This window comes from Thermoleptolyngbya sichuanensis A183 (assembly GCF_013177315.1).
Lineage (GTDB): Bacteria > Cyanobacteriota > Cyanobacteriia > Elainellales > Elainellaceae > Thermoleptolyngbya > Thermoleptolyngbya sichuanensis.
Genome location: NZ_CP053661.1, coordinates 4,258,367 through 4,316,037, shown reverse-complemented (window position 1 = coordinate 4,316,037; position 57,671 = coordinate 4,258,367). Strand labels below are relative to the sequence as shown.

Here is a 57,671-nt window from a genome sequence, read left to right as displayed (position 1 = left end):
AGATTCGGTTTGGGATTCTCTGTTTTGAGGGTGTGTTTCAAATAGGCAAAAAAGGGAGAAATTAAGGACTTTGGGTGATGCAGAAGAAGTCCGCACCGTTCAAGGTTTTAGTTTGAAGCTTGGTTTGAAGATAGTTCCTGCTTTGGTTTAGGCTGTTTCCCACTTGCGAGAAGTTATGCGATCGCTCTCAATTTTTTTGTCTGCTACCGTTAGCGTTACCGCCGCCCTGCTCTCTGCCGAAGCCATCCGCGCCGAGGCCAACATTCCCGCCCCGGCATCCCTGGAACCCGCGCCAGAACCTGCACCTGATGGAGGGGAAGCGTCCCAATCCCAATCCCCCTCGATTCGACCCGCATTGGCGCGACGCAGGCAGCGGGCAGATCGAGCCGCCGATTGGGCAACCCTGGCGGCACTGGGAGGGGTTCGACGAGACGCTGCAGGCGAGAGAGACGCAGGTGACCCAGACGGCACAACGGCGATCGCCCAGTCCGCTGAACCCGCAAAGGCGATCGCCCGGCTGGCTGCTGGTGGTCAACGCAATGGCGATCGCCCCTCGCCAGCGGCAACACCAAGCGCAACGCCTCTAGTTGCCCAGACAGTTACCCAGACCGAGCCAGTTCCCTTTCCTCCCGCGACCGATCCTGAACCAGCACCCGCCCCATCCGCCGCGCCTGCTGACATTCCAGCAGTTCCAGCAGAGTCAGAGATGGAGACACGTCCGCTCCAGCCCGTCAGCAATACCTTCACCGATGGCTTTCCAGAAAACCTGGAACCCCATCCCAATCCTTTGCTGTTTCCAACCCGCCCCGGAGAAGTCCGCACCAGCGAACCGCAGCCGATTACGCTCCAGCAGGCCATCGAGCTAGCCCGACGCAACAACCGCCAGCTTCAGATTGCAGAACTGGAGCTAGAGCAAGCCCGCGCCCAACTTCGAGAAGCCCGCGCTGCCAACCTGCCCACCGCCCAAATCGGAGCCGACCTGACGTTTACAGAAAATACCGATCGCCCTCAGCCTTCTATCTTCAACCCCAATCCCCCGCAAGAATCAGACATTACGACCAGTTTGGGAGGAAACCTCCGAGTTGACTATGACCTGTTTACCTCTGGGCAGCGATCAGCCACGATTCGTGCGGCTGAAGGTCAGGTGCGATTGCGAGAGCTAGAGGTGGAGCGTCTGTCTGAGCAACTGCGGCTGGATGTCAGCAACGACTTTTACGATGTGCAAGAGGCCGATGAGAACGTCCGGATTGCTCAGGATACGGTACGACAGGCGGAGCAAAGTTTGCGGGACGCACTGGCGCTGGAACAGGCTGGCGTAGGCACTCGGTTTGATGTCTTGCAGGCGCAGGTCGAGTTGGCCAATGCCCAGCAAGAACTGGTGCAAGCGCTGAGTGAGCAGCAGACCAATCGACGGCGACTGGTACGCCGACTGGATCTGTCCCAGACGGTGAATCTGGTGGCGGCTGATGCGGTGACTCCAGCAGAGGATTGGACACTCTCGCTGGAAGAAAGCATCGTGTTGGCTTATAAAAACCGGGCAGAACTGGAGCAGCAGTTGGTGCAGCGAGATGTGGCCCGCCAGCAGCGACGGGCCGCTTTGGCCGCTTTGGGCCCCCAGGTAGCACTATTTGGTCAGTATCAGGTTGAAAATCCTACCAACGATCAAAATCCAGACTTCAGAGATATTTACCAGTTTGGGGTACGGGCTTCGATGACGCTGTTTGATGGGGGGCGAGCTAGGGCGCAGGCCCGTCAGCAGGAGATGAATATGGCGATCGCCGAAGCATCTTTTGCAGACAACCGCGATGCTATTCGGTTGGAAGTGGAGCAAGCCTTCTACTCGCTCCAGGCCAACAGAACCAACATTGCGACTGCTGAAGCGGGCGTGGAACAGGCGCGAGAATCGCTGCGGCTGGCGCGTCTCCGGTTCCAGGCAGGCGTGGGCACCCAAACTGAAGTGCTGCGAGCGCAAACCGACCTGACGCGAGCAGAGGTCAACTTGGTGCGGGCGGTGCTGGGCTACAACCGCTCTCTGGTGACGCTCCAGCGGGCCATCAGCAACCTGCCAGACGGCTTTCTGGCCGAAAATCCCCTGGGTCGGGGCGATCGCATTCGCAATACCCGGTGATCGCTTCGCAATACCCGGTAATCGCCTATTTCCGTCGCCACTCGGCAATATTCCAGGTGTTCAAATCCCACGGAGTCAGGTTTACTCCTGCAAGGCGATCGCCCACTCCTGCGGTTTCTGCGCGATGCACCAAGGGAATGACGGCGATATCGGTCACCAGCAGATCGTTCATCTGAATAAAGATTTGCCGCCGGGCTTCGGGGTCGAGTTCACTGGCCACCTGCTGCCACAGGGCATCGTAGGCGGAGTTGCAGTAGCGCGAAACGTTGTCTTTGGACCAATTGTTGGCTTTTTGGGCGATTTCGCTGCAAAGGTAGGTTTTCATGTAGGAGCCGGGGTCGGGGTTGGTGTTGCCCGTGGTGTACATTTGCAGGTCGGCGTAAAAGTGGCCGGTATTGTCGGGGTTGGTGGGGCTGCTGTCGAAGAAAATGCTGGCATCAATGCTTTTTAGCTCCACCCGAAAGCCGATGGATTCCCACGCCTGCTTCAGGATTTCCTGAGTCTTTTGGCGCAGCGGGTTGACGGAGGTCTGGAACACCAGCTGGAGGGGCACGCCGTTTTTATCGCGGATGCCGTCGCCGTTGGTATCTCTCCAGCCTGCGTCTTCGAGTGCTTGCTGGGCAGCGGTCGGGTCAAACTGGTAGCTGGTGTTGGGGGAACTGAAGGATTCTGGAGCCACCAGGAAATTGGCCGTGGGTTTGCCTGTGCGGCCATAAAGCTGGGTGGCGATCGCCCCTCGATCGATGGCCAGGCTGAGCGCCCGCCGCACTGCGGGGTCTGTCAGAAACGGGTGGGGACGGCTGACGTGCGATCGCTCTCCGTCCACGTCTGCACTGGGATCAGAGAAGTTAATCAAAATTCGCTCCATCAGCGAGCCAAAGTTGGCCACCACTTCGCCCCGCCCCGCCCCCGCCAACTGCTCCAAGATCGGCGCTTCCACTTGCAGGTTATAGGCAAAGTCCACATCGCCCGTTTGCAGCACCGCCCGCGCCGCCGACACCGCATCGCCGCCGCCCTTCAGTTCAACGCGAGAAAACCCCAGCGAGTCTGCCCCGCGATAGTTGGGGTTTGGCTCATAAATCACGACATCACCGGGTTTGAACTCCACCACGCGATAGGGGCCCGTGCCCACAGGCATCAGGTTAGCCGGAGCCTCCCGCGACTGTGCGCCCAGATACTCGGCAAACGAATGCCGGGGCAGCACCATCCCCTCTGTGCCCACGAAGACGTTGCTCCAGGCGGGATTTGGCTCTTTGAAGGTGATTTTGACCGTCGTCTCGTCCAGCGCCTCTACGGACTCGATGATTTCGTAGGTCGCCGCCGAAATCGCCGCCACCTCTGGATTCGTCACAAACTGATGCGTAAACACCACATCCGCCGCTGAAAACGGCTCCCCGTCCGACCATTTCAGCCCCGGCTTCAACTTCCAGGTGACGGAGCGACCGTCTGCCACTACGCCGCCGTTTTCCAGCGTAGGCACGTCTGCCGCCAAGATCGGAATCAGATTCCCCCCAGCATCGTAGCTGGCCAGCGGCTCCAGGGTAATGCGGCTGGCTTCCGAGTCCTTGAAGCCGTTAGACAGGTGCGGATTCAAGATCGTCGGCGCTTGCCAGTAGAGCAGCTTGAGGACGCTGGCCGAGGCATCCGCCGCTGGGCTGGCCGTTGGGCGTTGGGAGGCGGGTGGCGAAGGGCCGCAGGCGATCGCCAGCATCAGGCACAGCAGGGCGCTGCAAACGAACGGCAACAGGCGGCGCTGCCAGCGGTTTAGAAACATGGAGCGGGGGATGGGAAATCGAAGTTTCTACTAGGGAAGCACGGTTTCCGGAGCGCTGTGGTTAAGGTGAATACGCTCCAGGCGCTCAGGCAGAGGCCGGCAGCGCGGTTTGCTTTAGCTCGGTCGGTGAATAGGTCGCCAGTTGCGCTTCGATTTCATCGCGGACGATCGCCCGATAGTCTAGAAAATGCTCTAGGTGGGCGCAGTTGATTAAGTAATGGTCATATACACGGGGGTTGTGGCGCAGGATGGAGAAGAGCTGTCGCCAAAACTGCCAGCGGGTGCTGCGCTTGATGCCCTGCCGCCAGAAGAGGATGAACATGGCGCGGATCTCAATCGGCGTGAGCATGGTCGGTTTTTTCTTGCGGTTGGGGCTGGGGCGCATTTCGATGAAATGGCGATAGACCCGCGCCAGGTAGCGATGCGGGTCATACAGTTCCCAAAAGCAGCGGATATATTCCTGCGCGATGTCTTCGATGGGGCGCGTGGGCACAAAGTTAATCAGCGTGGTCTGGTGAATGCTGGCGGTTTCGTCAGGGTTGATCAGCCGCCCTTCTTTTTCGAGTCGCTGAGACAGCGCTGTGTTGGGCAGGGCTTGCAACATGCTGAATAGCGCCTGGGGGATGGCAGTGGCTTCGACAAAATTAATGATGCGATCGCCCGCCCCCGGTTTCTCTCCATCAAAGCCGATAATGAACCCCGCCATCACCCGCAGCCCAGAGCGGTTAATCGTTTTGACCGCATCAATCAGCGGGTTTCGGGTATTTTGAAACTTCTGCGTCAGCGAGAGGCTATCGGTATCTGGCGTTTCGATGCCCAAAAACACCGCGTTGAAATTTGCCGCAATCATCAGATCCAGCAACTCCTGATCCTGCGCCAGATCCACCGATGCCTCAGTGACAAAGCTAAAGGGATAGTCTCGCTCCTGCATCCAGGGCACTAGTTCCTTTAGCAACAGCTTGACGTTGCGCTTATTGCCAATGAAGTTGTCGTCCACAATGAAAATCGATCGCCGCCAGCCCTGGTCATACAGCGCTTGCAGTTCTGCCAGGAGTTGAGCGGGCGTTTTGGTGCGCGGCTTGCGGCCATATAGCACGATGATGTCGCAGAATTCGCACTGGTAGGGGCATCCGCGCGAAAACTGAATCGACATCTCGCTGTAGTTATCCAGATTCAGCAGGTCAAAGCGCGGAATCGGCGTGGTGGTGACATCGGGCTTATCGCCATTGGCGCGAAAAATGCCGGACGGCTCGCCTCGCTCCAGCGCCTCCACAAACATGGGCAGCGTGATTTCTCCTTCGTCCAGCACCAGGTAGTCTGCGCCCGCTTCCAGTGCGGGTTCGGGAACCGAGGTGACGTAGGGCCCACCCACAGCCACGGGCTTGCCGCGCCGCTTGGCCTCCCGGATTCGATCCAGCAGGTCATCTTTTTGCACGATCATCCCGGAAATAATCACCAGATCCGCCCAATCCCAATCTGCCTCCGTTTCGGGGCCCGCGTTGCGGTCTATCAGGCGAAATTCCCAGGTTTGGGGCAAAATCGCCGCCACGGTGATCAGGCTCAGCGGCGGCAGCGATACCTTTCGGCCAATCAGTTCCAGCGCCTTGTCATAAGACCAGAAAGATTTGGGAAAGAGCGGATAGAGCAATAAAGCACGCATAGCGTTCGGCTTAGGGTGACAGTGCTAGCAGACTGGGAAACTTCAGTTTCCGAAGCTTCCGAGAAGCTTCCAACCGGAGATGGGTCGAAAACCTAGTCGCAGCATACCCCACCTTCTAAATAGGGGACAACCGCAGCCGAAGCAGACTGACTGGAGACTGCCATTGCGTGAACGGTTGAACGCTCTCTCTTGCTTCTATGCCCGCTCCTTCTCGCTGGCTTCTACACAGGCTCGCTTCTACACGGGCTGGCTTCTATACATCATCGTGGGCGAAGCGATTGTAGAGGAAATCCAGCGCGTAGTTCCGCAGTTTGTAATACTCCGGATCTTCCATAATGCGATCGCGATCTCTAGGACGCGCAAAAGGAATCGTGAGGATTTCGTCGATATTCGCAGCCGGGCCGTTGGTCATCATCACCAGGCGATCGGCTAGAAACAGCGCCTCGTCAATGTCGTGGGTGATCATCAGCACAGTGCAGCGATGCCCATTCCAAATGGTCAGCAGTTCCTCCTGCAATTCCTCCTTGGTGATGGCATCCAGTGCGCCAAAGGGTTCATCCAGAATCAGCACTTCGGGGCGCGTGGCTAGGGCGCGGGCGATCGCCACTCGCTGCTTCATCCCGCCCGAAAGCTGCGCTGGAGGCTTGTCTGCCGCGTGCTGCAACCCCACCAGATTGATGTGCCGCTCAATGAGCGATCGCCGTTCCGCCTTGGGAATGTCCGTCAAAATCTCACCCACCGCCAGCGCAATGTTTTCGCGCACGGTCAGCCACGGCAACAGCGAATAGTTTTGAAGCACCACCATGCGATCGGGGCCAGGAGATAGCCAAGGACGGCTTTGGTAGTTTCGGGCGTATTGTTGGCTGCGACAGGGCTAGCTGCTGGCGATGCACCAGAACTCGCAGTGGAGTTAGACGATGGCGTAGTGCAGCCTTTGAGTAAGATTGCGCCGGTCGCTGATACACCAGCGGTGAATAAAAACTTCCGACGAGACAAGCCAGAAAAATGAGACATAGAACCTCCTAAGACGATTGCGAAGATCGTCGCTTTGTGAACGCTGAGTTGAACTTTGGGTTGAACGTTTAGCCGAATGGAGATAGCACAACCCAAGCCACTCTGCGTCCAGAGTAGAGAGATTGGGCGATCGCCTAGGTGATAGATCGAGCGATAGCGAAAGTTCATACGGTTCCTTAGCTCTGCCTTCCTGAGAACCAGGGCCTGCCATACTTGCAGAAAGCAAGCATCAGGCTGAATCGACAAAGCTAGGGAATACGAATCGAAACCAGGTAAGACAAGTAAGAATTGAGATAGCCATCGGTATAGCTATGCAACTCTGGTCGAAGCCAGTAGCGCCTGTGCAACTCTCGATGTTGAATTGAGTGTACTCTGTTTTTGCGAGAATCCTATATACAAACTTATGATTCTGAATACAACCATAGTTCTAAGACTATGGTTGTGCAACTCTCTGCTTTTCCCCGAAAGTCCTCTAAAGTGAGCGAATTCCTGGATGGACGGTTTTTTGAACCTGCATAAGCCCGCCGGACTGACCTCCCACGACTGCGTGGCGCGGGTGCGGCGACTGCTAAAGATGAAGCGCGTAGGGCATGGCGGTACGCTTGATCCGGCGGCAACGGGGGTATTGCCGATCGCCCTGGGTCGGGCCACGCGCTTGCTGCAATTTTTGCGGCAGGACAAGGCGTATCGGGCGATCGCCCGCTTTGGCATCACCACGACCACAGACGATCTGGAGGGCGAACTCCTCACCCAAACCCCCGCCGCCCATCTCACCCGCGATCGGGTCGAAGCGCTATTGCCCAAGTTTCTGGGCACAATCCAGCAGATGCCGCCCGCCTACAGCGCCATTCAAGTCGGCGGCCAGCGGCTCTATAACCTGGCGCGGTCGGGCGTTTCGGTAGACGTACCTGTGCGAACCGTGACGGTTTACCAGATTGAACTCTTGGACTGGCGACCCGGCGATTGTCCCGAAGCGGAACTGGCGATCGCCTGCGGAGCCGGAACCTACATCCGCTCTATTGCCCGCGATCTGGGCAACCTGCTGGGCACGGGCGGCACGCTGGCTAGCCTGATCCGCACCCAGAGCCACGGGTTTGACCTGGCAGCCAGCCTGACGCTAGAAGACCTAGCGGCACAGGTCGAAGCGGGAACCTTCGTACCGATTTCGGCGGCGATCGCCCTTGCCCACCTGCCCGCCATCCCGCTGCCCCCGCCTGATGCGCTTCGCTGGACGCAGGGCCAGCCCATCGCCACAGACCCCGTGACCGACCTCGACGCGCCGCTGCGAGTTCAAGATGACCGCGATACGGTTCTGGGCATTGGCAAATTTCGCGCCACGCAGCAAGGCATTTGCCTGGTGCCGTGGGTGGTGCTGGCAGGACAGATGGACTAGCGCCGCTACACGTTGCCGTAGACTGGAACCACTGCACCCCGCAGATCCCGTGCTGCTTCCGAAGCCAAAAAGCAGATTACCTGTCCCAGCGATTCCGGCTTCACCCACTGGGCAGCGTTTTCTGCCCCCATCGCGGCTCGGTTTCCGGGTGTGTCGATGATGCTGGGCAAGACCACGTTGGCCGTAATGCCCGTGCCCCGCGTCTCGTCAGCGATCGCCCGCGTCAGTGCCACTACGCCCGCTTTGGAGGCGCAATAGGCCGCAAGCTGTGCGCCCGGTTCCACTGCACCCCGCGACCCCACCGTGACAATCCGCCCATAATCCTGCTCCAGCATCCGCCGCAGGCTGTGTTTACAAACCAAAAACGTCGTGCCCAGGTTCAGGTCAAAATCTTTTTGCCACTGGTCATAGGCATATTCATGGGTCGGCCCCATTGAAAATCCGCCGACGAGATGAATCACCGCATCCACCCGCTGCATTCCATCTACCAACTGCTGCACCGACTGCTCATCGTTCAGGTTCGCCAACACAAACCGAATCCGCGCCAAATCTGCCGGAGACAACAGCCCCTTCATCCGCTCCACTTCACGGGCGCTCATATAGGGAATGGTGATTGACGCTGCCCCCTGGGCCAGCAGAACGGGCGTTACGCCCTGTCCCAGCCCGCCTGTGCCACCTGTTAACAGCACTTCCTTGCCTGTCAAATTCATAGCCGCTTCTCGCTTAATGTTTATTAATGTTTCTTCTTTGATAATTTCCGAAACCTGCTGAAAAGCGTAGCGCCTCCAGATGACAACAGGATTAAAACCGGAGATAGTGCATTAGCTCGGCAACCAGTCCCGGCGGCAAGGCAAGTCGCTGCTGAAAATCCGCCAGGTTTCGATACGGGCCGTAGCGCTGGCGATGCTGCAAAATTGCCCGTGCCAGAAATAGGTCAATGGCAGGAACGCGGATCAGCGCTTCCAGCGATGCAGTGTTGGGGTTGGCGGGCTGGATGGCGCAAAGACTTTCGGGGTCGTAGTAGCAAAATTGCAGCACAGGTTCCAGCGGGCGGAGGCGCTGCACGGGCAGGCTGAGGGCGGCGGCGATGTCTTCTAGGCAGTGAAGCTGAACGCCAGACTGGGTGAGGGTAGAGAGCGATCGCGCTTGGTGAATCGACAATCCTGGCAGCCGCAGCCAGTCGTCTACGCTCGCCTGGTTTACGTCAATCGCCACGCCGAGCCGCGCCGCAAGCTGCAACTCCTCTACGGATTGAAAGCGGTAGTAGGGGTCTTTGGCCAGGCGCGATCGCAGCGCTTCTTGGGCGCTATTCCTCAAGCCCATCGACCACCAGTTTCCGCTCATTCCCTGCCTGCTATTGGGTGCTAGTCAATTGAGTATTAGTCTGAGTATTAATCATGAGCATTAGTCAATTTGATCGAGCAGCCGTCGCCGCTTTTGCTCAAATTCGTATTCAGAAATTAAGCCGTCCTGCCGCAGCATGTCGAGCTGGCGTAGCGCATCGGCGATCGCCCCCACCTGAGCCGGGTCAATCCGGGGTGCAGCGGGCTGGGGTGGTAGGGCAGATCCTCCGTTAAACGCCGCATCAAACGCCGTTTGCCCCTGCACGAGAAACCAAATGCCTTCAAAAAGACTGGCAATTCTGGGAATACCGCTCCAAAAGAACAGGAGATAGGCAATCCCCCAGCCGCGCTGACCCAGATAAAACTTGTGTAGGCCAGGAACAACAACACCCGCCAGGGCGAGCAAAATAGCAGTGCGGCGGTTTCGGGACGGATAGGTTTGGCTGAGCATTGCTGGGATGTGGGCGATCGCAGAGAACTCGCGGACTCCTAAAACCTCTCCATGATATCGATTCTGGTAGGCAGCGGACACGATTTCTGCCCACCTACCTTCATCAAGTCTTTGCGGAATGCTCAAAAAGACTCTATGGGACTACCGTACTTTGGCCTATGACACGCCTGCGGAAATCGCCATAATATTGGATAGCCCCCAACTCAGAAGCCCCAAGTGGCCGAATTCTTTTGAGTTCTGTGTAAGTTTTTAGGCTGTGTATCGCGTCTACCTTTTGTTACTAACGATTCCAGGGTTGCTCTTGTCCGTCGATAGACAGTCTATTTTCATCCCCTGCCCACTTTGTAAAGGCAAGATTCAGTATCCGGGGTAACGTAGCCCCCGTAGAAATACTGATACTCTAGAAGTTCACCAGGACAAAATTGCGTCATGAGCAGGTGTCTGCCGCCTGCTGGCAGAGTGAGTGAGGGTTGTCCTCCCCAGAAATACGGGTAGGAGGCTGCTATCCTTTACTAAGAGGTAACTCGGCGGCAGACCAACCCAGAGTCAACTCTAGGTCAAGAGTCAACTCTGGGTTGATAGGTCACTTCAATGGCTCAATCTTTGTTCCTAGGGATTGCTTCCGGTGCATCCGAGCCTAACGACGGCTAAATGAGAGGAAATGGGCAGACAGTCATGCTGTTCTACCAGGGTTTATGTGATATCCGACTTTGCTGAAGAGACGCACTTGAATGTCGCAGAGGTCTTTTTCACCCGACTGGCTGACGCAATTTACCGACCCCTACGCGGTGCTGGGGCTATCGGTGACTGCGGATGAGCGGCGTGTCCTCAAGCGCTATCGGGCGATCGCCAAGCTGCTGCATCCCGACAGCTTTGCCCAGGCCGAAGCCGCCAATCGCGAACTGGCTACTCAGCTATTTGCGCGATTGGTCAGCCCGACTTATCAAAAAATTAAGCAAGACAAAGGGCGGGCCGAGCATCTGGCGCTGCTTCGGTTTCGGGTGCGCCGCATGAGCCGAGAGGAGCCGATGCGTCCCCAAAGCGCGATCGCCCAGTCTCTCATCAAAACGTCTTTGGCCAACATTGACGTGTTTTATGAGCAAGCCGTTACTGATCTGGCCGCTACGCAATACACCCCGCTGGATCGATTCGAGTCCGTCACCGAGCAGTTGGGTGAACTGAATCTCGTTTACCTGCGGCTCAAGATGGGCGAGCCGATTATTCGGGAAAAACGCACGGGGATTGTGTCCACGGCTGCCCCCACGCCTGCTACCTTTTCTCCGGCTTCCCCTGCCGATGACGAGAAGCCTGCCATCGACTATGCTCAGCGCCACTACCAGCGAGCGCAGGAGTATGTCCGCAAGAATAATCCCGGTCTGGCAGTGCGCGAACTGAAGGATGCCATCAAGATCGACCCCAAAAAGAGCGAATATCACTCGCTACTGGCGGCGGCTTATTTGATGCAGGACTTGCCCACGATGGCAAAGGTTCACTGCCGTCAGGCGCTCAAGCTCAACCCCAAAGACCCCCTAGCGCTGCGCTATGCGCCCCGGCTCAATATCCCCCTCGAAGCACCCGACGCGCCCAACGCGAAGCCCGAAAACCCAGGGGGTGGACTGTTTGGGCTGTTTGCCCGCAAGCGCTAATCTCTGAATCTCTGCGACTCTCTGCAATTAGTCCCGCTCAATTAGTCCCGCAAATTAGACCCGCAAGACTGCCGAGCTCGTGATTACTAGACCTCTTACATAAATGCTTTTCTGAGAGCGTGAATCGTTGGGCGGCGGTGCCGCCCAACGATTCACGCAAGAGGTTTACTGAATTCGCTCGGTGTTGCCCGCTTTGACCCAGCCTTCGCTGCCGTCGTTCAGGCGCACCCGCAGCCATCCACCGTCGGCGCTGGTTTCCAGCACGGTGATTTCCTGGTTATAGTCGATGCCGCCAATTTGCGCGGAGTCCAGGCTGGGGCCGTCTCGCAGCACAATCCCAACTGCCGGAAGAACGCGGGCAGTGTAGACCTCTCCAGATGCGGCAGCTTGGACAGGTGTGGTGTCTGGCGGGGGCACGGTACCATCCGCAACGGGCACTGCGCCGCCGGGGGGAGCGGTGTCGTTGGGGAAGACGGGTCGAGGCGGCAGTTCGGTGAGGCGGTTGATTAGATAGCGGGCCGCGCTGACCCCTGCGAAAAACAGGATGGCGATCGCCAGCGAAACCCCAATTACGCCCTGTGCCAGCCGTTGCAAACCCATAGTGCGACTCATCTTTGGAACTTGAAAATCTTTGGGGAAACTGTTTGAGTGGGAAACTGTTCGACGGGAAACTGTTCGACGGGAGACTGTTCGAGTGGGAAACTGTTCGACAGGAAACTGTTCGACGGGAAACTGTTCGAGTGGGAAACTGTTCAAGGACTCTTGCAGGATACCTGAGCCAGCCAGAGGACGAACACAAAACTCCGCAGGATATTTAACAGCAAGGCTAGGAAGATTGGGACTGGGGCCGCAGGAACAAGTTGCCTTGGCGAGAGGCCAGGCGGGCCCGCCCTTCGGCGGCAAAGCGCTGGAGCTTTTCGATTTGCTCTTGAGCAGTCCGCGCTAGGGGAATCATCTGGCTGGCTGCTTCTAGCACGTCGTCGGTCGTAAAGTCGCGTCCCTGGCTAAAGCCGAGATGCATTGCCTCGGTCAGAATTTGCTCGATCTCTGCCCCAGAGAATTCCGGCGTTTCATACGCCAGCCGCTCTAGGTCGTAGCTTTGGAGATTGTGCGGCCGCAAGCGCATTAAGTGTACCTCAAAAATCGCTTTGCGCTCTTCCTGGCTGGGCAGCCCCACAAAGAAAATCTCGTCAAACCGCCCCCGACGCTTGATTTCGGGCGGCAGCGCCTCGATATCGTTTGCGGTTGCAACTACAAATACAGGCGAGGTTTTTTCTGCCAGCCAGGTGATCAACGTCCCAAAGACGCGGTTGCTGGTGCCTGAGTCGCCGCGTCCGTCCAACCCAGCAAAGGCTTTGTCGATTTCGTCGATCCACAGGACGCAGGGCGCTAGAGCCTCTGCAAGCTGAATCATCTGGCGGGTGCGCGATTCGGACTCGCCCACCAGTCCGGCAAACAGGCGGCCCACGTCCAGCCGCAGCAGGGGCAGGTGCCAGTGGTGGGCGATCGCCTTTGCCGTCAGCGATTTCCCTGTGCCCTGGATGCCCACCAGCAGCAGCCCGCGGGGGTGCGGCAATCCATACTGTCGGGCTTTTTCGGAAAACGCACCGCCGCGCCGCAGCAGCCAGTCTTTCAGGTTATCCAGCCCGCCAATGTCGGAAATGCGCTCAGTAGCGGGATAAAAGTCGAGAATTTGCGTCTGGCGGATCGTCTGCCGCTTTTCTTCGAGGATCAGGTCTACGTCTTCGGCTTGCAGTTCGCCGTGGGTGGCGATCGCCCGCGCCAGCACCCGCCGAATCCGCTCCATCGACAACCCTTGGCAGGAGCGCACCAGATCATCCAACACCCGGCTATCGAGCGATCGCCCGGTCGCCATCGTCAGGCGCTCCAGTTCTTGTCGGATCTCGCTAGCGGTGGGCAAAGGAAAGTCCAGCACCGTCAGCACGTCGCTGAGGTCATCGGGAATCGTCACCTGTGGCGAAATCAGCACAATATTTTTGGGCTGAGACTTGAGCAATCGCGCCAGGTTTTTGAGCTTGCGGGCAACCGCTACATCGTCTAAAAAACGGTGAAAATCTCGCAGGACAAAGACTGCGGCAACGGTCGGCGGCAGCTTTTCGACCAGTTCCAGCGCCTGCAACGGGTTGCGTTTGCCAGAGCCAGCATCGTTGGGGTTGCCCTGATAGCCATCGACAAAATCCCACACGTAAAAGGAGCGGTTGCCCTGCTGGGCACACTGGGCGATCGCCCCTTCCACGCGCTCCTCTTCGCGAGTCGGCACGTAGATCAGCGGGTAGCGGGCCCGCAGCAGCAGTTCAAACTCTTCTGCAAAACTCATGCCTCGTTCCTGCCAACCCCCTTCGTTTCATCTGCTGCACTCAGTTCAGCATTTGCTTTTTCAGGGCTTCTAGCGATGCCCATCGATGATCGACATTCACCGTCGGCACGGGCAACTCGTCGCTTAGCTCAATACCTGCACACTTGGGGTCGCAGAGCTTGCGCGGAGGAATTTCCAAACAAAGCTGCTCGTAGAGCCACCGATCTGGCTCAAAATAGCCCCGCGGCGGCAGCGACTCGATCAGTCCCTCCGTCGAGCTTAAATCCTGATCAAACAAATCCTCTGCGGCTGTGGAAGTCGCCTCTTGTAGCCAGATCATTTCCGACACGTCGATCGAGAGGCGATGGTTGTATTGCTGCAAACAGCGATCGCACGTCAGAGTCACAATCGCCTCCGCCTTTGCAGACACGTCCAGATAGTTGCCCTTGTGCATCACGCGAATCGTGCCCTGCACGGGCATTAAGGTATCTAGGTCGGGCAGGTGATCTTGCACCTCGATCGTTTCAGTCTGCTCGACCGCCCTCAGCAGTTGAGGAATATGAATTGCCTGCATCATAGCCGCCTCCTCTCGCACTCATTGCGATTGACGCTACGGAAAGAATAACCCGTTCTCAGTCCTGGCACTGTAGCCTGGGCCGCCCCACTCAAGAGGCTCGGCTCCCAGAGCAACTATTAGCTAGGAGCAACTGCCAACCAGACGCAACTGCCAGATAGCCTTTGACCCAGCTACTTTCGACGCACCACCAGACGGCGATCGGGTTCCTGACCACGACTGGAGGTTTCCAGATCCTCATAGTCTTTGAGAAAGGTGTGTACCTGTCGCCGCTCAGCCGCCGACAGCGCTACCATCTCAAACTCTTCCCCCGTTTCGCGCACCTTTGCCGCCGCCTCTTCGGCCAGGGCCAGCAACTCCGCCTGACGGCGATCGCGATATCCGTCTAGCTCCACCGTAAACGGCTGCTGCTCACCCTCTGGCTTGCCCATGTTTAGCGTGGTGTTGAGCAAATACTGGATCGAGTCCAGCACCTCGCCGCGATCGCCCTGCAATGCCTGAATCTGCTTAGTCGAGAGCGCATCCGACGAAATCGTCAGCCAGCAGCTTTCATCCTCGCGAATGGCCACACCGTCAGCATCCACCGCGGCTGGCAAGGTAGCCAGACTCAACAGCTGATTCAGCCACTCGCGCCCCTGCCGCTGTTGCTCCACGCTTGCCATCTGCTATCCCGCCTTTTTCTTAGAACGTCCCGGCTCAAATGGCAGCGCTTCCCGCCCGCTATCTCCACTCGACTGCTTTTCCTGCTCATCCAAAATCTTTTGCAGATTCTCAGGCAGCGGCTCTCGCGACAGAATAAAGGTTTGCAGCGTTTGGAAGATGTTAGCAATCACCATGTACATCAGCACGCCCGCAGGCAGCGGGAAAAACAGAAACATTCCCGAAAACAGCACTGGGGTCAACTTGTTCACTGTATCCTGCTGAGGATTGTTGCTGGGGCCCTGACCCGACAAAAGCTGGTTCACATACAGGCTCAGACCAAAGAAAATGATCATACCCACGATGTCCCAGTGAATCGTGCCGTCGGCATCCCTCGCGCCCACACGACCCAGTTTGTCGATAAACAAAAAGCCCTTATTTGCCGCTAGACCCTGCACCGTGCCCTGAATCGTGACATCCCCTGGCTTGATGGCTTGAATATTGCCGTCTTCGTCAATCTGGATATTTTCAGCGCCCTTAGTCACCTTCCAAACCGGGTCGATTATCGTGTCGGGGTACGCTGCCAGCACTTCCCGCAGCGGCTTGCCCTCAGTTGTTTGGAAATCGATGCGAGTTTTTTCACCCACTGCTAGACGAGTTCCGCCTGGAACAACCGCCGCCACAGGGACATGCACACCATCCGAAACGTAAATATTTTGGGGATTGGTAGTATATGCCTGGGGCTGAATCTGCTCAATTTGCTCCTGTGGCAGAACTTGCAAATTCACATTGTAGTTAATGTCTGAGAATGGCGACCCCCGCAGCGTCGCAAACAGGGCAAACAAGATGGGCATCTGCACCAGCACAGGCAAACAGCCCGATAGGGGATTACCAAACTCTTTGTAAACCTTGCCCATTTCCTCCTGCTGCTTAGCAGGGTCGTCCTTATAGCGTTCCTGAATTTCTTTAACTCGCTTTTGCATCACCGGGTTGGCAACCCGCATCCGGCGCATATTGCGGATTGACCCAGCGCTGAGAGGATACAGCGCAAATCGAATCACCAGGGTCAGAGCCACAATAGCCAGCCCGTAACTTGGCACGATCCCGTAGAAGAAATCCAGGATCGGCAACATGACGTTGTTGGAGAGAAAACCGACACCAAAATCCATGTGCTTTGTGGGTACCTTGTGGCTCTGAACGTTTACGGCGTGACTAAACCTGGAAACAATCTAGAAACAATCCGGAAATAAACTAGCTAAGTGCTACGCATTTAGCTTCACTGGATGTAATCACCAGACGTAACCAGACATCATTGTACGCTGCAAAACCAGTCGATTGCAGCCGAATTGAACGTCTGGTTGCAGTTGTCCCAATTCCTAAAGAGCAAATTGCCTAAGCGAATGGGGAGTTAGCTTTTGGCTGATCCAACAGGTCTGACAATTCGGATTCTATCGGGTCGGATCTATCGAGTCTAAGTGCTGGCTTTTTTGGAGGCCTTGGCTGCGATCCGCTCGCTGATGTAGTTGGCAACTTCCCGGAACTTGGGCATGGCGCGTAGCTCCAGACGGCTGCCATCTTTCAGCGTAACAACCATATCGCCCCAACTGCCCAGCCCGCGAGGTACGGCAACCACGCTAGCCATTTCGGAATAGATGACATCCGAGCGATCGCGCCCCATCCATCCACCCGTAACGGAAATCCGTCGGTCGGTAATCCGATAGCGGAGCCAGATGGCCCGAACGATCGCTCCCACCGTCAGCGGCAGGCACACCACTGTCAGCCCCAGCAGGCAGTTGAGGATCAAATCCCCGATGTGGGGGCCGCCTTCATAGTACACATCTTCCCGAATGCCCATCGAACACCTCGGCCTCTATCAGCAACTGCTTTAATTCTTGCAGAATTTCTTTATAGTTGCACTTTACTGCAACGGGTTGCACGATGACGACAATCATCCAGCCCGTTGCGAACCCAGGCAGCAACTCGCGTAGAGCCGCCCGGATACGCCGCTTGATGCGGTTGCGAACCACGGCCCGCTTGCTGACCTTGGTGCTGACCGTGATGCCGATGCGCGTGGGCGATCGCCCTAATGGTTCTGCCGCATTCCTGTCTACTGCATTGCCATCTACCGCATTCCTATCAGACCTATCAGAATCGGGCAAACCGGGCTTTCTCTGGTGGACTGGAACCTGGCGCAGTGCGCGTAGCGTGAAGTTGCGAGTGCTGCGCCGCACGCCGGACTGGTGAACCTTGCTAAATTCCTGCCGACGCTTAAGTCGATGGACTTTGGGGAGAGCCACAACACATCTATTCCGTAAGCCAGTGAGCCATAAGCCAATCCAGCCCAATCAGTCCATACGCAAACAAGCTAGCTCCAGGCAAACTGGTGGCTAGCTCAAACCCCTATCTGGACGGGACGCAGGTGGAGATTAGGAAACAGACAAACGAACCCGCCCTTTGCGACGGCGTGCTTTTAACACTCGTTGCCCGTTTTTGGTACGCATTCGTGCGCGGAAGCCAGAAGTGCGGCGGCGCTTGCGGGAGGTTCCACCCAGAGTACGTTTCGTCATAATTTTAGCTCTCCAACCGTTGCAGAAGGGGATGATACAGAATGTGAATTGCGAAAGCCACGGTCTACTATTGTATCACTCTCCAGAGGACGCAAGACAAACGCAAAAGAAAAAACCCCAGAGGCGAACCTCTAGGGCTTGAATCAGGGTGCATCTACCATTCGTTTCTACGTCTGAGGACATAGAGCATCCGGAGAGGTTAAACAACTTCTAGAGAACTTCATCCCTTCTTCAGGCTCAATCGTCCCCCGCTTGTCTCTGTGCTTTGTGGGCATAGGACTTACGCGGTTGGAGGATTTCTCGCGGGCGCAGCCCGCGAGAAATCCTCCAAAACCCAGAAAACTTATCGCAGTAGATCCTGAGGCAATAGGACTCACAGGTAATAGGATTCATGCAGTTCTCCAGGCTTTGCCCCGGCAGGATTAAGGAAACCTCGCTAGCGGGTTCTGGCGGCGCGTGGATCAGCTAGAGTTTGCAGGACGGCAACGGCCTGCGATTGCGTCATACCGGGTCGAAGTTGGGGATGGTAGAGCATCCGAATCAGCGTGCGATCGATTTCGGCATACTCGGTCACATCCGTCCAGCCCTGATAGAAAATGCTGTTGGGATAGCGATTGGAGTCGCGCATCAAACCCAAGACCTGAGTCAGTTCTTCCCGCAGCAAGTGGCTCCGTTCTCGCTGCGTGACGCGGTTTGTATTGGTAATCAAAATGCGGGCATAGTTGATGACGCTACTATTCCAGCGCACCCAGAAAAAGCCTAAATTCCCTGGCACATAGTTAGGTTCTAGCTGGCGGAACTGGCTTTCTGGTGCGTAAATAATCTCGACATTCGGGTTGCGATCGTCGTGGACTAGCTGCACGCCGCTGCCGTGGAGTAGGTCGTTTAATTCTTGCATCACTTGGCGAATCGTCGCGTCATCCTCAGCAGTGCGTGTTCCCGTGACGCGAATTCTCAAGTTTGTATTCCATCTACGAATTAGCGGCGCACTATTTCCCCATTCCGAGCCAAGCGCGACTTCCGTGAAGTAATCAATGTCTGCTTGCGTGATTGCTAGGGGGGCTGGCCCAGGGTTTAGAATCGCACCCACGCGATCGCCAATGGCACTAATCCCATCCACGATGCGATCCACCAGTCCTGGCGAATTGGGGGGAGTGGGGCTGGGTAGGGGTTGGTTCACCGCAGGGTTCGCCGTTCCCTGGGTGATGTCGCGCTGTCCCTGCTGATCGACCACGACTTCACGCGAATAGCGCGGGAGATTGGTCTGCCCATTGGTTGGCACGCTGGCAGGCGGCACGGGTTGGACAGACGGATTATATGCAGGCAGATTAGACATGGGGCTGGGCAAATCGCCGCGATTGGGCGCACTCGCTTCCGGGCGGGTTCCAGGACGCATCAGCACCCCAGAGGACGGGTCGTAGATTGGTGCATCGGCCGCGGCATTCTGGAAACCTGCGGCTTGCTGGGCGGGGGGGTGCGGTGCAGCAGGCGAGGAGGCGATCGCCCCAGAACCCGCCGTTACGCGCACCAAGTCGCCCCGCACCCAGCCCTCTACGCCGTTGCCCAGCCGCACCTGATACCAGGTAAACCCATCTCCGCCGGGGGCTTCCTGAAGAATCATGACGGGCGTGTTGGGGGTTCCCGTAAACACGAGTCTGGATTGCACACCGGGGCTGACGCGGATGTTGATCAACGCCTGCGGATCACGGGCACTCAGCATTCCGCTTCTGCCTGAGGCGACGGTGGCAGTGCTGCTGAGCAGGTGGATGCCCGGTTCTACGGAGGGGGTATGGCCCTGGGAGCCAAGGGCCTGTGTGACCCCAAGCGCCACTAGGCTAAATGCCGCCAAACTGAGAGGAAATGGAATATTCATGAATCGCTTCCGAAGCAACGTGAGGGACCAGACCGAACCATGCAAGGCAGATGCGTTTTGCGAACCAAGCCGCTGGCGATGCTGAATAAGAGGCGATCGCCGTGCTACAAGACCACCCTGGCTCACTCAAGGGTTTGCGCTGTTGATGAGCTTTACGGGTAGTCTCTTACGAGTAGTCTTTAATGAAAATGTCTTAGCCTCTTAGAGAGGTTTTATGACAGGACTGTAAGCCGCAACAGCGGGTTCCTGATTCCGCAAGAATGGAGACGGTGAGCGATTTGCAGAAAATTCGATATTAATTCGGTTGCAATTTGGCGGCAATTTGGCGGAAATACGCAGTTCTCCACTATATATTCCCCATAATTTTCTAAGAGGGTGTTTGAAAAGGTATCGCCTGTAATGTTAGGCACTCAGAGATCCCCCCTTAGCCCCCCTTAGAGCTAATTTGTAAAGGAGCCTGAGAGCTAATTTGTAAAGGAGCCTGAAAGCCTTGTTAATCAAGGATTTCCGAGAAACCGCTTTCCCTGGGCAAACATGACCTCAAAGCCACACATGCCAAGAGTTTCAGGCTTCTTAAGATTTGCTTCATAAATTAGCTCTGAAAGCCTTGTTAATCAAGGATTTCCGAGAAACCGCTTTTCCTGGGCAAACATGACCTCAAAGCCACACATGCCAAGAGTTTCAGGCTTCTTAAGATTTGCTTCATAAATTAGCTCTTAAAAAGGGGGGAAACCACCTTAAAGTCCCCCTTTTTAAGGGGGATTTAGGGGGATCTTGCACGCTTTGCTACAAACAGTAGAACTTTTCAAACATCCTCCAAGAATCCGTTGGCAAAACAGGTTTTACGTGATGTGCAACTTTCAATTTGCCCTCATTCCCCAACCCCTTCTCCCGACTTGGGAGAAGGGGAGCAAGAGAAGCTCGAAGTCTCTATCCTGCTCTGGGAGAGGGCTTAAAGCCTTCAGCATCCCAGAAAAAGGGGAGGGGGATCGGCTAAAGTTGCACATCCCGTGGTTTTAGCCGGATCAGGCGAGAGCAGAGTTTTACTTTTCGGCAAGCCTGTTGGTCAATATTTTGGTCAGCATTATTAAATCATTTTGGTCAGCATTATTAAATCAGCTTTGACATTTTATCGTACTTTTGTACTATATAGAACCGTGCGGAGATCCGTCCCCAACGTCATCGATGGCACGGCTGCCCTAAGTTAGGATCAAAAGGTGTCGCGATCAACGACCGATTGACGGGCTTGAGTAAGCCTTCTGTGGACATTCTTTGCGGGCATTTTTGGCAGACATTCTTTCTAGGCATTCCTTTAGGCGTTGGTGCAAAGGGGAAAAATCGGTGAAACCAAAGCTAAGCCTTTGCATGATTGTGCGCGATGAGGCAGAGCGGTTGGGGCGCTGTTTGCAGAGCGTGGCGACCGTGGCCGACGAGCTAATCGTGGTCGATACTGGGTCGGTGGATGATACGGTGGCGATCGCCCAATCCTTTGGGGCAAAGGTATTTTCTACCCCCTGGCAAAATGACTTTGCGATCGCCCGCAACGAGTCGCTGCGCCACGCCACAGGTGACTGGGTGCTGGTGCTGGATGCCGACGAAACGCTGGTGGCGGATTGCTTACCGAGGATGCAGCAGGCGATGCAGCATGACCAAACGCTGGTGATCAATCTGCTGCGGCAGGAGGTGGGCGCAGTGCAATCGCCCTATTCGCTGGTGTCGCGGCTATTTCGGCGGCATCCAGCCGTGACCTTTGCGCGACCCTATCACGCCACGATTGACGATGCGGTGGCGGCGCTGCGACAGCAGGAACCGGGCTGGGGCATTGTGGACTTGCCGCAGGTGGCGATTTTGCACGATGGCTATGATCCCGTGGCAATCGCCCGGCGCGACAAGCTGGAAAAAGCGCGAACCGTCATGGAGGGCTATTGGCAGGCCCATCCCGACGACCCCTACGAGTGCAGCAAGCTGGGGGCGCTGTATGTGCAAATGGGCGAGGTGGAGCGCGGCATCCAGCTTTTGCAGCAGGGGCTAAAATCGCCCCAACTCGATGCGCCTGTGCGCTATGAGCTGCACTATCATCTGGGCATTGCCTTTTCGCGGCTAAACCAGCTAGAGCAAGCCGCACAGCAGTATCAGGCCGCGCTGCAACAACCCGTGCTGGAGCCGCTGAAGCTGGGCGCATACAACAACCTGGGCAGCTTGTGCAAAACCGCAGGCGATCTGTCCACTGCCCGCCAGCTTTATGAACACTGCCTGGCCATCGACCCCAACTTTGCCGCCGGACACTACAACCTGGGCACGACGCTGCGGGCGCAGGGACAAATTACCAACGCTGTGACCCATTATCAGGAAGCGATTCGGCTCCAGCCCGACCACGCCGAGGCACACCAAAATCTGGGCGTGGCGCTGATCAAGCTGGGGCAGGTGGAATCGGGGCTGGCCTCCTTTGGGCGGGCGATCGCCCTGCATTCCCAGTCCAATCCAGAGCAGGCAGAGCGGCTGCGGCAGGGGCTAAAGGAAATGGGATTTGCGATTTAGCCGTAGGTTGCTAGCTCAACGAGCGATCGCTCGGACTGTGCTGCACCAGCCAGAGGTGGATCAAAATCATGGCGATCGCCAGCGGCAGCATTAGCACCGGAATGCTCTCTAGACTAGTGGCATTGGCAATCCAGCCCGCGCTGGTGGGAACTTTAGTTTGGACTAATGGTGAAGAGGAAGGCAGTCAATGAGAAGCACCGACTGCCGTAAGGTCAATGAAGTACAACCAACATTGACCCCATGATTTTCAACGAACTTCAGCAATTTCGCCAAACGTTGTATGCCAGCTTGGGAAACGCCAGAGATGCCCTGTTTGATCTGATGGATGCCGTGTTAGTGAGTGCGTGCATCGTGTCGTTTGTGAGGCTATCGCAGAGTCCTGTCTTTCGTCGCCAGTGGTCGAGCACCTATGAAGCGTTGCGCGATAGCCGCCTACCCCGATCAAAGGTGCTGAAGCTGTTGGTGCAGCAGATACCGACTCAGCAGCAACCGTTGTTGGCAGGTGATGCGAGTCGGTGGAACCGTCCTGCTGCCAGGCGTTTGAAAGACCGCACCTTATCACTTTAGTTTGGACTAATGGTGAAGAGGAAGGCAGTCAATGAGAAGCACCGACTGCCGTAAGGTCAATGAAGTACAACCAACATTGACCCCATGATTTTCAACGAACTTCAGCAATTTCGCCAAACGTTGTATGCCAGCTTGGGAAACGCCAGAGATGCCCTGTTTGATCTGATGGATGCCGTGTTAGTGAGTGCGTGCATCGTGTCGTTTGTGAGGCTATCGCAGAGTCCTGTCTTTCGTCGCCAGTGGTCGAGCACCTATGAAGCGTTGCGCGATAGCCGCCTACCCCGATCAAAGGTGCTGAAGCTGTTGGTGCAGCAGATACCGACTCAGCAGCAACCGTTGTTGGCAGGTGATGCGAGTCGGTGGAACCGTCCTGCTGCCAGGCGTTTGAAAGACCGCACCTTATCAGGCAGAACAGGACATGCCCCGATAGCCGGACAAAACTACAGTACCTTAGCCTGGATTGCTGAAGACAGGGGCAGTTGGGCATTACCATTGCGGCATGAGCGCATCACCAGCTTTGAAACACCCGCCAGTAAAGCGGCATTCCAACTCAAACAAGTGACTCGGCAGTTAGCGGTGCGTCCGTTGGCGATCTACGACCGAGGGTACGGCAATGCCAGTTTTGTCAACCAAACGGCAGGGATTGAGGCAGACTTGCTGCTGCGGGTTACATCCAATCGATGTGTCTATGGCGCGCCCCCAGCGTATCGAGGGCGAGGCGCACCTGCCAAGCATGGACATAAGATGAAACTCAATGACCCTGACACTTGGAGTGTCCCGGTCGAAACCGTTGAAGTCGATGATCCCAACTGGGGACGAGTGCGGGTCAGTCGTTGGAGTGCATACCATTTCCGCAAATCCCCCAAACGGGCAATGGAAGTGTTGCGCGTGGAGGTGCTGGAGACACAGAGCAGCACGCGACGCTTGGCTCCTTTGTGGTTAGTTTGGCTGGGTGAGCAGATGCCTCCGTTAGAAACCCTGTGGTTGCACTACCTCCGTCGCTTTGCCATTGAACACTGGTATCGCTTTGCCAAGCAGAGGCTATATTGGACACATCCCCAGTTCAGTTCTGTATCGGCAACCGAACAGTGGAGCAGCCTGATGCCGTTGCTCAGTTGGCAGTTGTGGTTAGCGCGAAAGGACTGTACTGACCACCCCTTGCCCTGGCAGGCACCGCAAGAAACGTTGACTCCGGGTCGGGTCGCACAAGCGTTTGCAGGCATTTTGGCAGCGATTGGCACCCCTGCTCCTGCGCCTAAACCTCGTGGTAAATCGCCAGGACGAGGCAAGGGGCACAAGCCAACTCCTCGTCCCTGCTATCCGATGGTCAAAAAACGAGCCTCGAAACGCAAGACATCCGAACAATCCCTGAACAGTCCGGTTGCAACAGCAGCTTAACTGCGAGCAGGATTGTATCCAATTCCTTAAGTTCAACTGTTATGAACGGTTGAGCAGATTCTTTATGGCATCCTGTTGAGCATTATTGTGATGCCAGTTAGTCCAAACTAAAGTTATCAGGCAGAACAGGACATGCCCCGATAGCCGGACAAAACTACAGTACCTTAGCCTGGATTGCTGAAGACAGGGGCAGTTGGGCATTACCATTGCGGCATGAGCGCATCACCAGCTTTGAAACACCCGCCAGTAAAGCGGCATTCCAACTCAAACAAGTGACTCGGCAGTTAGCGGTGCGTCCGTTGGCGATCTACGACCGAGGGTACGGCAATGCCAGTTTTGTCAACCAAACGGCAGGGATTGAGGCAGACTTGCTGCTGCGGGTTACATCCAATCGATGTGTCTATGGCGCGCCCCCAGCGTATCGAGGGCGAGGCGCACCTGCCAAGCATGGACATAAGATGAAACTCAATGACCCTGACACTTGGAGTGTCCCGGTCGAAACCGTTGAAGTCGATGATCCCAACTGGGGACGAGTGCGGGTCAGTCGTTGGAGTGCATACCATTTCCGCAAATCCCCCAAACGGGCAATGGAAGTGTTGCGCGTGGAGGTGCTGGAGACACAGAGCAGCACGCGACGCTTGGCTCCTTTGTGGTTAGTTTGGCTGGGTGAGCAGATGCCTCCGTTAGAAACCCTGTGGTTGCACTACCTCCGTCGCTTTGCCATTGAACACTGGTATCGCTTTGCCAAGCAGAGGCTATATTGGACACATCCCCAGTTCAGTTCTGTATCGGCAACCGAACAGTGGAGCAGCCTGATGCCGTTGCTCAGTTGGCAGTTGTGGTTAGCGCGAAAGGACTGTACTGACCACCCCTTGCCCTGGCAGGCACCGCAAGAAACGTTGACTCCGGGTCGGGTCGCACAAGCGTTTGCAGGCATTTTGGCAGCGATTGGCACCCCTGCTCCTGCGCCTAAACCTCGTGGTAAATCGCCAGGACGAGGCAAGGGGCACAAGCCAACTCCTCGTCCCTGCTATCCGATGGTCAAAAAACGAGCCTCGAAACGCAAGACATCCGAACAATCCCTGAACAGTCCGGTTGCAACAGCAGCTTAACTGCGAGCAGGATTGTATCCAATTCCTTAAGTTCAACTGTTATGAACGGTTGAGCAGATTCTTTATGGCATCCTGTTGAGCATTATTGTGATGCCAGTTAGTCCAAACTAAAGTTTTCCAGATCGCGCCATTCATCGGGGAAAGGGGCATTACTTTTGTGGCTACCGGGAATGCAAGCAAAACCGCCCTCGCCGGGGCGCACGTCCCGCAGTTCATAGGCGACGGCCGTCAGCCCGTTATACATCCGCCCATTGTGAACGTGGTAATACTGACAGGGGTCGTAGGGCGTGCCGCCGCCGTGGAGCCGCGTGCCGATGGGGCCGCTGCCCTGGCGGATGACGTGCGCGTAGTCGTGATCCAGCCGAAAGCCCTCGCCCAGCAGCGTTTTCAAATACGGCATCAGGGGCGGCGGGTCGATTAGGGCTTGAAACGGCGGCCCCTAGGGCAGCAGCCCGTCCCAGCGAAACCAGGTGCGGTCAGGATCATTGACAACCGCAATTTGGCGATCGAGTTCGGCATTGAGCGCGTCTAGTTGCGCCGCCGTCAGCACGTTTTCCACCACCAGATAACCCTGCAAATCAAACAAGTACCATTCCTGCTCGTTCAAAGCCGTCTCCTGCTCAGGAAATTCAAGAATTAAGGAAAAATTGGGAATTAGCTGCGGAATAGCCGTGTGTAAAGCGTTTCGTGGGCCATGCAGGCGATCGCCTGTCCCCAACTGCACGCCCCAAAGTCGTCTTCGGGTAAGACGAGCGCTGCATCGGTTGTGCGGGCGATCGCCGGAGCAAGGCTCAGCAGCAGCCGTTGCCCCGCCGTTTGCCCCAGCGGAATCAGCTTCACGCCTGCGTTGACCAAATTGCTGGCCCAACTGTGCAAATAGCCAAGGATGGCAGCCCGCGAGTCGATCTGCCAGTGGGCGGCGGCGATCGCATACACCACGGCAAAATTCACCGCAAAATTTTCGGCTGCGTTGCTGGTTTCCCCGCAGGCTTCCAAGAGCGGGGCAACGCTGGGGTCGAGATCGAGCAGCAGCCGATAGAGCGATCGCCCCATTTGCCAGCTTTGTAGCCGCAGTTCCTCTGCCTCGCGTAGCGCCGACAGCCATTGGTTCCAGTATCCTAGAGCAGGAAAACTGGGGGCGATCGCCGCTTCGTAGACCCGCGCCATCACCGCCGCCTCCAGCCGCATCGCTCCAGCCGCCAACTCTTGCTCAATCCAGTGCTGCAAGCTGGCTACATCCGACAATTGCCCCTGTGCTACCAGCGTCTCTAGCCCTTCGGAGTAGCTGTAAGCCCCCACAGGCAGCGCCGGACTCGCCAACTGCAATAGCCGCAGCAGACGCTCGCCACCCAACGCCGCTTCACACGCCATGAGAAGACTCCTGCGAACGCTTACTTGCAGGTTCATAGGAATGCTGAAAAGAACCTGCTTGAGAATTCGTTTCAGAATGCTGATCTAAAGGCTCAGAGTAGTAAATGTCCTCATCAGACTGGTCGCGTCCAGGATCATGGTCGTGGTCATGAGCGGGAGAATAGCGATGCGAATGGCGATGCGAATGGTAGCGCAAATCTTGATTTGAATGGTGGTGCGAATTGTGGTGCGAATGTCCCAGTTCCTGACCACCGAACCCCGACCCTTCATAGGCCCCCGTCTCTGGCTGAAAGGGACGCTCCTCCAGTTTCAGATGCAACCCCATTTTTCCCACCATATCTTGCAAAACGGAGTCGGGAGAAAAGCGCAGATAGGTTTCTGCGACCTCCAGCGGCACATGGCGATTGCCTAGATGATAGGCGGCTCGCAGCAGCGCCAGCGGCGTGTGGGCGGTGACGGTGACGACGGGTTCCGGTCGGGCCACCACGCGCACCCGCTCGCCCGAAGCCGCCAGCAGCACGTCCCCATCCCGCAGCACGGTTCCCCTGGGCAATTGCAGCGAGCAGGGCACGCCCTCCAAGGATTCAAAATAGTGGCGCGATCGCACTCGTTCCTCCGCCGTCAACAGCAGCGTCAACTCAGGAAACACTTCGGCAGGCAATTCGGCGCAATCGCCCGGAGCAGGGAGCCGTTGGGTGAGGACAAGCATGGCAGTAGCAATGGTCTGAGTTTTGGGTTCGCGTTCTGAGAGATTCCCCAGGGATTAGTCACGGCTTTGCGATCATCCTCAGGGTCTAAAAAGCGCTATGGAAGTAGATTACACCCGAATCAGGAGTCATCCACAGTGCTATGCAGGCTAATATCGGCTAGTGCAGCGCCAACCCTGGTCACGCCAGCGAAAACCACCGGGTCGAGCGCCAAACCGGTCAACCCTCACAACCCCAGCCCTCGTCAGGGCGTTAGTCTTGCCCTCATCGGTCGCTAAATATTGGCATTTCATAACCAGAAAGCGATTGCCTCACCCGATCAGGCATAGCCCCCAGCCAAAAAACTACCCTAAGATGGGGCTTAGAGCTAATTTGTAAAGGAGCCTGAAAGCCTTGTTAATCAAGGATTTCCGAGAAACCGCTTTTCCTGGGCAAGCATGACCTCAAAGCCACACATGCCAAGAGTTTCAGGCTTCTTAAGATTTGCTTCATAAATTAGCTCTTAAACTAATGATTCGATATTTAATTGAGAATCGTCCCATCGTTCGATGATTATTTGATGCAGCCTCTAACCCTATACAACCTGTATTCAGGGGCGCTGCGGAGTCACCTCATTTAGAGTCACTTCTTTAGAGTCAGCCACTTCACATCATCAAGGAGCCGCTTGTGAGTCTAGAAACCCTTGTCTCGCCGCCGATTGCCGCTGCAAGTCCCTACTCCCCCACCGAGTTCGATGCCTATGTCATCAATAGCTATGCTCGTTTTCCCATCGTGCTGGAGCGAGGCGCAGGTTGCCGCGTGTGGGACAGCGAAGGACGCGATTATCTGGACTTTGTGGCGGGCATTGCCACCTGCACACTGGGCCATGCCCACCCGGCTATGGTGAACGCAGTCAATCGCCAGATTCAAAAGCTGCACCACGTTTCCAACCTGTTCTACATCCCAGAGCAGGGCGACTTGGCAAAATGGCTGGTCGAGCATTCCTGCGCCGATCGCGTATTTTTCTGCAACTCTGGCGCAGAGGCGAACGAAGGCGCAATTAAACTGGCGCGGAAGTATGCCCATACCGTGCGCGGCATCGCCAACCCGATCGTGCTGACGGCTCATGCCAGCTTCCACGGGCGCACTCTGGCCACTATCACTGCCACTGGTCAGCCGAAGTATCAGAAGAACTTTGACCCGCTGATGCCGGGGTTTCACTACGTTCCCTACAACGATATTGCAGCCCTAGAAGCGGCGATCGCCCAACTGGATGCCGACCAACCCCAAGTGGCGGCCATTATGCTGGAGGCGCTCCAGGGCGAAGGTGGCGTGCGGCCGGGCGATCGCGCTTATTTTCAGCGGATTCGCGAAATCTGCGATGAAAAAGGGATTCTGCTCATTCTGGACGAAGTGCAGGTCGGCATGGGCCGCAGCGGGCAACTGTGGGGCTATGAGAACCTGGGCATCGAACCCGACATTTTCACCTCGGCTAAAGGACTGGGCGGCGGCATCCCCATTGGCGCGATGCTCTGCAAGTCGTTTTGCGACATCTTTCAACCGGGTGATCACGCCAGCACCTTTGGTGGCAACCCCTTTGCCTGTGGCGTGGCGCTAACAGTGTGCGAAACTTTGGAGCGCGACAACTTGTTGCAAAACGTGCAGGAGCGGGGCGAACAACTGCGGGAGGGGCTGCGGGCGATCGCCCAGCAATATCCAGCACTCGTCGCAGAAGTGCGCGGCTGGGGCCTGATCAACGGTCTGGTGCTGAAGGAAGAAACTGCTACCGTGTCGGCGGATATCGTAAAAGCGGCGATCGCCCAAGGGCTGCTGCTCGTTCCCGCTGGCCCGAAGGTGGTGCGCTTTGTGCCACCGCTGATCGTCACCGCTGCGGAAATTGAGCAAGCCCTCGGACGGCTGAATCAGTCCCTGAGCAACTTGTCTCTTTAGGGCTGAGGCGTTGGTTTTAGGCAACCAGTCCACCTTGCTTCGGGTCAATTTTCGGGTCAATACCGCCCAACCCGAAGCAAGGTCGCAGATGCCCTGAAACTTTTCTGGGAAATCTTTTGAGAAATTTGTGTGAGAAATTTGTGGAAGAGTCCCCTCTACCCGTGCTACGATTATCAATCGTGGGATGGACGGGTCGGTGCCCGAGTGGTTAATGGGGGCGGACTGTAAATCCGCTGGCTACGCCTACGCTGGTTCGAATCCAGCCCGGCCCATCCCCCGATTGCCCGTGTAGCTCAGTGGTAGAGCACACCCTTGGTAAGGGTGAGGTCATGAGTTCAATCCTCATCACGGGCTTAGCCTAAAAGCCTTATGTATCAAGCCTCTAACGCTTCCTGTTAGGGGCTTTCTTGTTGGTACGAATTACCAACCTGGGACAGCTAGGGACAGGTTTTTCCCATCCTCCCCCTAAAATTGGTTATCGATTTGGTATGGCGGTTTTGGGTTTTTATGCGATCGCGGCTGCGGTGGAGGCTTTTAACGGAATGCTGCGCTTGCGGTGGAGCCATTCAGGAAAACGGTAAACTGCTCAACACGCTTCGCTTGTCCTGTTTTTAACCACCACAACACCTGCACTTTACGGCGCTGAGATGCCCGTTGCTGTTGTTCCAAGACGGCTTTTAGTTCTTCTGCTGTTTCAGCGATATCGATATCGATTTTAAGGACTCCACTCATAGCGGCTAGCTTTGGCATCTTCTTATATGCAGCAGATCTTTGGAGATTTGATATTATATGAAACCTCCACGTAACGTTCCCAAACACGTTTCCTAGACAAGCTTCCTAGACAAGCTTCCCAGACACGCTTCCCAGACAATTCCTCGCTGGCTCACTCCTGAGCCTCAATTTCTAGCGTGGTATGGAGTTCTGAGCTTGCGCCGATGCCTGTTTTGAGTGTGCCGCTGAGGGGGGCTGCATCCCGGTAGCTGGAGCTGGCCACTAGGGCAATGTAGCGATCGCCCACTGCCAGATTCTGTGTTGGGTCATAGCCACGCCAGCCTGCGCCAGGGAGGTACACCTCTGCCCAGGCGTGCAGTTCGGGATCGTTACCTGCGTCGGCTTCCTGATAGCCGCTAACGAACCGCGCCGCCAGCCCCACAGCCCGACACACTTCCGTAAATAGCACCGTCAGGTCGCGGCAAGACCCCGCCTCCTTGCCCCAGGTGACGCTCGGCGGAAATGGCTCGCCTGTCTCGCGAATGATATGGCGACAGTTGGCATGAATTTGCTGGTTCAACTGCCAAAGAAAGGTAACGGGGTTTCCGTCCGTTTGCAGCCACAGGTCGTTGGCCAACTGGAGGGCAATCGGGTCAAGGGCGGGCAGTCCAGCCGCCGAGGTAGCCAGATAGGGCTGAAGTTGTCGATACAGCGAAATGGGATAATCGATGGGCAGGCGGCTGGCCCAGGGTTCCAGCAAAAAGTCAAAGGGATTGGTGCGAAAGGTTTCCACCTCCGAAATCGTCGTCAGCTGAAACTGCTCCAGCGGTTCATCGCCAAACGTCAGCTTGAGGACGCTATTTCCCTCCAAATCCAGGTTCTCGGCTACGCGCTCTGGCACCGGCTCTACCGTCAGCGAAAAGTTGTGCAAGATCTGCGTCACATCGCTGCGCGGCCGCAGCCGAACCCAATGCGGGGCAAGCGTCACCGGGCGATCGTATCGATAAGTTGTCGTGTGGCGAATCCAATAGCGCATGGCGGCGAGCGAGGAGTTAGGACTGGCAGAATGCCGTTATCGAAGCCTGGATGATTGGGACATTGCTGTGACTTTGATGACGCTTTGGCTGTGGGTTCGGCTGGATTTTTCCAGATTGGTCGGGGGGATACGGCAATTTCGCCTCCAAGGCTCCCGATCTCCGATCGTAGCGATGGGCAGAATCGTCCAAAATATAACTGAAGAATTTCTTTTCTGCTGTGACTCAGTTTCCGCCTCGCGACTCATCTACTGCGCCGCCCTCTGGCTTGATTCCCCTGGGAATGCAAGATACACATTTTCAGCGGGCGCGGGCCAGCCTGCGACAAGCCATCGGACGCTATACCCAAAAGGCGCGATCGCCCCGACGAGGCGCAGGAGATGTGGAGCTTCAGGCCTCCCTCAAAACCGATTTGAACCAGCTTTCAGCCGCGCTGGACAAGCTGAATTGCAGCCTGCTGAGGATTGCAGTGTTTGGTCTGGTGAGCCGGGGCAAATCGGCGGTGATTAACGGACTCATCGGGCAAAAGCTATTGCCGACCGGGCCGATCAACGGCGTGACCCAGTATCCCCGCTCGGTCTATTGGGCGCTGCCGGAGAGCGACCTGCGGGTGGAACTTATCGACACGCCAGGGCTGGATGAAGTGGGCGGGCAGACGCGGGCTGAGATGGCGCGGGACGTGGCTAATCAGGCCGACCTAATTTTGTTTGTCATTGCAGGCGATATTACACGCACAGAATATCAAGCATTGGCAGAACTGCAAGCGGCCCACAAGCCCATGCTGCTGGTGTTTAACAAGGCAGATTTGTATCCTGACCAAGATCGGGACGCGATTTACCAGAAGCTGAGAATTCTGTTTGCAGAAGGGGGCGATCGCGGTCGTCCGTTTCTCATGCCGGAGGACGTGGTGCGTGTGTCGGCGGAGCCTGCGCCCGTGCAGGTGCGAGTGGAGTGGCCCGACGGCAGCGTGACGCACGAATGGGAGTCGCCACCGCCGCAAGTGGAGGAGCTGCGGGCGCTGCTGGTAGACATTATCCAAAAGGAAGGCAAGTCGCTGCTGGCGCTAAATGCGCTGCGGCAGGCGCGAGAAACGGAGCAGGGCATCGCCCGCAAAGCCCTGAAGCTAAACCAGGAGCAGGCGGAGGAGTTGATCTGGAAATTTGCCAAGTGGAAGGCGATCGCCATCGGCGTGAACCCCATTGCGATTCTTGATCTCGCGGGCGGGGCTGTGACCGATCTGGTGATGATCCGCAATCTGGCAAAGCTCTACGGCCTACCCATGACCAGCTTTGAGGCGGGCAAACTGCTCCAGGCGATTTTGTGGAGTTCGGGCAGTCTGCTGCTGGGTGAAGTGGGCAGCGGCTTGCTCTTGGGGGCGGGCAAGAGTGCGTCGGCGGTGGGCGCGATGTTCGACAGCGTCGGGGGTCTAATGGCCTACGGCAGTGCGGCGGTGGCTCAGGGGGCGATCGCCGGATACGGTTCCTACCGCGTAGGCAAGGCTGCCCAGGCCTACCTGGAACGCGGCTGTACTTGGGGGCCGGACGGGCCCAACACGGTAATTCAGGACATCCTCAGCCAAGTAGACGAAGATACAGTCATGTACCGACTCCAGCGGGAATTGGGCGGATAGCAAAAAACTAGGAAAAAAGTAAGAAAAGCGTAAAAAACGCCCCCGCAATCGCAGGGGGCGCTTACAAAGTTCAGCAACTAGTCAGCAACTAATTGCCAACACTAGTCGGCAGACTAGTCGATATCCGGCATTGCCAACACCGGCTCAGACTCGCGGTCGATACCCTTCTCAAAGCCAGCCGCCGCAGCACGGGCGCGACCCGCATGCCACAGGTGACCCACCAGGAAGAAGAACGCCAGCACAAAGTGAGACGTTGCCAGCCAGGCGCGAGGCGACACAAAGTTTACCGAGTTAATTTCGGTCGCCACACCGCCCACAGAGTTCAGGGAACCCAGCGGCGCGTGAGTCATGTACTCAGCCGCGCGGCGAGCTTGCCAAGGCTGAATGTCATTCTTGATCTTATCCAGATCTAGACCATTGGGACCACGCAGCGGCTCCAGCCAGGGGCCCTGGAAGTCCCAGAAGCGCATGGTTTCACCGCCGAAGATGATTTCACCCGTCGGAGAGCGCATCAGGTACTTACCCAGACCTGTGGGGCCCTGAGCAGAACCCACGTTTGCACCCAAGCGCTGGTCACGGATCAGAAAGGTGAGAGCTTGAGCCTGCGACGCTTCGGGGCCGGTGGGGCCGAAGAACTCGCTAGGATAAACCGTGTTATTGTACCAAACCATCGTGGAAGCCACAAAGCCCATCAGCGACAGAGCGCCCAGGCTATAAGACAGGTAAGCTTCACCCGACCAGATAAAGGCGCGGCGCACCCAGCCGAACGGCTTGGTCAGGATGTGCCAGACACCACCTGCGATGCAGATGAAGCCGACCCAGATGTGGCCACCGATTACGTCTTCCATGTTGTTGACGCTGACGATCCAGCCTTCGCCGCCAAAGGGAGACTTCAGCAGGTAGCCAAAAATCGTCACTGGGTTCAGCGTCGGGTTGGTGATAACGCGAACGTCACCGCCACCCGGTGCCCAGGTGTCATACACACCACCGAAGAACATAGCCTTAAACACCAGCAGGAAGGCACCCAGACCCAGCAGGATCAGGTGATACCCGATGATGTTGGTCATCTGGTTCTTATCCTTCCAGTCGTATCCAAAGAAGGAAGAGTATTCTTCCAGCGTTTCGGGGCCACGAACGGCATGGTAAATCCCGCCCAGACCCAGAACAGCAGAGGAAATCAGGTGCAGCACACCCACCACAAAGTAGGGGAAGGTATCCAGCACTTCACCGCCAGGGCCCACGCCCCAACCCAGCGTTGCCAGGTGAGGCAGCAGAATTAGCCCTTGCTCATACATGGGCTTCTCAGGCACGAAGTGAGCCACTTCAAACAGCGTCATCGCGCCTGCCCAGAAGACAATCAGACCAGCGTGGGCAACATGAGCGCCCAACAGCTTTCCAGAAAGATTAATTAGACGGGCGTTGCCAGCCCACCAGGCAAACCCGGAGGATTCCTGGTCGCGGTTTCCGGCAACCATTGAGCTACTAGAGAGCGTTACCACGGGGCAGTACCTCTTCAGGGAATACAAAGTTTTCGTGAGGCTGGTCTTGCGGAGCCATCCAGGCGCGGATGCCCTCGTTCAGCAGAATGTTCTTGGTGTAGAACGTCTCAAACTCCGGGTCTTCCGCCGCGCGAATCTCCTGCGACACAAAGTCATACGCCCGCAGGTTCAGCGCCAAGCCCGCAATCCCAATGCTCGCCATCCACAGACCCGTGACCGGCACAAACAGCATGAAGAAGTGCAGCCAGCGCTTGTTGGAAAACGCAATCCCGAAAATCTGAGACCAGAAGCGGTTGGCGGTCACCATCGAGTAGGTCTCTTCTGCCTGTGTCGGGTTGAAGGCGCGGAAGGTGTTCGCCTTGTCGCCGTCTTCGTACAGGGTGTTCTCCACGGTCGCTCCGTGGATGGCGCACAACAGCGCACCCCCCAGGATGCCGGCCACGCCCATCATGTGGAACGGGTTCAGGGTGAAGTTGTGGAAGCCTTGCACGAATAGGATGAATCGGAAGATGGCGGCAACGCCAAAGCTGGGGGCGAAGAACCAGCCCGATTGTCCTAGCGGGTACAGCAGAAATACGCTGACAAACACGGCGATGGGACCGGAGAATGCCAGGGCGTTGTACGGACGGATGCCCACTAGACGGGCAATCTCAAACTGTCGCAGCATGAAGCCGATCAGTCCGAATGCGCCGTGCAGAGCGACAAAGGTCCACAAGCCGCCTAGTTGACACCAGCGGGTGAAGTTCCACTGGGCTTCGGGGCCCCACAAAAACAACAGGCTGTGTCCCAGGCTGTTGGGCGGGGTGGATACGGCGGCGGTCAAAAAGTTGCAGCCCTCTAGGTAGGAACTGGCGATGCCGTGGGTGTACCAGGAGGTGACGAAGGTGGTGCCGGTCAGCCAGCCTCCCAGCGCCAGGTAGGCGCAGGGGAATAGCAGAATGCCTGACCATCCTACGAAGACAAATCGGTCGCGCTTTAGCCAGTCGTCGAGAACGTCAAACCATCCTCGCTGGGCTTGCGCTCTTCCCATTGCTACGGTCATTTCATAACCTCTTAATATGGCGCAAAGTCCAATCCTCTCACGGTGTGACTCTGTTTGACCAGAATCAGCGGCCCGATTGGAGTGGTGTGACTCAACTTGGTTTTAGGGAAACAGAACCCAAGCAGGTACTTATACCTAGCTTTCAATTCACCAAGCCAGTTTAGATTTGTCTATATGATAAGTACATACGAAAATTTTTACAATCCGATACGTACCTCTCATTTCAGATTTTGCATCTTTGGCTGAACCCGAAATGGCTGGATTTCTCTGGATACCGGGTTGTGGAGACTCTCCAAGAACGCTGTAAAAACCTGAGAGAGATTGGAAGGAAATTAAGCCGGTCGTAAACCGAGCTAGCGCTGGGCCTGAGCTTTGAGAGTTATTCGCTGGATTTAGACAAGGCTAGTGCGAATGTTGTTGAGGAGAGATCTGCTCCGGCTGAGGGGCCAGATGTGCAGCATAATCGAGATTGAGGTGCTTTGCTTCTCAGCCAGATATCCAGTAGATATCAAATAGGACTTATGCACTTGCGCTTAAATTTTCTGGGTTTTAGACGATTTTTTGCGGGCGCAGCCCGCAAAAAATCGTCTAACCGCGTAAGTCCTATCAAAATCAATTCAATCTGAACACATTAAAAACGACCTGGGAAATTGAGAGTATGACCGCATCCAGTGTGTCCACCGAGAGCCGCGTGCTGCGGAAGACGGTTGTGGGGTCTCGCCGCCTGAGCAACTATTGGTGGGCGACGGTAATTTTGGGCGGAGGACTGGGCTTTTTGCTGTCCAGCATTTCCAGCTATTTGAAAGTCAATCTGCTGCCGTTTTCTGACCCAACGCAGCTCGTTTTTATTCCGCAGGGGCTGGTGATGGGGTTTTACGGCGTGTTGGCGCTGCTGCTGGCGACCTATCTGTGGCTGGTGATTTTGTGGGATGTGGGCGGCGGCTATAACGAGTTCAACCGGGATACGGGGATGCTGACGATTTTTCGGTCGGGCTTTCCGGGCAAGAACCGCAAAATTGAAGTCACTCATAAGTTAGAGGACGTGCAGGCGATTCGCGTGCAGATTAAAGAAGGACTCAACCCGAAGCGATCGCTCTACCTGCGGATCAAAGGCAAGGGCGACATTCCCCTGACGCGGGTGGGACAACCGATGGCGCTGGCAGAACTGGAAACCGAAGGCGCTGAACTGGCGCGGTTTTTGGGTGTGCCGCTGGAAGGTCTGTAGCAAGTTGAGTGAGCTAGTTTAGGAGCTAGGAGACGCGCAATGAGACAGAAAATGGGGCGGTGGTTCGCCCTGGTTGGACTGGTTGGCCTGATGCTAATTGGAGGCTGTTCGGGGGCGAATACAGACAACGCTAGTTCTGGTACTGCATCTGGCGACTCGGCGATCGCCCAATCGCCCGTCCTCACGCCCGCTCCCGGCCCAGCTACGCCCTACGCAAACCTGGCACGACTGGACGGCGAAGCGACCGTCGAAATTCGGGTCAAGGGGTCGCCCATTGAAATCCAGGTGAACGGCCAGGATGCACCGATTACCGCTGGAAATTTCGTCGATTTGGTGAATCGCGGGGTCTACGACGGGCTGATGTTTCATCGCGTGGTACGAGAGCCAGAGCCGTTTGTGGTGCAGGGCGGCGACCCCCAGAGCAAAGATGCCAGTGTGCCCCTGGGGATGCTGGGTACGGGCAGCTTTATTGACCCTGCCACCTCTAGCCCGCGCTACATTCCGCTAGAAATCAAGCCCGCTGGTGCAGCGGAACCCGTGTATGGGAAAACACTGGAGCCTGGAACCGCGCCCGTGCTGAAACACACGCGAGGGGCGGTGGCAATGGCGCGATCGCAGTTTCCTGACTCGGCTTCGTCGCAGTTTTATTTCACCCTGGCGGATCTGGGCTTTCTGGATGGGCAGTATGCTGTGTTTGGCTATGTAACCCGCGGGATGGACGTGGTGGACGAGATTCAGCAGGGCGATCGCATCGAGACGGCCCGCGTTACCGCAGGGTTGGAAAACCTGAAGACGGGTGGCTAAGGGCACACAGTTTTTTATCCCGCGAACTTTACTCCTGTGAGCAACCGATGGGACTTGCCGAAACCCTCCTGTCTGCCTTGCCTGATAACCCACTAGTGGGGCTGCGCCGAGCCGATGCCCTGTGGCAAGCCTATCGAGAGGGCAGGATTCCCTGTCCCACTGTCATAACTGAATCCTCAGAGCCGCTGGGCGAAACCGAGTGGGACGTGGTAATTTGCGGCGGCACGCTGGGGCTGCTGATGGGCTGTGCGCTGGTACGGCGGGGCTGGCGGGTGGCGCTGCTGGAGCGGGGCATTTTGCAGGGGCGCGACCAAGAGTGGAATATTTCGCGGCGAGAACTGGCGGTGCTAGTCCACCTGCATCTGCTGAGTCCGGCAGAACTGGAGGGGGCGATCGCCAGTGAATATAATCCTGCCCGCATCGCCTTTCAGGGCGGCACCGAACTCTGGGTGCGAGACGTGCTGAATGTGGGCGTGAGTCCCCGACAGTTGCTCGAAACGCTGAAAGCAAAATTTCTGGCAGCAGGCGGGCAGTTGTTCGAGCAGACGGGGTTCGCAGCGGCGACGGTTCACCCGGATGGCGTGGCAGTGCAGGCTGGCAACGGGTTCAAAACGCGGCTGCTGCTAGACGCGATGGGGCACTTTTCGCCCATTAGCCAGCAGGCAAGAGGCGGACAGAAGCCGGATGCGGTTTGTATGGTGGTGGGCACCTGCGCTCAGGGCTTTCCGCACAACGAAACGGGCGACCTGTTTGCCTCCATCACGCCGATTGAAAACCAGTGTCAATATTTTTGGGAGGCGTTTCCCGCCCGCGACGGCAGAACAACGTATCTCTTCACCTATCTGGACGCACACCCCAGCCGCCCCAGCCTGGAGCAGTTGTTTGACGAGTATTTTCGGCTATTGCCGCAGTATCAGGGGGTGGCGCTGGAGGCGCTAAACATTAGGCGATCGCTCTATGGCTTTTTTCCCTGCTATCGCCAAAGTCCGCTCCAGCCCAAGTGGAGCCGAATTTTGCCCATCGGCGACAGCAGCGGCGGCCAATCTCCCCTCAGCTTTGGCGGCTTTGGAGCGATGCTGCGCCACTTGCCCCGGCTGGCAGACGGCATCCACCAGGCTCTAGCAACCGACCAACTCCACCGTTCTGCCCTAGCGCTGCTGCAACCCTACCAACCCAATCTCTCTGTGACCTGGCTGTTTCAGCGGGCCATGAGCGTCGGGGTTGACCAGACCGTACCGCCTGACCGGATTAATCAACTGCTCTCGGCGGTGTTTGCCGATATGGCCGCGCTGGGTGACCCCGTGCTGCGGCCCTTTTTGCAAGACGTGGTGCAGTTTCCCGCGTTGGCCCAAGCCATGCTGCGAACCTCAGTAGCACACCCCCGCATTGTGCTGCAAATCATTCCGCAGGTGGGGCTGGGCACTCTCGCGAGCTGGCTCTGGCATTATGCCAACCTGGGGCTATACGCGGGCCTAGACCAAATCGGGCAGTTGCACAAGCGTTTTGGAGGCATATCGCTCCGCCCCTGGAGCAAGACGCTGCCGCCCCCCTGGCGCTATCGCATCTCACGCTGGCTAGATGCCTGGAAGTATGGGTCGGGAGGAGATTATGAGCAGGAAGATTAGGGAGAATAGGCAGCTCCCAGAACCTCGCTCTCCCTTCTATGCTCCCATTCCCATCCCCCCATCCTTCCATGCCCCCCTCTCGTTTCCTTTTCCACATCACCCGCCGATACCCCGGCTGGATCGGGCTGACGGTGCTGCTAGGGCTGCTGGGGGGCGTGTTTAATGGCGTGAGTACGGCGCTGATTGTGCCCGTGCTGCTAAATTTTTTGGGACAGCCTGTGCCGCTGCGGGGGCTGCCGGAGGCGATTCAGCGGCTGCTGAGTCCGTTTGAAAATCTACCGGAAGGGCAGCGGCTGTGGGTAATGACGGTGGCAGTGGTGCTGCTAATCGGGCTGAAAAATCTGGCGGCCTATGGCAATGCACTGGTAGCGGGGGCGCTGAAGCGAGTGCTGGTGACGGATTGGCGCGAGGCGGGGCTGCGGCTGCTGCTGTCGGTGGATCTGAGTTTTTTTGCGGGCAGCAGTCTGGGCGACGTGATGAACCAGCTCAACGTAGAGGTGAATCGCTCGGCGACGGCCGTGGCGACGGCGGTGCGGGGGCTGACTACGGGTATCACGATTCTGGTCTTTCTGGGGCTGCTGCTGGCGCTGTCGTGGCCGCTGACGCTGGTGGCGGCGGGGCTGCTGGCGGGGGTAACGCTGGTGAATCAAATGAGCGTAGCGCGATCGCGCCAGTATGGGGAAGCCCTGTCGGAAGCCTCAAAGCATTACTCCGTCGCCCTGCTGGACGTGCTGACCGGGATGCGGCTGGTGCGGGCATCGGCGACGGAAGACCAAGAATATGCCCGACTGCGGCGGCGGGTGCGCGATCGCGAACGGGCCGAGTATCAATCCTTGGCTAGCTCAGCGGCGATCGCCCCCCTCAGCGAAGTCGTCGGCGTAGTGGCGCTGATTCTGATTGTGTGGATTGGGCGCACGTTTTTGGCAGCGGAAATGCAGACGCTTTCCACAGTGCTGCTGACGTTTTTGCTGCTGCTGTTTCGGATGCTGCCGCTGCTGGCCCAGCTCAACACCGCCCGCAACCAGTTCGCCAACGCCCTGCCCAGCATCCAGCAGTCGCAAGCCTTTTTGGAGCGCCACGACAAGCCGTTTATGCAGAATGGCACGATTCCTTTTACTGGTCTGCGGCAGGGCATTCGGTTTCGGGATGTGTCTTTTAGCTACACAGCAGGCGACTCCCGCAGGGATCGCTTCGCAAATCGCACCAGTGGTGGGGCACAAAATCGCAATGGCCCTGCGGAACCAGATCGCTTCGTGCTGGAACACATATCGCTGGAACTGCCCAAGGGCACGACGCTGGCGCTAGTGGGTGCATCTGGCGCGGGCAAATCGACCCTGGCGGATCTGCTGCCCCGCTTTTATGACCCGACGCTGGGCGCAGTGGAGCTAGACGGCATCGACCTGCGGCAGTTTGACCTGAAAACTGTGCGGCGGGCGATGGGCATCATCAGCCAGGACACGATTTTGTTCAACGCTTCGGTGCGCGACAACATTGCCTACGGCTGTCCCGACGCAACCGAAGCACAGGTGTGGCAGGCGGCAAAACTCGCCTATGCCGATGAGTTTATCCGGCAGTTGCCGAGCGGGCTGGACACCCTGATTGGCGATCGCGGCCTGCTGCTCTCTGGGGGACAGCGCCAGCGGCTGGCGATCGCCCGCGCCCTGCTGCAAAATCCCGAAATCCTCATCCTCGACGAAGCCACCAGCGCCCTCGACACCGTATCCGAACGGCTTGTGCAGGCCGCCATCGAAGCCCTTAGCCGCGATCGCACGACCCTGGTCATCGCCCATCGCCTCTCCACCGTGCAGCGGGCCGACCAAATCGCCGTCCTCGACCAGGGCCGCGTGGTGGAGTTGGGCACTCACGAGAACTTGCTGCGGCAAAACGGCTACTACGCCCGCCTCTGCGCTCTCCAGTTTGCCGACGAAATGGCCCCCAGCGCCAGCGCCGTACCCACCCAGCTAGCCCGCCGCTCCTACGAAATCCGCAATCGGCTCAACGCCATGATCGGCTCCCTGCGGCTGCTGGTCGATGGCATTGTGACAGACCCCGACGAGCAGATTGAACTCACCGAAGAAGCCTACTACTCCACGCTCAACGTGCTTCGTAGTCTGGAGGCGCTGGAACGCGGCTATGAAGGCAAGTCGGATTGAGCAATTTTCAGAGGGAATCTTTCAGAGAACCAGGGATCAGGTCTAAACACTGGCTGAATCTGGGCTTCCACGGCTTTTGGGGCTTCCAGAGCTTTTGGGGCTTCCAGAGCTTCCAGGCTTCCCAGCCCGCCGCTTGGCTGCGCGTAGAATAGGACGAAAACTTTGCGATCGCCAAAAATTCCCCACACGGGGAATGAGGCTGACCGATGCGGCCGAGCAAATTGGAACTATAGCGAGTTTGCATCGCAGAAAACAGCTTCAACCAATCACAGATCCAATCCATCAACGCAACAGCTTTCGAGCCAATGTTGAAACCGTTTAAGCCAATATTTCTGACCGTTGCATAAAAACTCGCGTCGAACCTGACATCTCAATCGAGCCTGTAGTCCCCAAATTGCGCTCAAGAAATCTGACTGAGAAATCTGACTGAGAAGAAGATGTTTGAAAAGTCCTACTGTTTGTAGCAAAGCGTGCAAAACCCCCCTAAATCCCCCTTCAAAAGGGGGACTTTAAGGCGGTTTCCCCCCTTTTTAAGGGGGGCTAGGGGGGATCTCCGAGTGCTTAACATTACAGGCGATACCTTTTCAAACACTCTCTAAGAAATCCGACTAAGAAATCCGACTAAGAAATCTCGCAGAATCTCTTCTGGCAAGGCTCCAGGCTAGTTTGACGATACGGACAAACCTGATTCACCGCATCTATTACCTGGTCTATACCCATGTCTAAGTCCACTGCCCCCTCTGGATCGACGACTCCGCTCCGCCCATTTCAGCTCCGCAAAGTTCAGCCTGCTCCGTCTGTTCCGTCTGCTCCATTCAATACCGCAAGTCTCCTCAGCAATCCGCCACTCGACCCGCTCTTTTCTGACCAATGGCACCTGGTTAACACCGGACAAACTGGCGGCTTGGCCGGAATCGACATTAATATCGCAAACGTCTGGGAAGACTACACAGGCGCGGGTGTGAACGTCGGCATCATCGACGACGGTGTGGAATACATCCACGACGACCTGTTCGTGAATTACAACAGCGATTTGGAACTGGATGCCGCCGAAAACAACGGCGACCCCGCGCCTGGATCTATATTTGACTCTCACGGAACCTCGGTAGCAGGGCTGATCGCCGCTTCTGCCAACGCGGTTGGTGGGGTGGGTGTTGCGCCAGAGGCCAGTATTTCGGCGCTGCGGCTCGATTTTTGGACGCTCGACGAGTCAGATTTCATTGCCCAGGCCACAGCGGCGCTGTACCGAGCCGCCAACTTTGACGTGGTGAACAATAGCTGGGGCTACGTCTTCCCGTTCTATGACAATTTCTTTACCCCTGCCTACGAAGGCTTTGGCAATGCGCTGCAAAACGCTGCCGAAAACGGGCGCGGCGGGTTGGGAACGGTGGTCGTGTTTGCGGGCGGAAACGGGCGCGGTTTTGGCGACAACGCCAACTATCACAACCTAGAAAACTCTCGCTTCACGATTGCCGTTGGGGCGATCAACCACTTCGGGGAATACACCTTCTACAGTTCGCCAGGAGCCAACCTGCTGGTGTCTGTGCCCGGTGGGGAATTTGACGACGGTATTGTTACCACTGACCTATCGGGGCGGTCAGGAGACGACCCCGGCGACTACACTAGCAACTTTGGCGGCACCTCTGCCTCTGCCCCCATCGTCAGCGGGGTGGTGGCGCTGATGCTGCAAGCCAACTCGTCCCTGGGCTATCGGGATGTGCAGGAAATTCTGGCCTACTCGGCTCGCCAGACCGACGCGACCGATTTGGGCTGGTCGTTTAACGGCGCAAAGAACTGGAACGGCGGCGGGCTGCATGTCAGCCATGACTATGGGTTTGGGCTGGTGGATGCCCATGCGGCCGTGCGCCTGGCGGAAACCTGGACGGCCCAGAGTACCTTCGACAATGAGCAGGTCGTGAGCGCCACCAGCACGCCAGACCTGGAGATCCTTGACCTGGATACGGTCAGCGACTCGATTACGATTACGGAGGGGCTGAAGATTGACCAGATCGAGGTGGTGCTGGATCTGGAGCATACCTATCTGGGCGCTCTGCGAATTGTGCTGACTTCGCCCGACGGCACCGAAAGCGTGCTGGTGGCCAATCCCTTTAGCTTCGATACAGAAATCAAATTCACCCTGAGCAGTACCCACCACTGGGGCGAGACGGGTGTGGGCGACTGGACGCTGAGCATTACCGACGAGTTTGGGCTGGATACGGGCATTCTCAATAGCTGGACGCTGAAGCTCTACGGCGACGCGCTCAGCGAGGACGACACGTATATCTATACCAACGAGTTTGGCAAGTTCAGCGCGGATGCTAGCCGCACGACGCTGACCGACACCGCAGGCACCGACACGCTCAACTGTGCGGCGGTGACCTCGAATCTGGAAATTGACCTGGCCCCAGGGGCGAATAGCCTGATTGCGGGTACGACGCTGAAGATCGCCGACGGAACCCTGATCGAAAACGTCTTTGGCGGCGACGGGGATGATGAGATTCGCGGCAACCTCCGCGACAACGAACTGCGGGGCGGACGGGGTGATGACAGCCTGAAGGGGCAGGCCGGCCGCGATCTGCTGGAAGGCAACCAGGGCGACGACATCCTGGAAGGAGGCGACGGGGCCGATCGGCTGTTGGGGGATGTGGGCAGCGATCGCCTCATTGGGGGGCGCGGCAACGACACGCTGAACGGCGGCGAAGGGAGCGATCGCTTCGAGTTTCGCGGCACGAGTCCCTTTTCGGCAGCCACTTTCGGCGTGGATACAATCGCTGATTTCAACTGGTTTGAAGGCGATCAGATTGTCCTTAGCAAGCGCGTGTTTACCGCGTTAACCAGCAGCGTGGGTAATGGGTTTAGCAAGGCCAATGAGTTTGCCGTGGTGAGTAGCGATCGCGCTGCGGGCCGAAGCCGCGCCTTCATCGTCTATAACCAGTCCACGGGTGCCCTGTTCTATAACCAAAACGGCAGCGCCAACGGGCTGGGCGCAGGCGGCAAGTTTGCTTCGCTGGCGGGTACGCCCTGGATGGAGGGCATCGACTTTGCCATCGTTGCCTAGGGATTCTCTGCCCTGATTCAAATTCCAGGATTGATGGAGTCACCGTTGAGATGGGCGCTGGGCCTGTGTCTCAACGGTGCATTTTTATGCGTGTCTGCTGGGAAAGCGGCTAAAGCTGTGTCCAGCGGGAGCGCGATCGCCGAATTTCTTGCCAGGTTTCGAGCCAGTCTTGCAGGCGGGGCTGCTGGGCGAGGCGCTGCTGCTGCCAGGCGATCGCCGTTTGCCGCAAGATTTCTGCGGTGCTGGGGGAGGCGACGGGGAGTTGGGCAAGCGATCGCACGCGGCAGTGTTCCTGGAGGGCGATCGCCGCCGTAGACAGCGCTTCTTCCGCATCCAGCCCCGCCAGGTGGATGCCAAGGATGCGGCCATTGCGGCGGGCGATGAGTTTGCAGAATCCGGTGGGGGCCGCCTGCATGGGCGCTTTGGGGTTGAGCTTGAACGGCAGCGTTTGCACGACCACCTCGGTTCCGTGGGAATCGCGCCAGCGTTGCAGAGCAAGATCGCGGGCCTCGGCTTCGGTCAGCCCGATGCTGGCGATCGCAGGCTGCGTTGCAATCACCATCGGCAGCAGTTCCGGGCGCAGATGGCGATTGGGTAAAAACACGGCATTGCGGACGGCAAGCTGGGCCTGCTGGCGGGCGGCGCTGGGGCTGGTGCAGGCAAAGATTCGCGCATTAAAGGTTTGCAGCGTCGGGTAAACCCGCAGCCCGTCTGCGTCTAGGCGAATATTTGCCGCCTCCAGGTTCAGTCCGTCCCAGTCGGGCACAGGTTCCCCTGCATTTAGCAGGCAATCCACTGTCTGCGCTCCGTCCGGCAACGCCAGCTTCACGGTTCCGGCGTGGGAATGAACCTCGGTCAGTGTGTCCGCCGGGTAGATTGCGATGCCATCTGCCTCCAGCGAGGCCAGCAGCAGGCGGCGGAGGTCAGCATCGAGACAGGCAATTCGGCTTCGCGAGGCGGGTGTCAACCGTCCACCAGGAAGCCCGCCGTGGCTTACAGCATTCGAGGTCAAATCCAGCAGCAGCGTCACCTGGCTGCCCAGTCGATGCAGCGCTTGCGCCAGCTCTACGGCCCGTGCGCCCTCTCCCCAAACGGCAATTCGCCCAGGCAGTTGAGAGTGGTCAGGATGCCAAAACTCTGCCGGAGTCTGGGCAAGGGTCTTCATTTCGGCCGTGGCGTTGAAGATCCCACTGAAGATCCCACTGAAGATCCCACTGAAGTTCCCATTGAAGTTCCCCGCCTCTAGCGGATGCACCCGATTCCCTGGAGCCAGCAAATACGCCCGCGATCGCAGCGTCCGCTCTCCTGCCCGCACGCCCAGATGCGGCCGTCGAAAAAATTCGCCCTGCCCCACCACCACATCCACGCCCGCCGCTGCCACCTGCGAGAGCGAGGTCTCTTCTGCCAGGTCGGTTGCTATAACTTCTGCCCATTGCCGCACTGCTGCCCACGCGGGCGGGGATGAAAACGCCGACAGTCCCATCTGCGCCAAGCGCGATCGCCCCTCTATCAAGCGCCCAATCTGTATCCACGCCTGATGCTGCCAGTCTTGCCGCAGCGCTGCCTCGGCCCCGTCCGGCTCCACCAGCGCCACCCGCGCCTGTAGCATTCGTGCGGCGATCGCCGCTTCTCGCGCTGCCAGAGAGCCGCCGAGGATGATCAGGTCGTAGTCGAGAGGGGGCATTGGGGAAGAGGGAAGAGGGAAGAACGAAGAACGAAGAACGAAGAGGGAAGAGGGATTGAGTGGGGGTGTTTGCGGATCGCGCCTATCTCGTTCGTGGCTCCACGGTCTAGGTATTTTCGTACCAGGAGCTAATCAGGGTTTGCGGATTGCGCTTATCTCGTTCGTGGCTCCCCTTCGCCTATCCCTTGTATCTTAGAAGGCAAGCGGCACGCTGATTTGCCTCAAGTTGGCTCATACTGAGGATGAGATGAGGATGAGTCCGGGAGGATGAGTCCAGATTAACGCTGCCCAACCCTCTGCAACTCGAACCGGGGTTGACTTTTCAGATCATTGCCCATTTCCCTATGCAAACCTCTGAGCCGTCCATTTCCCTTAGCAATCCCTCCTTTAGCAACCTCGACCCGACGGCCGACCTGCCGGGGTTCGACGCGCAGGAGCCGCCCGACCCCAAGCTGATTGATGCCTGCGTCCACTGCGGGTTTTGCCTCTCGACCTGCCCCAGCTATCGGGTGATCGGCAAGGAAACCGACTCGCCCCGCGGCCGAATCTATCTGATGGATGCGATTAATGAGGGCGATGCGCCGCTGGCGGCCAGCACGGTACAGCATTTTGATAGCTGTCTGGGATGTCTGGCCTGCGTCACCACCTGCCCCTCTGGGGTGCAGTATGACAAGCTGATCGCCGCGACGCGCCCGCAGATCGAGCGCAACTTCGAGCGATCGCTCCCCCTGCGTCTGCTGCGCCGCCTGATCTTTTCGCTGTTTCCCTATCCCAGCCGAATGCGGCTGCTGATGCGGCCCGTGGGGCTATACCAAAAATCGGGTTTGCAAAAACTCGTGCGATCGCTCGGCATTTTGCCCCAACTTGCGCCCCAGCTTGCGGCAATGGAGGCACTATTACCGCCCCTCTCGCCCCAAGCGTTTCAAGATCGCCTGCCAGAATTTGTCCCTGCTCAGGGCAAGGCGCGGTATCGCGTCGGGCTGATTCTCGGCTGTGTGCAGCGGTTATTTAACCCAGAGGTGAACGAGGCAACGGTGCGCGTGCTGACGGCCAATGGCTGCGACGTAGTGATTCCCCCAGCGCAGGGCTGCTGCGGCGCACTGTCGCACCATCAGGGGCAAGAGCAGCAGGCACAAGACTTGGCCCGGCAGATGATTGACACCTTCGAGCAGGCAAAGGTGGATTTTGTGCTGATCAACGCTTCTGGCTGTGGGCACACGCTGAAGGAATACGGGCACATTTTGAAAGGGGATGCGGCCTATGGCGATCGCGCTCAAGCCTTTGTGCAAACCGTCAAAGACGTACAGGAATTTCTCGCCGAAGTCGGGCTAACGACTCCGCTGCATCCCCTGCAAGACGACCCGCTGACGCTGGTCTATCAAGACGCTTGCCACATGCTGCACGGGCAGAAGATTAGCCTGCAACCGCGCCAGCTTTTGCGACAAATTCCCGGCGTGCAGCTTCGGGAACCCATCGATGCGGCCCTCTGCTGCGGCAGCGCGGGCGTTTACAACATCCTGCAACCCGAAGTGGCCGAGGAACTGGGGCGGCAAAAAGTCACCAATCTGCTCAACACGGGCGCATCGGTCATTGCCTCCGCCAACATCGGCTGCTTCGTGCAAATCAGCCACCACCTAGAACGCCAGGGCAAGTCGGTTCCTGTGCTGCATCCGATGCAGTTGCTCGATTGCTCGATTCGCGGCGTGGGGGTGTGAAATCGCGTCCCCCCATTCCGGTTCTCGTCCCTTTTTGGCTCTCCCCAACCCGTCACCCACGCGTCACCCATCATGCTCGAACTCCTTTTTAACGCTGCTAACCTCTTCGTGCTGCCCTTCTGGGCGCTGATGATTTTCTTGCCCAATTGGGGCATGACGCGCCGGGTGATGCAGTCCTACCTGCCCTTTGTGGCGCTGGCGGGGCTGTATGTATACCTGTTTGCCAGCAACCTCACCACGACCTCTGCTCAGGATTTTGCCAGCGCTCAGCTTGCGGACATTGCGCGGCTATTTAGCAATGAGGCGATCGCCGCAACGGGCTGGGTGCATTATCTGGTCATGGATTTGTTTGTGGGGCGCTGGATTTATTGGGAAGGACAGCGGACAGGCGTGTGGACGGTGCATTCCCTGGCGCTATGCCTGTTTGCCGGGCCGATGGGGCTACTGTCGCACCTGATCACAAGCTGGCTCTGGCGCAGCAAATCGCCGGAAACTACCCCCTCGGAAGCAGCCACCGCCTCACCCGACTCGACCTAGGTCGGCTCCTCAACTTGAGTTCCGATTAATACCCGACCGGCCTCCCGAAATTGACAGAAAACGGCCGGAAGCCGATTTGTTTTTGCGGGGGAACTATTTTGCACCAAATGTCGCCATCAGAACTGGGGGGACGGGCCCGCCGGTCGGATTCGAGCGGCGATCGCTACCATACAGGTGTATGGCAGGGCTGGGGAATTCGGTTCGGAACTGAAGTAGCAGAGAGAACCCGCAATTCAGATTTAATTGATATCATATATTGGTATCAGAAAGCTCCGTGTGATGCTGCGTGGGGCGATCGCCAAAAAACTCCGTAAAACCACCGGGATGGGCGATCGCGCTGATGAAGATTACGACAGGGCTTGCATTGGGGACATGCATTGCAAAAGCCGACTGCGCCCAGTTTTGCTACAACACTGGGCGATGAACTAGGACACCAGCGAACCAGAAGGGGAGGTTCATAACCGATGAGCATCGAAGATAAGATCTCGCCTGCCTTTGACCCGCTGCTTGCCGAGCGAAAATCCAACGAAAAGATTGATGCAATCGTCATCTACGAATCTCCCAAGCTAGAAGACTTGCCGACGCTGGAGGAATTGCGAAGCAACAAAACGCGCCTGAGCTATCTCAAAGAGCGGGCCAAGCATCAGCAGGCAATCCAGGCGCAGTTGTTTGAGAGCTATCAGACGCAGGGAGCAAAGCATTTCCAGAGCCACGAAGAACCGGCGATCGCCCAGATTGGCTCTGGAGCCTTGCCGGTGGCAGCCGTCGAGGTAACCCGCAATTCCCTACCTATGCTGGCCCGCCATCCCAACGTGGTTGCCATATTGCCCAACCAGCGCGTTAGGCTGATCCAGCCGCAGGACGTGTCCTACGAGTTGCCCGATCGCCAAGAGCTAGAGCAGGGCGCAACCTGGGGTCTGCAATATCTGGAAATTCCCGAACTGTGGGAAACCACCAAGGGCGCGGGCGTGCGCGTGGCCGTGCTGGATACGGGCGTTTATGGCGAACACCCGGCGCTTCAGGATCGCGTGAAAGAGTTTGTGGTGATCGATCCACTCGGCCGCACGATTAAGACCTCGACCAGCTTCGACAGCGACCAGCACGGCACGCACGTCTGCGGCACGATCGCAGGGGGGCAAACGCCGCAGGGACTCGCCATTGGGGTTGCGCCAGAGGCCGACTTGGTGGTGGGCGGCGTGCTGAACGGCTCTGGCACAACGATCGCCCTGGTGCGCGGCCTCGTGTGGGCGGTGGAAAACGGAGCGCAGGTGATCAATATGTCCCTGGGGTTCAGTTACTACGACCCCCGATTTGGGCTGATTTTTGAGGAACTGATGCAGCAGTATGGGATTGCCTCGGTGGTGGCGATTGGCAACAGCAACCACGGCAATTCTTGTTCTCCAGGGAATGCCTACAGCGCCTTTGCGGTCGGCGCGGTGGGTCGCATGTCTCGCAACCGAGCCGATGTCGCCTTTTTCAGCAGCGGAGCCAGTCTGGTCTATCCCGACCCCAACCATCAACTGGTGACGAAGCCCGATATCGTTGCCCCTGGCTGCAATGTGTATTCTTGCATTCCGCCGGAGGGCGAATCGGAAGGGCACGAGTACGCCGTGATGGATGGTACTTCGATGGCTACGCCACACGTTTCTGGGGCGATCGCCCTGCTGATGGCCGCCAAGCCCGACGTACCCACGACCGCAATCCTAGAAGCCCTCTGCCAGACCGCCAAACATCCCGATGGCGACAAATATCGTCCCGACAATCGCTGGGGCTATGGGCTGATTCAGCCGCTAGAAGCGCTCGAAGCGCTGAATTCTTAGCAAATTTCTAGCCAAAACTTCAGTTCTTCAATTCTTCATAGGACTTTCATAGACTTACGCAGTTGGATAATTTCTCGCGGGCTGCGCCTGGGAGAAATTATCCAAAACCCAAAGAGCTTATCGCAAGTGCGTAAGTCCTGTCTTGATAGGACTTTCACAGGAGTTTCATAGACTTACGCAGTGGGAAGGTTAATTTGCTGGATGCGCTGCCTTGCGGAACCTTCTGTCTTGCGTCATACTGCGCTTGGCAGAGTTTTCTGAAGTTTCTGTCATTGCTTTGAGTTTTCGGATAGGCTGAAGGAACACACTTGGGTTGCAGATCATTGTCTCCGTTTCCAAGGTGAGCTTGAGGTTGGCTAAGCTATGGCAGACGCGCTGCGAGATACGGACGGCTGGTTGAGTCGCGATATAGGTTCTCTAAGTTCTCTGGAGTCTTCGCCTATGCAACAGGCAGAGACTGCAAGGGATTGCCATGCCGCTTATCGAGAGGGTCGGGAAAGCGCCAGTCATGGCACAGATCGTCAGGGCGATCGCGCTCAAGAGCGTTTTCAAGATCGCGTTCAAGATAGTTTGGCTAGAAAAAACGCGCCTGAAATCGAGCCTAGAATTGAGACTAAAGACACTAAACCTGTTAAGCCTGAAATTCGCGTTGCTTCACCCAAGCATCTGTCCAAAATCAGCCCGGAATTTGGCGCACGGCTGGAGCATCTGAAGCCTCAGCAGAAAATTCGGGCGGTGGTGATGCTGGAAACCGATCGCTCTGAGGGTGGAGGAGGGCCAGGTAGCCCGATGCCGCCTGCCCCAGCCCGCCGCCAAACGCCAGAGGAAAGACAAGCGGCGATCGCCCGCATACGCACCGCCGCCCAGCGCTCTCTGGAGGAAATTCGCCCCATTTTGGAAGCCTTTCACGCCAATTTGCTTGCGTCCTCTCCCGACGCGGTTGGCGCAGTTCCAGTCGAAATTGACGCGGCAGGCATTCCCGCACTGGCCCAATCCAATCGGGTTCGCACGATTTTGGAAGACCAGGAAATCCACACGATTGACGGTTCGCGAGTGCGGCGATCGCGTCCTTTGCCCTTCTCTCGCTGAGTCGGTTTATCTCTAAAATCAGGTCTTTCTTGGATTCTTCTCGTTTCGATCTGCCTGTGCGGTTGCAGTCTGCTGCATCCGTTGCACGAGGTAATTTGGAGGGTGCATCCCACTTTTGTACCCCTCACCCTAAATCTTTCTCTCAAAGCGGGAGAGGGACTTCCAGTCCGATTGCTTTTCTCCCAAAAAGGCAGAAAGGGCTGGGGGATGAAGGCAAACTTGCAGAATTGGGATGCGCCCAATTTGGAGTACCTATCTGCGCTCCAATTCGCGCCCCAGTCCGCGCCCTAATTCGCGCCCCAGTTCGCGCCCCAGTCCGCGCCCCAGTTTGTATCCGAAGTCCGCGCCAATCTTCACGCCAGCATTCCTGCGTGTGGTGGGCTTTCCTTGACCCAGCGACCATTCCCCGAAATGATGAGCTTGGGGCGGAGTGGATGCGCCTGTGCCAATTTTGGATTTTAGATTGGCGATTTTGGGCTGCCAGCTAGTTGCCCATCTAGTTGCCCAGCTAATTGCCCAGCTAATTGCCCAGCTAATTGCCTATCTAGCGGCTCAGCCAAGCGCATGTGACCTGCTCCTCAGCCCAAACCTCTGCCCCTTTACCCCCTGACCCTTTATACAGTTTTCGTTGGATTTTATGACTATTGCTCCGTTAACTCGACAAAAGCCCCGATACGTCGTCCTGCTATTTATGGTGGGCGTGCATTTGGGGGCGCTGCTGGCGCTGTTGCCAGGAATGTTTAACTGGGGGGCGATCGCCCTTCTCGTCTTTCTGCATTGGGTGACAGGCGGGTTGGGCATCACCCTGGGCTGGCATCGGCTCGTTAGCCACCGCAGCTTTCAGGTGCCCAAGTGGCTGGAATATCTGCTGGTGTTTTTTGGCACGCTGAGTATGCAGGGCGGCCCGCTGGAGTGGGTCGGGCTGCACCGTCACCACCACGTCCATTCCGATCAGGAGCGCGACCACCACGACTCTGGCCGCGGCTTTTGGTGGAGCCACATGGGCTGGATGTTTTACGATGTGCCCGCCATGGCCGAAACCGACCGCTACACCCGCGATATTTCTGGCGATCCGGTTTATCAATTTTTTCAGCGGCATTTCTTCTGGATTCAGGTGGCGTTTGGCGGGTTGCTATACCTGCTGGGGGGCTGGCCGTTTGTAATTTGGGGCGTGTTTGTGCGGCTGGTGGTGGTATATCACTGCACCTGGCTGGTGAACAGCGCCACCCACCGCTTTGGCTATCGCAGCTATGATTCGGGCGATCGCTCGACCAACTGCTGGTGGGTGGCCCTGCTGACCTACGGCGAAGGCTGGCACAATAACCACCACGCCTTCCAGTATTCCGCCCGCCACGGACTGGCCTGGTGGGAGCTTGACCTCACCTGGGCGACGATCGCCCTGCTGCAAAAGCTGGGACTTGCTACTCAGGTCAAGCTGCCCAGCGCCAAGGCTTAGCGTAAATCTGGCATGAATCTGGCGCGAATCTGGCGTGATTCTGGCGTGTATCTCTGGTGATTCCTCTACGGGGGCTCATCTAAGGCTTTGTTAACTTCCTGCACCAGACCAGACGCAGGGTTCTAAAATTTCGGGAATATCCCGGCGCGGAATTTTAAGCCGCCGCGAGTTCTGGATCACTCTCCGGATCAACCACGGTCTGGATCACCAACGGTCGCAGAAGGAGAACCTTCATGGGTGCAACACAGCTAGAGGAGGCGCTGCCCTATCGCTGGGCAGAGTCGTCAGCGGGGCGTGAGGCCTGTGCCAATGACCAGCGCTGGCTGGGGGGCATTGTGGCAAATGCGGCTCCTTTTTCGGACTGGTGGGCCAAGGCGCGAATCGTGCAGCTTGCCTACGAGCCGATGTATGACGCAGATCCCGCAGTGTATCAGGGAAAGGCCGACCCCAGGGCGATCGCCGATGCGCTCCATAACGAACTCAAAACCCATGCCCAAGCCTTTGACTGGGCCCAGTGTCAGGAGCGCTATCCCGGCTTTTGTCGGCTTGTAGACGAAGAGTACGTCATCAAAACGCTGAACCACTGGAAGCGCCGCGAGTTTACCAAAGCCATTGGGCGAAACTTTGAGGTGTATCGCTATCTGGGGCAGGAGGGCAAGCAGGGCGAATGCGGCGAGTGGTGTACCCAGAATACGTTTCTGGTGGTCAGCACGGCATCGGTGTCGCTGGCGGTCGAGCGATCGCTCCCCAACCCCAAGCTGTTTCGCCCGCTGTTTAATGTCGATGAGCTGGCGGAAATCATTCACCAGCGAAACATCCGCGCCCTGACCCTGCGGACGCACGGCTACGCCAACCCGGCGGGTGGCTTCTACAAGTTTCTTTCAGACGAAGCCAACTACCTCTTTGCCAAACCCAAACCCGGCGGGGAACCCACCGACACGCTGGGCGAAGAGCATCTCTACATCGGCTATCACTGGCCCAGCGAACAGCCCGTGTTTAACCGGGGGCTGATCCGGGACTCTATGAGCAATCTGGAAATTTTAATGAAATTTCTGGGGAGCCTGCTGCTGCTCAGCTTTATTCCCAGCGTGGTGCTGATTGGCCTCACGGAACTGGCAGAGAAGATTGACCTTGTACGGGATGTGGGGCCGCAGTGGCATCTGGCGATCGCCGCTGGGGTCTTTTTCCTGTGGCTGTCGCTGCTGATGCTGTTGCGGTCGGTGGTCTATCAGCGCGATCGCTACCGGGCGATTCACTATGGCGCACCGGATCTCGCGGAATTTTTCTGGCGGCTGGATAAATCGCTGAAGCGGCTCATGCTTCAAGACATGGGGCTGCCGGAGCGCGACGAGCGGGTTCAACTGGCCCTCAAGCGCAGCCGCAAGCTGGTGAACCTGATTGGCCACAGCATGGGCGGGCTGGTGCTGGTGAACGTGCTGCGGGTGTTGTCGGATCGCTTTGGCAAAGATGACCAGGAATCCAATGACGATGGACTGGGCGACTGCCTCAAGCTGGGCAAGCTGATTCTGGCCTCGCCCGATATTCCCCTGGAGCTGCTGCGGGAAGGGCGAAACAACTACGTCCGCTCTGCCATTCGCCGCTGCGAGCAGATTTACCTAATGTCGAGCGATCGCGACATTGTGTTGCGCTATCTCTCCACCCTGGGCAACTGGTTTAGCGAACCCAGCGTGGAAATGTCAGGTCTGCGCCTGGGAAACGTGTTTTTGCCGCCCAACCCAGAGAAAGAAATCCAAAAAACGCCCCGCCGCAAGCGCCGCCGAGAGCAGCTTAAGATTTTGCTGATTCGCGGCGCAATTTTGACTCGTCAGGCGGTGCGTCCCACGTCTGCCTATGACCTGTTTGAAAATTTCAGCTACCTGGACTGCTCCAAGATGAAGGGCGTGAACGCGGTTGCCCTGGAGCTCAACCCATTCACCGCGATTCCCATCGATGCGATTAACACGTTCTTCTATCTAACAGGGCGCATCGACGTGCATGGCGGCTACTTTTTCACCTATACGCCCACGTTCAAGCTGCTGCCTTTTTTGATGCAAGTCACTGCGCCCAGCGAAGAAGATGTCCGCCACGAACTGGATCGCTTTGATGAGCGCGACACGATTCGGTTTCTCTATCGCGCCATTCCCACACCGGGCAGCGTGGACATCGACACAAGCGTCGTCGAGTCGGACGAACAGAGCGACATCGCGATAGGATCATCAGAAGCGCCCTAACTTCTGGTTTTTGCCACTGCGTCCCTCATGCTTGAGTCGTTGAGTCGATTACCCCGCATTTTTACGATTGGGCTGATTTTCCCCGTCGTGTTTCTCAACGCTTGGCTGCTGCTGCTGTTTGCCCAGTGGCTCCAGCCGCTAATCAGCACCCTGATTGCCGCAACGCTCGTTTCTTTCTTGCTGGACTATCCCATCCGCTTTTTGCAGCAGCGCGGTGTGCGGCGCAGCATTGCCGTCGGAGTCGTGTTTCTGCTGTTCCTGATTGTGCTGAGCGTGCTGCTGGTGTTTATCGTGCCGCTGATTTTGCGCCAGTCGAACGAGTTGCTCACCCGCCTGCCAGAATGGCTGAAGTCTGGCCAGCAGCAGTTGAAATCGCTGGAAGCCTGGGCCATTGAGCAACAGATTCCGGTAGACCTAAGTACGACGCTGAATCAGCAGATCGAGCGGCTGACGGGCGTGCTGCGATCGCTCACCACGCAGGTCATCAGTCTGGTCTTTAGCGCCATTGGCAGCATTGTGAATATCTTCCTGACGGTGGTGTTCACGATTTTCCTGGTGCTGCGGGGCGAACAGCTTTGGGCGGGAATTTTGGGCTGGCTGCCGTCGCCCTGGGGCGATCGCATTCGGCAGTCGCTACCGCAAAACTTTGAGCGCTTCATTGTGGGACAGGCGACGCTAGCCACCATCATGGGTCTGTCGCAAACGGCGGCAATGCTGATTTTGCGAATTCCCCTGGCAGAGCTATTTGGCCTGGGCATCGGTGCGGCCAGCCTGATTCCCTTTGGCGGCAGCACGACGCTGGTGATCGTCAGTTCCCTGCTGGCGCTGCAAAACTTTTGGCTGGGTGTAAAAGTGCTGATCGTCGGCGCGGTGATTATCCAGATTTGCGAAAACCTGATCGGCCCGCGCATTGTGGGCGAGTTGACGGGGCTAAACCCTGTGTGGATGCTGATTTCGCTGGATATCGGGCTGAAGGTGGGCGGTGTGCTGGGGCTGCTGGTGGCAGTGCCGATTGCAGGCTTCATCAAGGCAACGGTGGACACGGTTCGCACCAATCGGGGCAACCTGCTGGAGGCGCTGCTGGCTAGCTCGGCTGCCTCAGAAAATCAGCCCGTAGATGTGGCGCAATAGCTAGCGCAAAAGTTGACGCAGTTAGCACAATTAGCGAAATAGCCAGTGCAACAATTCAACCAACAATTCAACAATTAACGCAATGGCTGCCTCGCGCAATCGTTGCAGATTAGAGGATTACGGCTCCGAAACCCCGTGCGAGAAGGATTGGGGATGGGGCAAATCCTCGAAGCCACCTGCCTCGGCCAGGGTGTAGAGCGGGCGGCCGCGCACGTCTTCGTAGATGCGCCCGATATATTCGCCGAGAATGCCAATGCAAATCAACTGCACTGCGCCCAGAAAAAAGACAGCGATCGCAATCGTAGCAAAGCCCGTTAGCCGTGAGTTGGGTTCAAACAAGCGCCAGTAGACCACCAGCCCCATCATCAGCAGGGCGATCGCCGCCGCCGCCATGCCCATATAGGTCGAAAGCCGCAGGGGAATAATCGAAAACGACACCAGCCCGTTGATCGCCAGCGCCAGCGACTTGCGAAAGGTATACTTCACCTCGCCCGCAAACCGGGGGTCGCGGTCAAACAGCACCGCTGTCTGCCGAAAGCCCACCCAGGCGCGGAGTCCGCGAATGTAGCGGTTGCGCTCTGGCATCCGATTCAGCAAATTCACCACTGCGCGATCCATCAGGCAAAAGTCGCCCGTGTCCGTGGGAATGTCCACATCCGCCAGCTTCCGCAAAATGCGATAAAAGCCGTAGGCCAGCCCGCGCTTAAGCAGACCTTCCTGTTTGCGGCGAGTCCGCTGGGCGTAGACCACCTGATAGCCTTCCTGCCACCGTTCCACCAGTTGCAAAATTAGCTCCGGCGGATCTTGCAAGTCGGCATCCATCGTCACCACTGCTTTGCCCCGTGCAAAGTGCAGCCCCGCCGTCACTGCTGTCTGATGCCCAAAGTTTCGCGCAAAGCTGAGGTAGCGCACGCGGGGGTCTTGCTGGTGCAGGTCGCGCAGCATGGATAGCGTGCGATCGCCGCTGCCGTCATCAATCAAAATTAGCTCTGCGTCTCCATCCAGCGACTCCATAACCCGGCTGACGCGGCGATATAGCTCTGGAATATTCGCCTCTTCGTTGTACACAGGCACCACGATGGAATATTTGGGGAAATCGCTGCATCGAGAACCTCCGGATTGTGACGACCTCGACTGTCCGATCATGGGCGTGACGTGGGTGTGAGGTGGGTGTGAATAGAGTGGCGAATCGGGTTGCGAATGGGTCTACGAACCACTTTGGAATCTAGATCTCACTTTCAACTGACAAAGTGAAGAGACGACTCTCAAGCAATTGTGATAAGGCTTTTGTGAGTCGGCTTTGAACGGGCGCATCCCAGGGCTGCAAGTTTGCCCTCATCCCCCAGCCCCTTCTCCCAGAGCAGGAGAAGGAGAGCCGGATTGGAAGTCCCTCTCCCGCTTTGAGAGAGGGCTGTAGGGTGAGGGTTACAAAAGTGGGATACCCCCGCTTTGAACCAGGTTTGGTCGTTTATTTGGATATTGTTTATTTGGATATTGTTTATTTGGACATTGTTTATCTAGACATTGTTTATCTGGACATTAAAATTGAACCTTAAACTGATTACACTTGAGGACTAGCGACGACCCGTGAGGCGATCGCGCAATTGCTTAATCTTGTCGCGCATTTTAGCAGCCTCTTCAAACTCTAGCTTCTTCGCGGCTTCCTTCATTTCGGCTTCCAGCTTCACGATCAGGTCGGGAATATTTTCCAGGGGCAGATCCTCCGATTGGTCGATCATTTCCTCCAGTTCGTGGGCGCTGACTCGGCGCGACACTTCCAGAAATTGCAGAATCGCATTGTTTTGGCGACGAACGATCGGCTGCGGCGTAATGCCGTGTTTCTCGTTGTATTCCATCTGGATCTGGCGGCGGCGCTCGGTTTCCTCGATGGCTCGGGCCATGCTGTCGGTGAGGTTGTCGGCGTAGAGAATGGCCTGTCCCCGGACGTGCCGCGCTGCCCGGCCAATGGTCTGAATGAGCGATCGCTCTGCCCGCAAAAACCCTTCCTTATCTGCGTCCAAAATCGCCACCAGCGACACTTCTGGCAAGTCTAATCCCTCCCGCAGCAGGTTCACGCCAACTAGCACATCGAACGCCCCCTGACGCAAATCTTGCAGGATCTCGATCCGCTCGATGGAATTGATCTCGGAATGCAAATAGCGCACCCGAATACCACGCTCTTGCAAATATTCAGTCAGGTCTTCGGCCATGCGTTTGGTCAGCGTG

Annotated in this window: 48 protein-coding genes, 2 tRNA genes and 2 pseudogenes (1 of these 52 cut by a window edge); 25 read left to right on the top strand and 27 right to left on the bottom strand. The window is 57.2% G+C overall.

The annotated features are described in order from the left end of the window. The first annotated feature begins 175 nt into the window (after positions 1-175). The gene (locus HPC62_RS17990; RefSeq protein ID WP_216655282.1) at positions 176-2,128 is read left to right on the top strand and encodes a TolC family protein; all 1,953 of its coding nucleotides are present in this window, start codon (positions 176-178) and stop codon (positions 2,126-2,128) included. Between the two features lie 25 nt (positions 2,129-2,153). Here HPC62_RS17990 and HPC62_RS17985 read toward each other — a convergent pair whose 3' ends face one another. The 3 genes and pseudogenes from HPC62_RS17985 to HPC62_RS17975 all read right to left on the bottom strand — a co-directional run. Further along, positions 2,154-3,902 (bottom strand): peptide ABC transporter substrate-binding protein, encoded by a 1,749-nt coding sequence (locus HPC62_RS17985; protein WP_172357869.1) that lies wholly within the window; start codon positions 3,900-3,902, stop codon positions 2,154-2,156. A gap of 85 nt (positions 3,903-3,987) precedes the next feature. Further along, a complete protein-coding gene (locus HPC62_RS17980; RefSeq protein ID WP_172357867.1) occupies positions 3,988-5,562 on the bottom strand; it encodes a B12-binding domain-containing radical SAM protein in 1,575 nt (524 codons plus the stop codon). A gap of 253 nt (positions 5,563-5,815) precedes the next feature. Beyond that, a pseudogene (locus HPC62_RS17975) lies at positions 5,816-6,394 on the bottom strand (nitrate ABC transporter ATP-binding protein); the annotation flags it as partial. Positions 6,395-7,069: 675 nt separating this feature from the next. On the opposite strand from HPC62_RS17975, the gene truB reads away from it, so the two are divergent. After that, on the top strand, positions 7,070-7,969 hold the full coding sequence (gene truB / locus HPC62_RS17970) for a tRNA pseudouridine(55) synthase TruB (RefSeq protein ID WP_172357863.1): 900 nt from the start codon (positions 7,070-7,072) through the stop codon (positions 7,967-7,969). A gap of 5 nt (positions 7,970-7,974) precedes the next feature. On the opposite strand, the gene fabG is transcribed toward truB, so the two are convergent. The 3 genes from fabG to HPC62_RS17955 form a co-directional block, all read right to left on the bottom strand. Next, the gene (gene fabG / locus HPC62_RS17965) at positions 7,975-8,673 is read right to left on the bottom strand and encodes a 3-oxoacyl-ACP reductase FabG (RefSeq protein ID WP_172359027.1); all 699 of its coding nucleotides are present in this window, start codon (positions 8,671-8,673) and stop codon (positions 7,975-7,977) included. Between the two features lie 97 nt (positions 8,674-8,770). Further along, positions 8,771-9,313 (bottom strand): ComEA family DNA-binding protein, encoded by a 543-nt coding sequence (locus HPC62_RS17960; protein ID WP_172357861.1) that lies wholly within the window; start codon positions 9,311-9,313, stop codon positions 8,771-8,773. A 60-nt stretch (positions 9,314-9,373) separates the two neighbouring features. Beyond that, positions 9,374-9,763, bottom strand: coding sequence for an NINE protein (locus HPC62_RS17955; protein ID WP_172359026.1), 390 nt, complete (start codon positions 9,761-9,763; stop codon positions 9,374-9,376). Positions 9,764-10,494: 731 nt separating this feature from the next. Here HPC62_RS17955 and HPC62_RS17950 point away from each other — a divergent pair. After that, complete coding sequence (locus HPC62_RS17950) at positions 10,495-11,409, top strand: J domain-containing protein (RefSeq protein WP_172357859.1); 915 nt, start codon at positions 10,495-10,497, stop codon at positions 11,407-11,409. Between the two features lie 165 nt (positions 11,410-11,574). On the opposite strand, the gene HPC62_RS17945 is transcribed toward HPC62_RS17950, so the two are convergent. The 9 genes from HPC62_RS17945 to HPC62_RS17905 all read right to left on the bottom strand — a co-directional run bounded on the left by HPC62_RS17945 (position 11,575) and on the right by HPC62_RS17905 (position 19,379). After that, a complete protein-coding gene (locus HPC62_RS17945) occupies positions 11,575-12,009 on the bottom strand; it encodes an SH3 domain-containing protein (RefSeq protein WP_172357857.1) in 435 nt (144 codons plus the stop codon). A 226-nt stretch (positions 12,010-12,235) separates the two neighbouring features. Continuing rightward, complete coding sequence (locus HPC62_RS17940) at positions 12,236-13,747, bottom strand: AAA family ATPase (protein ID WP_172357855.1); 1,512 nt, start codon at positions 13,745-13,747, stop codon at positions 12,236-12,238. A gap of 40 nt (positions 13,748-13,787) precedes the next feature. Next, positions 13,788-14,303 carry a YceD family protein gene (locus HPC62_RS17935; RefSeq protein ID WP_228721648.1) on the bottom strand — a complete coding sequence of 172 codons (516 nt, stop codon included), beginning with the start codon at positions 14,301-14,303 and terminating at the stop codon, positions 13,788-13,790. 170 nt (positions 14,304-14,473) lie between these two features. Further along, complete coding sequence (locus HPC62_RS17930; RefSeq protein ID WP_172357853.1) at positions 14,474-14,962, bottom strand: Jag family protein; 489 nt, start codon at positions 14,960-14,962, stop codon at positions 14,474-14,476. Between the two features lie 3 nt (positions 14,963-14,965). Beyond that, the gene (yidC, locus tag HPC62_RS17925) at positions 14,966-16,108 is read right to left on the bottom strand and encodes a membrane protein insertase YidC (RefSeq protein ID WP_172357851.1); all 1,143 of its coding nucleotides are present in this window, start codon (positions 16,106-16,108) and stop codon (positions 14,966-14,968) included. A 302-nt stretch (positions 16,109-16,410) separates the two neighbouring features. After that, positions 16,411-16,794, bottom strand: coding sequence for a PH domain-containing protein (locus tag HPC62_RS17920; RefSeq protein ID WP_172357849.1), 384 nt, complete (start codon positions 16,792-16,794; stop codon positions 16,411-16,413). Then, positions 16,766-17,170, bottom strand: a complete 405-nt coding sequence (rnpA, locus tag HPC62_RS17915) for a ribonuclease P protein component (RefSeq protein WP_267313444.1) — start codon at positions 17,168-17,170, stop codon at positions 16,766-16,768. The genes HPC62_RS17920 and rnpA overlap by 29 nt, the downstream gene beginning before the upstream one ends. A 195-nt stretch (positions 17,171-17,365) precedes the next feature. Then, entirely contained in the window at positions 17,366-17,506 is a 141-nt protein-coding gene (gene rpmH, locus HPC62_RS17910; RefSeq protein WP_084782327.1) for a 50S ribosomal protein L34, read from the bottom strand. 436 nt (positions 17,507-17,942) lie between these two features. Next, the gene (locus tag HPC62_RS17905) at positions 17,943-19,379 is read right to left on the bottom strand and encodes a DUF2927 domain-containing protein (protein ID WP_172357845.1); all 1,437 of its coding nucleotides are present in this window, start codon (positions 19,377-19,379) and stop codon (positions 17,943-17,945) included. 1,365 nt (positions 19,380-20,744) lie between these two features. On the opposite strand from HPC62_RS17905, the gene HPC62_RS17900 reads away from it, so the two are divergent. From HPC62_RS17900 to HPC62_RS23545, 5 genes are all read left to right on the top strand, one after another. Continuing rightward, the gene (locus HPC62_RS17900; RefSeq protein WP_172359024.1) at positions 20,745-21,917 is read left to right on the top strand and encodes a tetratricopeptide repeat protein; all 1,173 of its coding nucleotides are present in this window, start codon (positions 20,745-20,747) and stop codon (positions 21,915-21,917) included. A 68-nt stretch (positions 21,918-21,985) separates the two neighbouring features. Further along, positions 21,986-22,108 carry a hypothetical protein gene (locus HPC62_RS24005; protein WP_267313416.1) on the top strand — a complete coding sequence of 41 codons (123 nt, stop codon included), beginning with the start codon at positions 21,986-21,988 and terminating at the stop codon, positions 22,106-22,108. A gap of 49 nt (positions 22,109-22,157) precedes the next feature. After that, the gene (locus tag HPC62_RS17895) at positions 22,158-22,484 is read left to right on the top strand and encodes a hypothetical protein (RefSeq protein ID WP_172357843.1); all 327 of its coding nucleotides are present in this window, start codon (positions 22,158-22,160) and stop codon (positions 22,482-22,484) included. Between the two features lie 84 nt (positions 22,485-22,568). Next, positions 22,569-23,882, top strand: coding sequence for an NF041680 family putative transposase (locus HPC62_RS17890; protein WP_172353244.1), 1,314 nt, complete (start codon positions 22,569-22,571; stop codon positions 23,880-23,882). A gap of 206 nt (positions 23,883-24,088) precedes the next feature. After that, positions 24,089-24,994, top strand: a complete 906-nt coding sequence (locus HPC62_RS23545) for a transposase (RefSeq protein WP_172357841.1) — start codon at positions 24,089-24,091, stop codon at positions 24,992-24,994. A 97-nt stretch (positions 24,995-25,091) separates the two neighbouring features. Here the strand turns inward: HPC62_RS23545 and HPC62_RS23200 are convergent, their stop codons facing one another. The 4 genes and pseudogenes from HPC62_RS23200 to ureE all read right to left on the bottom strand — a co-directional run. Next, positions 25,092-25,394, bottom strand: coding sequence for a phytanoyl-CoA dioxygenase family protein (locus HPC62_RS23200; protein ID WP_216655281.1), 303 nt, complete (start codon positions 25,392-25,394; stop codon positions 25,092-25,094). 39 nt (positions 25,395-25,433) lie between these two features. Further along, positions 25,434-25,601, bottom strand: a complete 168-nt coding sequence (locus tag HPC62_RS23195; RefSeq protein ID WP_216655280.1) for a phytanoyl-CoA dioxygenase family protein — start codon at positions 25,599-25,601, stop codon at positions 25,434-25,436. A 47-nt stretch (positions 25,602-25,648) separates the two neighbouring features. Continuing rightward, positions 25,649-26,365, bottom strand: a complete 717-nt coding sequence (locus HPC62_RS17875) for an urease accessory protein UreF (protein WP_172357839.1) — start codon at positions 26,363-26,365, stop codon at positions 25,649-25,651. A gap of 214 nt (positions 26,366-26,579) precedes the next feature. Continuing rightward, positions 26,580-27,074: pseudogene (gene ureE / locus HPC62_RS23765) on the bottom strand (urease accessory protein UreE); the annotation flags it as partial. Between the two features lie 664 nt (positions 27,075-27,738). On the opposite strand from ureE, the gene HPC62_RS17865 reads away from it, so the two are divergent. From HPC62_RS17865 to HPC62_RS17855, 3 genes are all read left to right on the top strand, one after another. After that, complete coding sequence (locus tag HPC62_RS17865) at positions 27,739-29,001, top strand: aspartate aminotransferase family protein (protein ID WP_172357835.1); 1,263 nt, start codon at positions 27,739-27,741, stop codon at positions 28,999-29,001. A gap of 190 nt (positions 29,002-29,191) precedes the next feature. Further along, positions 29,192-29,273: transfer RNA gene (locus tag HPC62_RS17860), tRNA-Tyr, on the top strand. A gap of 10 nt (positions 29,274-29,283) precedes the next feature. Further along, positions 29,284-29,355: transfer RNA gene (locus tag HPC62_RS17855), tRNA-Thr, on the top strand. Between the two features lie 180 nt (positions 29,356-29,535). On the opposite strand, the gene HPC62_RS17850 is transcribed toward HPC62_RS17855, so the two are convergent. Further along, entirely contained in the window at positions 29,536-29,733 is a 198-nt protein-coding gene (locus HPC62_RS17850) for a hypothetical protein (protein WP_172357833.1), read from the bottom strand. 151 nt (positions 29,734-29,884) lie between these two features. Next, positions 29,885-30,748 carry a transglutaminase family protein gene (locus tag HPC62_RS17845; protein WP_172357831.1) on the bottom strand — a complete coding sequence of 288 codons (864 nt, stop codon included), beginning with the start codon at positions 30,746-30,748 and terminating at the stop codon, positions 29,885-29,887. A gap of 281 nt (positions 30,749-31,029) precedes the next feature. Here HPC62_RS17845 and HPC62_RS17840 point away from each other — a divergent pair, with 281 nt between their 5' ends. After that, positions 31,030-32,376 carry a GTP-binding protein gene (locus HPC62_RS17840; RefSeq protein ID WP_172359023.1) on the top strand — a complete coding sequence of 449 codons (1,347 nt, stop codon included), beginning with the start codon at positions 31,030-31,032 and terminating at the stop codon, positions 32,374-32,376. 113 nt (positions 32,377-32,489) lie between these two features. Here the strand turns inward: HPC62_RS17840 and psbC are convergent, their stop codons facing one another. Both psbC and psbD read right to left on the bottom strand, forming a co-directional pair. Next, positions 32,490-33,875, bottom strand: a complete 1,386-nt coding sequence (psbC, locus tag HPC62_RS17835) for a photosystem II reaction center protein CP43 (RefSeq protein ID WP_172357829.1) — start codon at positions 33,873-33,875, stop codon at positions 32,490-32,492. After that, positions 33,859-34,917 (bottom strand): photosystem II D2 protein (photosystem q(a) protein), encoded by a 1,059-nt coding sequence (gene psbD / locus HPC62_RS17830; protein ID WP_172357827.1) that lies wholly within the window; start codon positions 34,915-34,917, stop codon positions 33,859-33,861. The genes psbC and psbD overlap by 17 nt, the downstream gene beginning before the upstream one ends. A 658-nt stretch (positions 34,918-35,575) precedes the next feature. On the opposite strand from psbD, the gene HPC62_RS17825 reads away from it, so the two are divergent. The 4 genes from HPC62_RS17825 to HPC62_RS17810 all read left to right on the top strand — a co-directional run bounded on the left by HPC62_RS17825 (position 35,576) and on the right by HPC62_RS17810 (position 40,724). Further along, positions 35,576-36,142 (top strand): photosystem I assembly protein Ycf4, encoded by a 567-nt coding sequence (locus HPC62_RS17825; protein WP_172357825.1) that lies wholly within the window; start codon positions 35,576-35,578, stop codon positions 36,140-36,142. A 39-nt stretch (positions 36,143-36,181) separates the two neighbouring features. Beyond that, positions 36,182-36,946, top strand: a complete 765-nt coding sequence (locus tag HPC62_RS17820; RefSeq protein ID WP_172357823.1) for a peptidylprolyl isomerase — start codon at positions 36,182-36,184, stop codon at positions 36,944-36,946. Between the two features lie 47 nt (positions 36,947-36,993). Then, a complete protein-coding gene (locus tag HPC62_RS17815) occupies positions 36,994-38,571 on the top strand; it encodes an NAD(P)/FAD-dependent oxidoreductase (RefSeq protein ID WP_172357821.1) in 1,578 nt (525 codons plus the stop codon). A 68-nt stretch (positions 38,572-38,639) separates the two neighbouring features. After that, positions 38,640-40,724 carry an ABC transporter ATP-binding protein gene (locus HPC62_RS17810; protein ID WP_172357819.1) on the top strand — a complete coding sequence of 695 codons (2,085 nt, stop codon included), beginning with the start codon at positions 38,640-38,642 and terminating at the stop codon, positions 40,722-40,724. 7 nt (positions 40,725-40,731) lie between these two features. Here HPC62_RS17810 and HPC62_RS17805 read toward each other — a convergent pair whose 3' ends face one another. Continuing rightward, a complete protein-coding gene (locus HPC62_RS17805) occupies positions 40,732-40,968 on the bottom strand; it encodes a hypothetical protein (protein WP_172357818.1) in 237 nt (78 codons plus the stop codon). Between the two features lie 474 nt (positions 40,969-41,442). Here HPC62_RS17805 and HPC62_RS17800 point away from each other — a divergent pair, with 474 nt between their 5' ends. After that, complete coding sequence (locus HPC62_RS17800) at positions 41,443-43,782, top strand: S8 family serine peptidase (protein WP_172357816.1); 2,340 nt, start codon at positions 41,443-41,445, stop codon at positions 43,780-43,782. Positions 43,783-43,891: 109 nt separating this feature from the next. On the opposite strand, the gene HPC62_RS17795 is transcribed toward HPC62_RS17800, so the two are convergent. Beyond that, entirely contained in the window at positions 43,892-45,466 is a 1,575-nt protein-coding gene (locus HPC62_RS17795) for an FAD-dependent oxidoreductase (protein ID WP_172357814.1), read from the bottom strand. Between the two features lie 344 nt (positions 45,467-45,810). Between HPC62_RS17795 and HPC62_RS17790 the strand changes: the two genes are divergently transcribed. The 8 genes from HPC62_RS17790 (at position 45,811) to HPC62_RS17755 (ending at position 55,445) form a co-directional block, all read left to right on the top strand. Then, the gene (locus HPC62_RS17790; RefSeq protein WP_172357812.1) at positions 45,811-47,181 is read left to right on the top strand and encodes a (Fe-S)-binding protein; all 1,371 of its coding nucleotides are present in this window, start codon (positions 45,811-45,813) and stop codon (positions 47,179-47,181) included. A 69-nt stretch (positions 47,182-47,250) separates the two neighbouring features. Further along, on the top strand, positions 47,251-47,718 hold the full coding sequence (locus HPC62_RS17785; protein WP_172359022.1) for an ABA4-like family protein: 468 nt from the start codon (positions 47,251-47,253) through the stop codon (positions 47,716-47,718). Between the two features lie 276 nt (positions 47,719-47,994). Beyond that, on the top strand, positions 47,995-48,147 hold the full coding sequence (locus HPC62_RS17780) for a hypothetical protein (protein ID WP_172357810.1): 153 nt from the start codon (positions 47,995-47,997) through the stop codon (positions 48,145-48,147). Positions 48,148-48,182: 35 nt separating this feature from the next. Next, the gene (locus HPC62_RS17775) at positions 48,183-49,538 is read left to right on the top strand and encodes a S8 family serine peptidase (RefSeq protein WP_172357808.1); all 1,356 of its coding nucleotides are present in this window, start codon (positions 48,183-48,185) and stop codon (positions 49,536-49,538) included. 441 nt (positions 49,539-49,979) lie between these two features. Then, positions 49,980-50,627 carry a hypothetical protein gene (locus HPC62_RS17770; RefSeq protein ID WP_172357806.1) on the top strand — a complete coding sequence of 216 codons (648 nt, stop codon included), beginning with the start codon at positions 49,980-49,982 and terminating at the stop codon, positions 50,625-50,627. Positions 50,628-51,264: 637 nt separating this feature from the next. Next, positions 51,265-52,083, top strand: a complete 819-nt coding sequence (locus HPC62_RS17765; RefSeq protein ID WP_172357804.1) for an acyl-CoA desaturase — start codon at positions 51,265-51,267, stop codon at positions 52,081-52,083. 233 nt (positions 52,084-52,316) lie between these two features. Beyond that, positions 52,317-54,314 carry an alpha/beta hydrolase gene (locus tag HPC62_RS17760; RefSeq protein ID WP_172357802.1) on the top strand — a complete coding sequence of 666 codons (1,998 nt, stop codon included), beginning with the start codon at positions 52,317-52,319 and terminating at the stop codon, positions 54,312-54,314. A 39-nt stretch (positions 54,315-54,353) separates the two neighbouring features. Further along, complete coding sequence (locus tag HPC62_RS17755; protein WP_225910571.1) at positions 54,354-55,445, top strand: AI-2E family transporter; 1,092 nt, start codon at positions 54,354-54,356, stop codon at positions 55,443-55,445. Positions 55,446-55,562: 117 nt separating this feature from the next. On the opposite strand, the gene HPC62_RS17750 is transcribed toward HPC62_RS17755, so the two are convergent. Both HPC62_RS17750 and uvrB read right to left on the bottom strand, forming a co-directional pair. Beyond that, positions 55,563-56,591, bottom strand: coding sequence for a glycosyltransferase family 2 protein (locus HPC62_RS17750; RefSeq protein WP_172357797.1), 1,029 nt, complete (start codon positions 56,589-56,591; stop codon positions 55,563-55,565). A 428-nt stretch (positions 56,592-57,019) separates the two neighbouring features. Beyond that, positions 57,020-57,671, bottom strand: partial view of an excinuclease ABC subunit UvrB gene (uvrB, locus tag HPC62_RS17745; RefSeq protein WP_172357795.1) — the 3' end only. The gene runs 1,409 nt beyond the window's last position; only the last 652 of its 2,061 coding nucleotides appear in the window; its start codon lies beyond the right edge, outside the window — the gene reads right to left on this strand; it ends in the stop codon at positions 57,020-57,022.

What these genes read in the sequence shown, in the direction of transcription:
- HPC62_RS17990 (WP_216655282.1), top strand. Translation starts at nt 176, where the DNA reads ATGCGATCGCTCTCAATTTTTTTGTCTGCTACCGTTAGCGTTACCGCC.
- HPC62_RS17985 (WP_172357869.1), bottom strand. Translation starts at nt 3,902, where the DNA reads ATGTTTCTAAACCGCTGGCAGCGCCGCCTGTTGCCGTTCGTTTGCAGC.
- HPC62_RS17980 (WP_172357867.1), bottom strand. Translation starts at nt 5,562, where the DNA reads ATGCGTGCTTTATTGCTCTATCCGCTCTTTCCCAAATCTTTCTGGTCT.
- truB (WP_172357863.1), top strand. Translation starts at nt 7,070, where the DNA reads ATGGACGGTTTTTTGAACCTGCATAAGCCCGCCGGACTGACCTCCCAC.
- HPC62_RS17960 (WP_172357861.1), bottom strand. Translation starts at nt 9,313, where the DNA reads ATGAGCGGAAACTGGTGGTCGATGGGCTTGAGGAATAGCGCCCAAGAA.
- HPC62_RS17955 (WP_172359026.1), bottom strand. Translation starts at nt 9,763, where the DNA reads ATGCTCAGCCAAACCTATCCGTCCCGAAACCGCCGCACTGCTATTTTG.
- HPC62_RS17950 (WP_172357859.1), top strand. Translation starts at nt 10,495, where the DNA reads ATGTCGCAGAGGTCTTTTTCACCCGACTGGCTGACGCAATTTACCGAC.
- HPC62_RS17945 (WP_172357857.1), bottom strand. Translation starts at nt 12,009, where the DNA reads ATGGGTTTGCAACGGCTGGCACAGGGCGTAATTGGGGTTTCGCTGGCG.
- HPC62_RS17940 (WP_172357855.1), bottom strand. Translation starts at nt 13,747, where the DNA reads ATGAGTTTTGCAGAAGAGTTTGAACTGCTGCTGCGGGCCCGCTACCCG.
- HPC62_RS17935 (WP_228721648.1), bottom strand. Translation starts at nt 14,303, where the DNA reads ATGATGCAGGCAATTCATATTCCTCAACTGCTGAGGGCGGTCGAGCAG.
- HPC62_RS17930 (WP_172357853.1), bottom strand. Translation starts at nt 14,962, where the DNA reads ATGGCAAGCGTGGAGCAACAGCGGCAGGGGCGCGAGTGGCTGAATCAG.
- yidC (WP_172357851.1), bottom strand. Translation starts at nt 16,108, where the DNA reads ATGGATTTTGGTGTCGGTTTTCTCTCCAACAACGTCATGTTGCCGATC.
- HPC62_RS17920 (WP_172357849.1), bottom strand. Translation starts at nt 16,794, where the DNA reads ATGGGCATTCGGGAAGATGTGTACTATGAAGGCGGCCCCCACATCGGG.
- rpmH (WP_084782327.1), bottom strand. Translation starts at nt 17,506, where the DNA reads ATGACGAAACGTACTCTGGGTGGAACCTCCCGCAAGCGCCGCCGCACT.
- HPC62_RS17905 (WP_172357845.1), bottom strand. Translation starts at nt 19,379, where the DNA reads ATGAATATTCCATTTCCTCTCAGTTTGGCGGCATTTAGCCTAGTGGCG.
- HPC62_RS17900 (WP_172359024.1), top strand. Translation starts at nt 20,745, where the DNA reads ATGATTGTGCGCGATGAGGCAGAGCGGTTGGGGCGCTGTTTGCAGAGC.
- HPC62_RS24005 (WP_267313416.1), top strand. Translation starts at nt 21,986, where the DNA reads ATGGCGATCGCCAGCGGCAGCATTAGCACCGGAATGCTCTCTAGACTA.
- HPC62_RS17895 (WP_172357843.1), top strand. Translation starts at nt 22,158, where the DNA reads ATGATTTTCAACGAACTTCAGCAATTTCGCCAAACGTTGTATGCCAGC.
- HPC62_RS17890 (WP_172353244.1), top strand. Translation starts at nt 22,569, where the DNA reads ATGATTTTCAACGAACTTCAGCAATTTCGCCAAACGTTGTATGCCAGC.
- HPC62_RS23200 (WP_216655281.1), bottom strand. Translation starts at nt 25,394, where the DNA reads ATGCCGTATTTGAAAACGCTGCTGGGCGAGGGCTTTCGGCTGGATCAC.
- HPC62_RS17875 (WP_172357839.1), bottom strand. Translation starts at nt 26,365, where the DNA reads ATGGCGTGTGAAGCGGCGTTGGGTGGCGAGCGTCTGCTGCGGCTATTG.
- HPC62_RS17850 (WP_172357833.1), bottom strand. Translation starts at nt 29,733, where the DNA reads ATGAGTGGAGTCCTTAAAATCGATATCGATATCGCTGAAACAGCAGAA.
- HPC62_RS17845 (WP_172357831.1), bottom strand. Translation starts at nt 30,748, where the DNA reads ATGCGCTATTGGATTCGCCACACGACAACTTATCGATACGATCGCCCG.
- HPC62_RS17840 (WP_172359023.1), top strand. Translation starts at nt 31,030, where the DNA reads ATGCAAGATACACATTTTCAGCGGGCGCGGGCCAGCCTGCGACAAGCC.
- psbD (WP_172357827.1), bottom strand. Translation starts at nt 34,917, where the DNA reads ATGACCGTAGCAATGGGAAGAGCGCAAGCCCAGCGAGGATGGTTTGAC.
- HPC62_RS17825 (WP_172357825.1), top strand. Translation starts at nt 35,576, where the DNA reads ATGACCGCATCCAGTGTGTCCACCGAGAGCCGCGTGCTGCGGAAGACG.
- HPC62_RS17820 (WP_172357823.1), top strand. Translation starts at nt 36,182, where the DNA reads ATGAGACAGAAAATGGGGCGGTGGTTCGCCCTGGTTGGACTGGTTGGC.
- HPC62_RS17815 (WP_172357821.1), top strand. Translation starts at nt 36,994, where the DNA reads ATGGGACTTGCCGAAACCCTCCTGTCTGCCTTGCCTGATAACCCACTA.
- HPC62_RS17810 (WP_172357819.1), top strand. Translation starts at nt 38,640, where the DNA reads ATGCCCCCCTCTCGTTTCCTTTTCCACATCACCCGCCGATACCCCGGC.
- HPC62_RS17805 (WP_172357818.1), bottom strand. Translation starts at nt 40,968, where the DNA reads ATGCAAACTCGCTATAGTTCCAATTTGCTCGGCCGCATCGGTCAGCCT.
- HPC62_RS17800 (WP_172357816.1), top strand. Translation starts at nt 41,443, where the DNA reads ATGTCTAAGTCCACTGCCCCCTCTGGATCGACGACTCCGCTCCGCCCA.
- HPC62_RS17795 (WP_172357814.1), bottom strand. Translation starts at nt 45,466, where the DNA reads ATGCCCCCTCTCGACTACGACCTGATCATCCTCGGCGGCTCTCTGGCA.
- HPC62_RS17790 (WP_172357812.1), top strand. Translation starts at nt 45,811, where the DNA reads ATGCAAACCTCTGAGCCGTCCATTTCCCTTAGCAATCCCTCCTTTAGC.
- HPC62_RS17775 (WP_172357808.1), top strand. Translation starts at nt 48,183, where the DNA reads ATGAGCATCGAAGATAAGATCTCGCCTGCCTTTGACCCGCTGCTTGCC.
- HPC62_RS17770 (WP_172357806.1), top strand. Translation starts at nt 49,980, where the DNA reads ATGCAACAGGCAGAGACTGCAAGGGATTGCCATGCCGCTTATCGAGAG.
- HPC62_RS17765 (WP_172357804.1), top strand. Translation starts at nt 51,265, where the DNA reads ATGACTATTGCTCCGTTAACTCGACAAAAGCCCCGATACGTCGTCCTG.
- HPC62_RS17760 (WP_172357802.1), top strand. Translation starts at nt 52,317, where the DNA reads ATGGGTGCAACACAGCTAGAGGAGGCGCTGCCCTATCGCTGGGCAGAG.
- HPC62_RS17750 (WP_172357797.1), bottom strand. Translation starts at nt 56,591, where the DNA reads ATGATCGGACAGTCGAGGTCGTCACAATCCGGAGGTTCTCGATGCAGC.